The sequence below is a fragment of the Rheinheimera sediminis genome (assembly GCF_004005375.1).
Lineage (GTDB): Bacteria > Pseudomonadota > Gammaproteobacteria > Enterobacterales > Alteromonadaceae > Pararheinheimera.
Genome location: NZ_RZUF01000008.1, coordinates 115,344 through 170,820, shown reverse-complemented (window position 1 = coordinate 170,820; position 55,477 = coordinate 115,344). Strand labels below are relative to the sequence as shown.

General features: G+C 44.7%; 53 protein-coding genes (1 of these 53 running past the window's edge). 33 read left to right on the top strand and 20 right to left on the bottom strand.

The window, feature by feature from the left end; all coding sequences use genetic code 11:
• The first annotated feature begins 297 nt into the window (after positions 1-297).
• The 12 genes from EMM73_RS07355 (at position 298) to EMM73_RS07300 (ending at position 13,197) form a co-directional block, all read left to right on the top strand.
• Entirely contained in the window at positions 298-1,131 is an 834-nt protein-coding gene (locus EMM73_RS07355) for a flagellin N-terminal helical domain-containing protein (protein WP_127685796.1), read from the top strand.
• 82 nt (positions 1,132-1,213) lie between these two features.
• Complete coding sequence (locus tag EMM73_RS07350) at positions 1,214-1,618, top strand: flagellar protein FlaG (protein WP_186435155.1); 405 nt, start codon at positions 1,214-1,216, stop codon at positions 1,616-1,618.
• 14 nt (positions 1,619-1,632) lie between these two features.
• On the top strand, positions 1,633-3,093 hold the full coding sequence (gene fliD, locus EMM73_RS07345) for a flagellar filament capping protein FliD (protein ID WP_127685794.1): 1,461 nt from the start codon (positions 1,633-1,635) through the stop codon (positions 3,091-3,093).
• A 12-nt stretch (positions 3,094-3,105) separates the two neighbouring features.
• Positions 3,106-3,546, top strand: coding sequence for a flagellar export chaperone FliS (gene fliS, locus EMM73_RS07340; RefSeq protein WP_127685793.1), 441 nt, complete (start codon positions 3,106-3,108; stop codon positions 3,544-3,546).
• Entirely contained in the window at positions 3,546-3,845 is a 300-nt protein-coding gene (locus EMM73_RS07335) for a hypothetical protein (protein WP_127685792.1), read from the top strand. Before fliS ends, EMM73_RS07335 begins: the two co-directional genes overlap by 1 nt.
• 17 nt (positions 3,846-3,862) lie before the next feature.
• Positions 3,863-6,697 carry a 6-hydroxymethylpterin diphosphokinase MptE-like protein gene (locus tag EMM73_RS07330; RefSeq protein ID WP_127685791.1) on the top strand — a complete coding sequence of 945 codons (2,835 nt, stop codon included), beginning with the start codon at positions 3,863-3,865 and terminating at the stop codon, positions 6,695-6,697.
• A 172-nt stretch (positions 6,698-6,869) separates the two neighbouring features.
• On the top strand, positions 6,870-7,820 hold the full coding sequence (locus tag EMM73_RS07325; RefSeq protein WP_127685790.1) for a glycosyltransferase family 2 protein: 951 nt from the start codon (positions 6,870-6,872) through the stop codon (positions 7,818-7,820).
• On the top strand, positions 7,817-8,983 hold the full coding sequence (glf, locus tag EMM73_RS07320; RefSeq protein ID WP_127685789.1) for a UDP-galactopyranose mutase: 1,167 nt from the start codon (positions 7,817-7,819) through the stop codon (positions 8,981-8,983). The genes EMM73_RS07325 and glf overlap by 4 nt, the downstream gene beginning before the upstream one ends.
• Before the next feature lie 29 nt (positions 8,984-9,012).
• On the top strand, positions 9,013-10,032 hold the full coding sequence (locus EMM73_RS07315; protein ID WP_127685788.1) for a glycosyltransferase family 2 protein: 1,020 nt from the start codon (positions 9,013-9,015) through the stop codon (positions 10,030-10,032).
• Positions 10,032-11,105, top strand: coding sequence for a glycosyltransferase family 2 protein (locus EMM73_RS07310; protein ID WP_127685787.1), 1,074 nt, complete (start codon positions 10,032-10,034; stop codon positions 11,103-11,105). The genes EMM73_RS07315 and EMM73_RS07310 overlap by 1 nt, the downstream gene beginning before the upstream one ends.
• Positions 11,106-11,119: 14 nt before the next feature.
• Positions 11,120-12,238 (top strand): GDP-mannose 4,6-dehydratase, encoded by a 1,119-nt coding sequence (gmd, locus tag EMM73_RS07305; protein WP_127685786.1) that lies wholly within the window; start codon positions 11,120-11,122, stop codon positions 12,236-12,238.
• A gap of 2 nt (positions 12,239-12,240) precedes the next feature.
• A complete protein-coding gene (locus tag EMM73_RS07300; protein WP_127685785.1) occupies positions 12,241-13,197 on the top strand; it encodes a GDP-L-fucose synthase family protein in 957 nt (318 codons plus the stop codon).
• A gap of 183 nt (positions 13,198-13,380) precedes the next feature.
• On the opposite strand, the gene EMM73_RS07295 is transcribed toward EMM73_RS07300, so the two are convergent.
• The 20 genes from EMM73_RS07295 to pseB all read right to left on the bottom strand — a co-directional run bounded on the left by EMM73_RS07295 (position 13,381) and on the right by pseB (position 33,647).
• The gene (locus tag EMM73_RS07295; protein WP_127685784.1) at positions 13,381-14,331 is read right to left on the bottom strand and encodes a Gfo/Idh/MocA family protein; all 951 of its coding nucleotides are present in this window, start codon (positions 14,329-14,331) and stop codon (positions 13,381-13,383) included.
• Positions 14,328-15,017, bottom strand: a complete 690-nt coding sequence (locus tag EMM73_RS07290; protein WP_127685783.1) for an acylneuraminate cytidylyltransferase family protein — start codon at positions 15,015-15,017, stop codon at positions 14,328-14,330. Before EMM73_RS07290 ends, EMM73_RS07295 begins: the two co-directional genes overlap by 4 nt.
• Positions 15,010-16,056 carry a class I SAM-dependent methyltransferase gene (locus EMM73_RS07285; RefSeq protein ID WP_127685782.1) on the bottom strand — a complete coding sequence of 349 codons (1,047 nt, stop codon included), beginning with the start codon at positions 16,054-16,056 and terminating at the stop codon, positions 15,010-15,012. Before EMM73_RS07285 ends, EMM73_RS07290 begins: the two co-directional genes overlap by 8 nt.
• On the bottom strand, positions 16,050-17,135 hold the full coding sequence (locus EMM73_RS07280) for a Rossmann-fold NAD(P)-binding domain-containing protein (protein ID WP_127685781.1): 1,086 nt from the start codon (positions 17,133-17,135) through the stop codon (positions 16,050-16,052). Before EMM73_RS07280 ends, EMM73_RS07285 begins: the two co-directional genes overlap by 7 nt.
• 8 nt (positions 17,136-17,143) lie before the next feature.
• Positions 17,144-19,525 carry an FAD-dependent oxidoreductase gene (locus EMM73_RS07275; protein WP_127685780.1) on the bottom strand — a complete coding sequence of 794 codons (2,382 nt, stop codon included), beginning with the start codon at positions 19,523-19,525 and terminating at the stop codon, positions 17,144-17,146.
• Positions 19,519-20,235, bottom strand: a complete 717-nt coding sequence (locus EMM73_RS07270) for an SDR family oxidoreductase (protein WP_186435154.1) — start codon at positions 20,233-20,235, stop codon at positions 19,519-19,521. Before EMM73_RS07270 ends, EMM73_RS07275 begins: the two co-directional genes overlap by 7 nt.
• 51 nt (positions 20,236-20,286) lie before the next feature.
• Positions 20,287-21,588, bottom strand: a complete 1,302-nt coding sequence (locus EMM73_RS07265; protein ID WP_127685778.1) for a hypothetical protein — start codon at positions 21,586-21,588, stop codon at positions 20,287-20,289.
• Between the two features lie 10 nt (positions 21,589-21,598).
• Positions 21,599-22,537 (bottom strand): hypothetical protein, encoded by a 939-nt coding sequence (locus EMM73_RS07260; protein WP_127685777.1) that lies wholly within the window; start codon positions 22,535-22,537, stop codon positions 21,599-21,601.
• A gap of 10 nt (positions 22,538-22,547) precedes the next feature.
• The gene (locus tag EMM73_RS07255; RefSeq protein WP_127685776.1) at positions 22,548-23,696 is read right to left on the bottom strand and encodes a glycosyltransferase family 4 protein; all 1,149 of its coding nucleotides are present in this window, start codon (positions 23,694-23,696) and stop codon (positions 22,548-22,550) included.
• Complete coding sequence (locus tag EMM73_RS07250) at positions 23,693-24,601, bottom strand: NAD-dependent epimerase/dehydratase family protein (RefSeq protein WP_186435153.1); 909 nt, start codon at positions 24,599-24,601, stop codon at positions 23,693-23,695. The genes EMM73_RS07255 and EMM73_RS07250 overlap by 4 nt, the downstream gene beginning before the upstream one ends.
• Before the next feature lie 516 nt (positions 24,602-25,117).
• Positions 25,118-25,330 carry a class I SAM-dependent methyltransferase gene (locus EMM73_RS07245; protein ID WP_127685774.1) on the bottom strand — a complete coding sequence of 71 codons (213 nt, stop codon included), beginning with the start codon at positions 25,328-25,330 and terminating at the stop codon, positions 25,118-25,120.
• A 412-nt stretch (positions 25,331-25,742) separates the two neighbouring features.
• Complete coding sequence (locus EMM73_RS07240; protein ID WP_127685773.1) at positions 25,743-26,468, bottom strand: SDR family NAD(P)-dependent oxidoreductase; 726 nt, start codon at positions 26,466-26,468, stop codon at positions 25,743-25,745.
• Positions 26,461-27,735, bottom strand: a complete 1,275-nt coding sequence (locus EMM73_RS07235; protein ID WP_127685772.1) for an AMP-binding protein — start codon at positions 27,733-27,735, stop codon at positions 26,461-26,463. Before EMM73_RS07235 ends, EMM73_RS07240 begins: the two co-directional genes overlap by 8 nt.
• A 3-nt stretch (positions 27,736-27,738) precedes the next feature.
• Complete coding sequence (locus EMM73_RS07230; RefSeq protein ID WP_127685771.1) at positions 27,739-27,999, bottom strand: acyl carrier protein; 261 nt, start codon at positions 27,997-27,999, stop codon at positions 27,739-27,741.
• 16 nt (positions 28,000-28,015) lie between these two features.
• Positions 28,016-28,600, bottom strand: coding sequence for a UDP-4-amino-4,6-dideoxy-N-acetyl-beta-L-altrosamine N-acetyltransferase (gene pseH, locus EMM73_RS07225; protein WP_127685770.1), 585 nt, complete (start codon positions 28,598-28,600; stop codon positions 28,016-28,018).
• Positions 28,601-28,604: 4 nt separating this feature from the next.
• Positions 28,605-29,669 carry a pseudaminic acid synthase gene (gene pseI / locus EMM73_RS07220; RefSeq protein ID WP_127685769.1) on the bottom strand — a complete coding sequence of 355 codons (1,065 nt, stop codon included), beginning with the start codon at positions 29,667-29,669 and terminating at the stop codon, positions 28,605-28,607.
• Between the two features lie 26 nt (positions 29,670-29,695).
• Positions 29,696-30,784: a UDP-2,4-diacetamido-2,4,6-trideoxy-beta-L-altropyranose hydrolase gene (pseG, locus tag EMM73_RS07215; protein ID WP_127685768.1), complete on the bottom strand. Its 1,089-nt coding sequence runs from the start codon at positions 30,782-30,784 to the stop codon at positions 29,696-29,698.
• Positions 30,781-31,476: a pseudaminic acid cytidylyltransferase gene (gene pseF / locus EMM73_RS07210; RefSeq protein WP_127685767.1), complete on the bottom strand. Its 696-nt coding sequence runs from the start codon at positions 31,474-31,476 to the stop codon at positions 30,781-30,783. The genes pseG and pseF overlap by 4 nt, the downstream gene beginning before the upstream one ends.
• Positions 31,477-31,479: 3 nt before the next feature.
• A complete protein-coding gene (gene pseC, locus EMM73_RS07205; RefSeq protein ID WP_127685766.1) occupies positions 31,480-32,649 on the bottom strand; it encodes a UDP-4-amino-4,6-dideoxy-N-acetyl-beta-L-altrosamine transaminase in 1,170 nt (389 codons plus the stop codon).
• The gene (gene pseB / locus EMM73_RS07200; RefSeq protein ID WP_127685765.1) at positions 32,646-33,647 is read right to left on the bottom strand and encodes a UDP-N-acetylglucosamine 4,6-dehydratase (inverting); all 1,002 of its coding nucleotides are present in this window, start codon (positions 33,645-33,647) and stop codon (positions 32,646-32,648) included. Before pseB ends, pseC begins: the two co-directional genes overlap by 4 nt.
• 240 nt (positions 33,648-33,887) lie before the next feature.
• Between pseB and EMM73_RS07195 the strand changes: the two genes are divergently transcribed.
• From EMM73_RS07195 to flhF, 21 genes are all read left to right on the top strand, one after another.
• The gene (locus EMM73_RS07195; protein ID WP_127685764.1) at positions 33,888-34,685 is read left to right on the top strand and encodes a flagellin; all 798 of its coding nucleotides are present in this window, start codon (positions 33,888-33,890) and stop codon (positions 34,683-34,685) included.
• Positions 34,686-34,791: 106 nt separating this feature from the next.
• The gene (locus EMM73_RS07190; RefSeq protein WP_127685763.1) at positions 34,792-36,243 is read left to right on the top strand and encodes a sigma-54 dependent transcriptional regulator; all 1,452 of its coding nucleotides are present in this window, start codon (positions 34,792-34,794) and stop codon (positions 36,241-36,243) included.
• 122 nt (positions 36,244-36,365) lie between these two features.
• The gene (locus tag EMM73_RS07185; RefSeq protein WP_127685762.1) at positions 36,366-37,484 is read left to right on the top strand and encodes a sensor histidine kinase; all 1,119 of its coding nucleotides are present in this window, start codon (positions 36,366-36,368) and stop codon (positions 37,482-37,484) included.
• A complete protein-coding gene (locus EMM73_RS07180; protein ID WP_127685804.1) occupies positions 37,471-38,826 on the top strand; it encodes a sigma-54-dependent transcriptional regulator in 1,356 nt (451 codons plus the stop codon). Before EMM73_RS07185 ends, EMM73_RS07180 begins: the two co-directional genes overlap by 14 nt.
• Before the next feature lie 167 nt (positions 38,827-38,993).
• The gene (gene fliE, locus EMM73_RS07175; RefSeq protein ID WP_127685761.1) at positions 38,994-39,329 is read left to right on the top strand and encodes a flagellar hook-basal body complex protein FliE; all 336 of its coding nucleotides are present in this window, start codon (positions 38,994-38,996) and stop codon (positions 39,327-39,329) included.
• A gap of 16 nt (positions 39,330-39,345) precedes the next feature.
• Positions 39,346-41,064: a flagellar basal-body MS-ring/collar protein FliF gene (gene fliF, locus EMM73_RS07170; RefSeq protein WP_127685760.1), complete on the top strand. Its 1,719-nt coding sequence runs from the start codon at positions 39,346-39,348 to the stop codon at positions 41,062-41,064.
• Complete coding sequence (gene fliG / locus EMM73_RS07165) at positions 41,057-42,091, top strand: flagellar motor switch protein FliG (RefSeq protein ID WP_127685759.1); 1,035 nt, start codon at positions 41,057-41,059, stop codon at positions 42,089-42,091. Before fliF ends, fliG begins: the two co-directional genes overlap by 8 nt.
• A gap of 22 nt (positions 42,092-42,113) precedes the next feature.
• Positions 42,114-42,917, top strand: a complete 804-nt coding sequence (gene fliH, locus EMM73_RS07160) for a flagellar assembly protein FliH (protein ID WP_127685758.1) — start codon at positions 42,114-42,116, stop codon at positions 42,915-42,917.
• A gap of 48 nt (positions 42,918-42,965) precedes the next feature.
• A complete protein-coding gene (gene fliI, locus EMM73_RS07155; protein WP_127685757.1) occupies positions 42,966-44,303 on the top strand; it encodes a flagellar protein export ATPase FliI in 1,338 nt (445 codons plus the stop codon).
• 3 nt (positions 44,304-44,306) lie between these two features.
• The gene (fliJ, locus tag EMM73_RS07150) at positions 44,307-44,747 is read left to right on the top strand and encodes a flagellar export protein FliJ (RefSeq protein ID WP_127685756.1); all 441 of its coding nucleotides are present in this window, start codon (positions 44,307-44,309) and stop codon (positions 44,745-44,747) included.
• A gap of 126 nt (positions 44,748-44,873) precedes the next feature.
• Positions 44,874-46,814, top strand: a complete 1,941-nt coding sequence (locus EMM73_RS07145; protein WP_127685755.1) for a flagellar hook-length control protein FliK — start codon at positions 44,874-44,876, stop codon at positions 46,812-46,814.
• A gap of 171 nt (positions 46,815-46,985) precedes the next feature.
• Positions 46,986-47,513, top strand: coding sequence for a flagellar basal body-associated protein FliL (gene fliL, locus EMM73_RS07140; RefSeq protein WP_127685754.1), 528 nt, complete (start codon positions 46,986-46,988; stop codon positions 47,511-47,513).
• Positions 47,514-47,525: 12 nt separating this feature from the next.
• Positions 47,526-48,614, top strand: coding sequence for a flagellar motor switch protein FliM (gene fliM / locus EMM73_RS07135; RefSeq protein WP_127685753.1), 1,089 nt, complete (start codon positions 47,526-47,528; stop codon positions 48,612-48,614).
• Between the two features lie 2 nt (positions 48,615-48,616).
• The gene (fliN, locus tag EMM73_RS07130; protein ID WP_127685752.1) at positions 48,617-49,006 is read left to right on the top strand and encodes a flagellar motor switch protein FliN; all 390 of its coding nucleotides are present in this window, start codon (positions 48,617-48,619) and stop codon (positions 49,004-49,006) included.
• A gap of 38 nt (positions 49,007-49,044) precedes the next feature.
• The gene (fliO, locus tag EMM73_RS07125; RefSeq protein ID WP_261373347.1) at positions 49,045-49,452 is read left to right on the top strand and encodes a flagellar biosynthetic protein FliO; all 408 of its coding nucleotides are present in this window, start codon (positions 49,045-49,047) and stop codon (positions 49,450-49,452) included.
• A complete protein-coding gene (gene fliP / locus EMM73_RS07120) occupies positions 49,453-50,199 on the top strand; it encodes a flagellar type III secretion system pore protein FliP (RefSeq protein WP_127685750.1) in 747 nt (248 codons plus the stop codon).
• Positions 50,196-50,465 (top strand): flagellar biosynthesis protein FliQ, encoded by a 270-nt coding sequence (fliQ, locus tag EMM73_RS07115; RefSeq protein WP_127685749.1) that lies wholly within the window; start codon positions 50,196-50,198, stop codon positions 50,463-50,465. The genes fliP and fliQ overlap by 4 nt, the downstream gene beginning before the upstream one ends.
• Positions 50,465-51,238, top strand: a complete 774-nt coding sequence (fliR, locus tag EMM73_RS07110) for a flagellar biosynthetic protein FliR (RefSeq protein WP_127685748.1) — start codon at positions 50,465-50,467, stop codon at positions 51,236-51,238. Before fliQ ends, fliR begins: the two co-directional genes overlap by 1 nt.
• A 12-nt stretch (positions 51,239-51,250) precedes the next feature.
• Complete coding sequence (flhB, locus tag EMM73_RS07105; RefSeq protein WP_127685747.1) at positions 51,251-52,378, top strand: flagellar biosynthesis protein FlhB; 1,128 nt, start codon at positions 51,251-51,253, stop codon at positions 52,376-52,378.
• Between the two features lie 106 nt (positions 52,379-52,484).
• A complete protein-coding gene (flhA, locus tag EMM73_RS07100) occupies positions 52,485-54,590 on the top strand; it encodes a flagellar biosynthesis protein FlhA (protein ID WP_127685746.1) in 2,106 nt (701 codons plus the stop codon).
• Between the two features lie 10 nt (positions 54,591-54,600).
• Positions 54,601-55,477, top strand: the 5' portion of a protein-coding gene (gene flhF / locus EMM73_RS07095) for a flagellar biosynthesis protein FlhF (protein ID WP_127685745.1). The gene runs 530 nt beyond the window's last position; the window shows 877 of its 1,407 coding nt (coding positions 1-877); the start codon lies at positions 54,601-54,603; its stop codon lies beyond the right edge, outside the window.

Sequence of the window (55,477 nt, the reverse complement as noted above, 5' to 3'; positions counted from 1 at the left end):
GGCCACTTAGGCTAGATGATTATCAGATCACATTGTTATGAGTGAACAATGTGATCTGACCCCATTTTTTTTTGCTTTTTTTATAAAAAAATTAATTCGTAACTTAATGAAAAATAAAGAAAAGAGATTTTTATTGCCGCTCAGTGGAAAAAAATTGCCTTTTTTTACTAAAGTCCTGAAATCAGTTGCCGATAGCTAGTTAAGCCAAATTGCAGTTTGGCGAGAATTGCGGGGTTCCGCTTAACAAGAAAGGTTGCGCCAGGGTTTGCAGACCCCCGCAACTTTAAGGAGTGACTTATGGCTTTAGCAGTAAACACCAACGTATCCGCGTTGAACGCACAACGTCAGTTATTAACGTCAGGCAACTCATTGGATTCATCATTCAAACGTTTGTCTTCTGGTTTTCGCATTAACAGCGCAGCTGATGACTCAGCTGGTTTACAAATCAGCAACCGTTTAACAAGTCAAATCAATGGTTTAAATCAGGCCATCAGTAACGCAAATGATGGTATTTCAGTGGCTCAGGTCGCTGAAGGTGCAATGGACGAAATCACAAATTCATTGCAGCGTATTCGTGTTTTGGCTGTACAATCCCAAAATGGTATCAACAGTTCCTCTGACCGTGTTGCTTTACAGAAAGAAGTTTCAGCGTTAAAAACTGAAATCAGCCGTATTGCTCAGAACACCCAGTTTGGTGGTATTGATCTGCTTAAAGGTAACTTCTCTGCGAAGTTCCTGGTCGGTGCAAACGCTGGCCAAACTATCAGTATCAACTTGTCTTCTACAGCTCCGGATGGTGGTTTCGGTACTTCAGGTCTGAGTTTATCTGATTTGTCAGTGTCCAGTGTCGGTGGTGCTTCTGCCGCTATTGCAAGCATTGACAGCGCGATTAAAACTATTGACTCAGCCCGAGCTGATTTGGGTGCGCTTCAAAACCGTTTCCAATCTACTATCCGTAACTTAAGCAACATCGTTGAAAACGTATCAGCTGCCCGCAGCCAGATCCGGGATACTGACTTTGCGAAAGAGACGGCTGAATTGACCCGGGCACAGATATTGCAGCAGGCAAGTACAACTATATTGTCGCAGGCTAACACCAGACCTCAAACTGCACTATCTTTATTAGGCTAATAGTGGCCTTTTAAATAAAGCCTAAGGAGGCGACACTTCATTAAAGTTGTCGCCTTGCTTGCCGATACAGAGGTAGATGCACATGAGTTCGGTAATCACGGGTAATTTTGGTTATCAGCCATCAGCCCCCAAAGCTGCTGCAGGTGATGCAGTTGAGCTGAATAAAATGAAAAGTACAGCAGAGAATACAGCTCCGGAGTTAAAGGTGAAGGCCGAACCTGCGCAATCAGAACAGGCCATTACACAAGACCAACTGGGCGAAGCGGTTGAGAATATCAATCAGTTTGTTAATTCTCAGGGACGTACTTTAAATTTTTCTGTTGATGAAGAGTCAGGTAAACCTGTAGTAAAAGTGGTTGACTTTGAGACCAAAGAAGTTATTCGACAGATCCCTTCTGAAGAAGTACTGACCATGGCCAAAGCGATCAAAAAACTACAGGAAGACCTCGGTTCTGCGACAGGTTTAATGATTGATAAAACGATATAAAGAGAGGGTGAATCATGGCAATCCGGTCGTTAGGTGCTGCGTCAGGGCTTGATCTTGAAAGTTTGGTTACACAGCTGGTTACTGTGGAGCGAAACAGCAAAGTCAGTCGTCTGGACACTACGAAGAAGGATCTTGATTCATCGCTTTCTGGTTTTGGCAAATTAAAGTCTGCGTTGACCAAGTTTAAAGATACAGTAACGGCGTTGGGTGACGATAAACTTCGAGCCAGAACCACCAGTATCAAGCAACCTACTGACACTAAAACTTATTTGGAAGCAAAATCCAGCAGCACAGCTGCGCCCGGAAATTTTGATATCAAGGTCAAATCCCTAGCTACCGGCAGCCGGATTGAGAGTGCGAATAATGCCTATAGCAGCGCTTCAGCTGTTGTAAGTACCACAGCAGGTAAGCTTAATTTCGAAGCGGATGGTAAGAGTTTTGAAGTGGCAGTGACTGCGGGAATGACACTGGACCAGTTGCGTAAGGCAGTGAATAGTGCAGATGGTAATTTCGGTGTCAGCGCCAACATTATTAATGCTGGTGATGGCATTGGTACTAAATTAGTACTGACATCATCCATCACAGGTCAGGGTAATGAATTAAAAATTACCAACGATAACGCCGAGCTTGATAGCGTCTCCACTCAAGCTTTTGGCAGTACCGATGAGGAGTCTGGCGGTCTGAACGTGGCTATTCAGGCGGCTAATGCCGAAGTAGTAATAGACGGTATCAGTGTATTTAGTAAAAATAATACTTTTACTAATGCTATTCAGGATACTGAGCTGACAGTGCTGGCAGTCACACCTGATGCTAACAATGCCACTTTGTCTATAGAAACAGATAAAAAGGCTGCGGAAGATAAAATCAAAGCCTTTATGGATGCTTATAACGGCTTATTAAATGAAGTCAATAGCCTGACAAAAAACCGTACCATAGGGGATGATGGTAAAACCGTAGTGGCTGAGGGTGGGGCTTTAAGTAGTGATCCTATGGTGCGCAGTATTATGAGCCAGGTCACCAGAACCTTAGGCAGTGCGTTTTCATCCGGTGGTGACGATCTGAGCAATTTGTATGCCTTGGGTATTACATTTAATGATCAAGGCAGAATGGAAATCTCCAGTGCACGCTCTTTTGGTGCCGATTCAGGCCGTGAACGTTTTGATAATGCGCTGGAAAATAACTATGACAAAATTGCTGACTTATTTGGTGCTGAAGGCGGTATTACCGCCTCACTGGATAAAGTGATCTCTCAATTTACAGACCGTGACGGTTTATTAGTCAACAAAGAAACCTCACTGAAAGACCAATTGAAAAAAAATTCTAAAGATCGAGAGGCTTTTGAACGATATATAGTGAGCTACGAAGAAACTTTGCGTCAGCGTTACGGTGCTTTGGATTCCACTTTGGGTCAGTTACAAAGCACGTCCAGTTACCTGGTGCAACAGCTGGCAAACTTGCCACGATATGGTAGTTAACAGGAGCTTGCCATGAGTTACGGTATTAAGGCCTACAAATCTGTAGGAGTGAAAGACGATTTAGCTGTCGCAGACCCGCATCGGGTAATTCAGTTACTGATGCAAGGTGCGCTGGAGAATATGGCCAAAGCGAAGGGGGCTATGGAACGGAAAGATTTTGCGGAAAAATCCCGTACTGTGTCTAAGGCTATGAGCATCATCTCAGCCCTGCAGCACTCTCTGGATATGGATGTTGGCGGCGAAGTGTCACAGAATTTATGGTCCTTGTATGATTTTATGGTGAATCATTTAATGCAGGCCAGCCGTGAAAGTAGCCCGGTTAAAGTAGATGACGTGATTGAAATTATGATTAAAATTAAATCTGGCTGGGATGCAATTCCAATGGAAGATCGGCAAAAAGGTTTTCAATTGCTGGCGGAGCGGCAGAATCAGGCGGCATTGGCTTCCGCTTAATGACAGATTTAACCAATCAGCTAACAGCAAAACGCCAGCAAATACTAGATTTGCTGGCGCAGGAAGAATACCCGACAGATCAATTTTCTATCCATTGGCAGGACTTCCATGTCTTGCTGGTGCAACTCTGTGAAAATCCCCAACAAACACCTGATTTACAAAGTATATTGGCAGATAACTTGCAGTGGGTTAGTCTTATCACTGAACAAGTCACTTCTGAGAGAAGTACTGTAGCTGCCAGAATGTTGCAATTACGTAAAGGCAAAAAGGCGCATCAAAGCTACGGAGACAACAACTAAGCAGGTGCCAGGCTTATATGCTGAAATACATCAATTACCAAATCCTCGATAATGCCGGGCAGCAAGAAGCTCTGGAAAAACAAGTTTCTGTGAGCATAGCCCGTAATATTCGTCAGAATATTGACGCCTTTCGGCAACATATTCCCAGCCTCGTTGGTGTTATTCATGAGCATGAAGTTCAGCAATATTCCTTGTTTTGTACTAAAGATGCTGAGCTTAATATCGTTGACTTTGCTACTGGCCGGGTTTTTTATCAGAGTGCTGCTCAGCAAGAAGTGATGGACGAGGTACAACACTACTATAGTCATGCTGCATACTTCAATTTAAGCCAGCCAAAAGATGACCGCAGCTGGCGGCATCAGGCGTTACCGCCGCAGGTGGATGCGCTATTGGTCTTTGGGTTGGGGCTTGGGTACCACCTGAATGAACTGCTGATGAACTGCAGGATACGATACCTGGTGGTCTATGAGCCTAATGTAGATATTCTGCTGTGTTCCGTCCAGGCCAATAACTGGCTGCAATTGCTGGAAACAGCTCAAAGTATGGGAACCCGCATTTTTCTGCAAATGGGGTCTGATGCGACAGCTGTACCGGCTGAGTTAGCTGAGCTACTGGAGTTTGATCCAAACATTAATCAAGTTTTTATTTACCGCCACCAGTTTCATCCGATGATGGACGAGGTGATTCAGTATTTAGTACAGCACTCAGGTAATAAAAGTGCATTAACTCAGGCCACTCGGCAGTTTACCGGATTCAAAGATTATAGCGATTACGTGTCTGAGCGCGCCGGCAATTTGCTCGGTGATTATCAGCCTGTTGATTACAACACTGAACAAGCCCAGATGTTGTACCAGGCCAATATGGCAGCTTTAGAAAAGTTTTACCCCAAAGTGCATAAAGCGATGCTGGAGCATAAAACCAGAGCCTGGCAGTTGGTGCAAGACAACAATGGCTTGCCTAATCTTTATCATCAAAAACGTCATGCTTTGTTTCATCATGATTTACCAGATGAATCTGAGCAATTAGTAAACTACTTTATTGAGCATCCTTTTAAAGACGACGTGGTGCTCAGCCAGGGAACCAGCCATAAATTCAGGAATTATCTGCATTTCTCCAAAATAGCTGAATTGCAGCCGCTGATTGCGAAAATACTAAAGCAACAGGGTAAATTTCCTGAGCAGGTCGAAACTCTGATTGTTTTTGGCGTGGGCTTAGGCAAACACATTGAACTCTTGACTCAGCAGCGTCAAATTAAAAATTTATTTGTCTGTGAACCTAATCTGGACTTTTTTGCTGCCAGTCTTTGGGTTTCTGATTGGGCTGCTATTATTCAGAAAGCAGATGATAACGGCGGCCGCATCTATCTGAATCTGGGTGGAGATGGCAGCCATTATTTTTATGATTTAATGTCACAGTTTTATCAGGTCGGAGCTTATGCAATAGCTGATACTTACATGTTGAGCAGCTACTACAATGTGGGCATGCAAAAGGCGATAGCAGACTTACGTGCCGAGCTGAAAGTAGTGTTGGCCATGGGCGAGTATTATGATCATGCCCGCTACGGTATAGCTCATACCTATCACAGTTTATTGTCAGGCCATCGCTTTTTAAAACAGGCAAACAACGAATACAGTAACCACAAAGCGCTGAATTTACCTGTGTTTATCGTAGGTAATGGCCCTAGCCTGGATGATTGTTTTGATTACCTGAAAGAGTATCGGGATCAGGTTGTTATTATCAGCTGTGGTACCACTTTGAAGTCTCTGTACAACCAGGGTATCCGACCGGATTTTCATGCTGAAATTGAGCAAAACAGAGCCACCTACGACTGGATCACTCAGGTCAAGGATCGAGACTACCTGAGTCAGATTAACTTACTCAGCGTTAACGGTATTCATCCTGATACCAGTGCTTTATTTAAAGCAACCTATTTGTGTTTTAAAGATGGTGAAGCCTCCAGCTATATTTTTAGTAATGGCTTGAAAAAGCATGGCTACCAGATTGCGTCTCTGGCCTACGCCTATCCTACAGTCACTAATTTAGTTATGAATTTTGGCATTAAGTTGGGCTGGAAGTGTTTTTATCTGTTTGGGGTTGATCTTGGTTTTGTCGATATTAATCGCCACCATTCACAACATTCAGCCTACTTTAAAGCTGACGGTTCGGCGGTCTACAACTACAAGGCTCAGCATGGCGGCGGCATTCCTGTTGCAGGCAATTTCAGGCCTCAGCTTTATACCAAGCCTGAGTTTGACGTATCGCGTAAACTAATAGAACAAGCCATTGCTAAGGCTGGCAGGGTTATAGAGATTTACAACTGTAGTGATGGTGTAAAAATAAAAGGCGCCACCGCGCTCAGGCCTGACAATATATTGCTCGAGCAAATTTCTGCCGATGATAAAGAGCAGCAGCTAAAGAAGTTGCTTGAAGAAGCATTCTATCCGCCTCTACCTAGTTTGGCTGACAAAATTTATACCGAACTTTCTCCTGAATTGTACAAAGCATCTATGGAGCAATGGCTGGATTTATTTGCTGAAGATGCGACAGATATGAGCTCTGCACGCGCAATGATCAGTGAGCAATGGAATTTTATGCGTTCAAGAGCTGTGACAGACAAGGACATTACCTTTTGTCTGTTTCATGGCAGCGCCAACTTTATTGCTGCAGTTCTGACCAAAACCGCTGCTAGTATCAGTGCTGAAAACGAAGGCGCATTGGAAACCTTTAATCAGATTTTGGCACTATGGCGGCATTATTTACAGCAAGGGATGGAGTTGTATTTAGCTGAGCCTTTAGCTTTGGATAGGGTGGATGTCAGTGGTTTGTTTACGCCACCTAAGACAGCAAATTAGACACTCAGACCTAGAGAGTTTAAATCGTGCCGTGACTTTTGCAGAATGAGTTTGGAAGCCCGCAATAGTAGTGTTTATGCAGGCCCATGGGTAAATAGTAAGACAAAGCCAGCCTTTTAATGAGCTGATGCAAAAAGCAGCCGCTGGCCGTTTTCTGACTTAGGAATACGTTATGAAATTATCAGTGATAGTTCCGGCATTTAAACTGGCGCCCTTCATCTATGAGTGTTTATTAAGCCTTGTTACGCAGCACACAAACTTTGATTTTGAAGTCGTGGTTTGCGACGACGCGTCACCGGATAATACCTTTGAAGTTATCAATTACTTGCAATCTGCGTTTCCCCACCTGGTCGTGCTGCGCAATGAGGTCAATCTAGGGTTAATCGGCACTATGCGCCGACTGCTTGAAACGGCCAGAGGGCAGTATATTGCTTATGTAGATGGTGATGACATCGCTTTGCCCGGAAAGTTACAGCAACAGGTCGATTATTTGGAACAGCACCCAGGTTGCAGCATGGTTTATCATGAGTCAGATATGTTCGACAGTGCAACAGGTCAGCATTTGAAATGGTATTCCAAAGATTATTACAACTATCAGTATATTCCGCAGCAAGCGGATATTACTCATTTGATCCGCTATACAGTCTTCTTGCAGGCCAGCAGTGTGATGTTTCGTCGCCATGCGTCTTTGATACAAGCCTTGCAGCATGACTGCAAGATTATTTGTGATTTCCCATGGCATATGATGAATATAGGCTTGCTGGGGGGGACCATCGACAGACTGGATGCAGTATTAGGACGTTACCGTATTCATAACAACAGTTTTGGTGCCCAGACACAACAGAATCATCAGCGTCGGTTAAATGTGACCGAAGAATTGGTTTCAGCCTGTCGTTTAGGTCAACAATTTGGTGTAGCTGAAGATGTTATTGAATATGGTGTGAACCATATTTATTTTTCAGCAGCTTTATATTTTCTGCGATTAAACGAAACCGAATTATTCAGGCAAATGATAGAGTTGTCAGCCAGCAGACAACTTTATTTTGACCAGCGTCATCAGTCAGTCTTTGAACACCGGGATCAGCCTGATGTAGTCAAACAACAATTAGGTTGGGTGGTATGAGTTATCAGGCTATTGTAATTGGTGCTGGTATCTCAGGAGCAGTAATGGCCGAACAAATGGCCAGTAAGCTCGGTTGGAAAGTACTGGTGTTAGAGCAACGTGAGTACCTTGGCGGAAATTGTTTTGATCATTTGGATGAAGAGGGGGTGTTGATCCACAAATATGGGCCTCATTTGTTTCATACCGATAAACAGCGGGTTTGGGATTACTTGTCGCAGTTTACCGAATGGCGGCCTTATGAACACCGAGTGCTTAGTCAGATTGATGGTCAATTACTTCCTATTCCTTTTAATTTGACCAGTATACGCAAAAGTTTTGCTGCACCTGTGGCTGAAGCCATGATTCAAGTGCTGCAGGAGCGTTTTGGTGAAGGTGCCAGAGTACCTATTTTGCAGCTCAGGCAAGAGCAAGACCCCTTATTGCAACAGCTGGCAGAATTTATTTATCAGCGTGCTTTTGTCAATTACACCAGTAAACAATGGGGCGTCGGGCCAGAGGCTATTTCCCCAGCTGTGACGGCCAGAGTGCCTGTTGTGGTTAGTGAAGACGATCGTTATTTTACTGATCCCTGGCAAGCTGTGCCTTTACATGGTTATACCGCCATGATTAGCAATATGCTCTCGCACCCGGGTATAGATTTACAACTGTCATCTCCTATGCATACAAGAGTTCAACTGGATTGGAACGCCCGACAAATATTACTTGATGAGCAGCCATTTGAAGGCCCACTTATTTATTGTGGGATGATCGATCAGCTGTTGCCTGATAGCGCTGTTGTATTACCTTACCGCTCCCTTCGTTTTGAGCATAAACATCTGAAACAAAAATGGTTTCAGCCTGCAACCACAGTTAATTATCCGAACGAACATGCTTATACCCGTATTACCGAATTTAAGCACATTACGGGACAAGATCACACAGGGACTAGTATTACCTATGAGTATCCTTGTGACTATAAACCAGAGCAGGGGCTGGAACCTTATTATCCGATTTTCACCGAGCTTGCTCAGCAGCAGTATCAACAATGTGTGGCTCAGTTGCATCAGTTTCCACAGATTGTTGCACTCGGCAGATTAGCTGAATATCGCTACTTTGATATGGATGATGCTGTGGATAATGCGCTTGAGAAATTTTCTGTCTTGCGACTCAGGTTTAGTGTTTGAGTACAATAGTTACTTACTAGGAGGATGTTTTGGCAATACCTGTTCTTGCTGCGTTAATGAGCACATACAACAGTGCTGCATATCTGCGTGCCACAATAGACTCAGTTTTGTCTCAAAGTTTTACAGATTTTGAGTTCGTTATAGTGGATGACGGTTCTACGGATGATACCGTCAGTATTATTAACAGCTATCAGGATTCTCGTATTCGACTGTTTTGTCGTTCGGAAAATAAAGGTGTTGGTTTTTCTCTGCAAGAAGCAATCCTGCACGTAACGGCTCCATATGTGATAAAAGTTGATTCGGATGACCTGAGCCATTTTGATCGTTTTGCCATTCAGCTGAATTATCTGCAGGAAAACCCCGATGTTGCTGTTGTTAAATGCTATATCGATGCTTTTGCTGAATCTGATGATCCGGAAACGGTTGAACGTTTAAATACTCGGCAGCGTGATTACTCCGCGGCAAACCAAATTAATACTGTAAGTCTGATCCGACAGCATTTGCCCCGTTGGTTGTGTGTTGAGCATACCAGTTACTGTGCGCGCACTGATGCTATTAAAGCTGTTGGTTATCCTGAACAGCGTTTGTGTGAGGATTATTCTTTATTTTACCGGTTGAATGAACTTGGTTTTCGTATAGGTTGCGTCCCGGAATATTTGGTTAAAGTCCGTGTAAATAAACAATCTGTGACTGCGGATGTCAACACTGAGCGGCTGTTGTCTTGGTTCACGTATGTATTTGAATTGAAGGAGCGAAGAATAATGCAGCTAGTAGGCGATGCTCCCGGGATATCAATTTATGGCAGCGGCGGTTTGGCACGATTAATGTATCGAATTCTAAATAAGCATGGTGTTCAGGTCTTGAACTTTATTGAACAAAACAGCAAAGCTGCTGTAGTAATTGACGGTGTCGAAATTCCTGTAAAAGGATTGTCTGATTGCCTGCAGCAAAAAATATTGATAGCAGCGCAGCCAGTAAGATTAGAAATGGTAAGGCAACTGACAGAGCTTGGCCTAAACGAGTGGCGTGATTTTATGGTGATAGCTTAATGAAAGTCTCAATAATTACTGCGACATATAACAGCGAAACAACGATTAAGGCTTGTCTGGATAGTGTAGCGAATCAAAGCAGTTTATCTGATGTTGAGCATATTATTGTCGATGGCAGGTCAAGCGATGCTACCTTGTCGTTAGTTAATCAGTATCCACATGTCAGCAAAATAGTCTCAGATAAAGACAGGGGTATTTACCACGCCTTCAATCGCGGAGTTGCGTTAGCTAGCGGTGATCTGATTTATTTTTTGAATTCCGATGACTCTCTATACGACAGCAATGTCATTAATGATGTACTCGCTGAATTCACGCCAGAGACAGATTATTATTGCGGAACTATTTTTTGTGTCAACGAAGAGACAGGCGAATCTTACTTCACTACGACCCAAAAAGATGATCCAATAAATTTCAAACCTCGTCATCAGGCGTTTTTTTGCCGCCGTGAACTCTTCGATAAGTATGGCTCTTTTAACGAATGTCTGACGATTGCTGCAGATACTTATTTTATGAAGAAAGTCATTCTGAAAACCAAAGGTCTCTTTGCCCAGCGAACTGTAGCGCGCTTCAGTCTGCAAGGGATGAGTTCTAATGATACGAGTATAAATCATGTATTAGCACAGGATACGATGGTAGATAATTTACTCGGATTGAATACAGCTCATTCTCAGTTGCCGGAAATGCTAGCTTCGCAAATACTGAACCTATCGTTGTTAAAACAATTAATGCTGAATATGTTACAAGGACATATAGACCTTTCTGCTTTGAAGGGAAAACGTCTTACTATTTTTGGTGCCAGAGAGCTGTCTCAGGTTTTTTATCATTTTTTCAGCCAACAAAATATTCAGGTGATAGGTTTTGTGGTGTCATCTGCTGATAATCTGCCTGAGTACGCTGATGTTCCTGTGATGAGTTTGCAAGACCTTGAGCAGGCTGCTCCGGATGCAGTACTCAATTGTATTGAAGGAGGCCATGAGAACGATGTTGCCCAGCGTATTATGTTAGCTTGCCCGGGCGTCCATGTATTAAGCTGGCGTGATTTCTGTGTGCGTCAATCTTCTATTTCACAGTGAGAGCGTCAACAACTATGAAAAAAGCGCTTATTACCGGGATTACAGGACAAGATGGTTCTTATTTGGCAGAGCTGCTGTTAGAAAAGGGTTATGAAGTTCATGGCATCAAAAGACGTTCGTCGTTGTTTAATACGCAAAGGGTAGATCATATTTATCAGTCCCCTCATGTTGAACACCGTAATTTTATATTACACTACGGCGACCTTTCAGACTCCTCGAATCTGACCCGGATTATTCAGCAGGTTCAACCTGACGAAGTATATAATTTAGGTGCTCAAAGTCATGTCGCTGTAAGTTTCGAATCTCCGGAATACACTGCAGATGTAGATGCTATGGGTACTTTGAGGCTGTTAGAGGCTATACGTTTGCTTGGTCTTGAGAAGAAAACCCGTTTTTATCAGGCCTCTACCTCCGAATTGTATGGTTTGGTGCAGGAAACTCCTCAGCGGGAAACCACGCCTTTTTATCCTCGCTCACCTTATGCTGTTGCTAAATTATATGCCTACTGGATCACCATAAACTACCGGGAAGCCTATGGTATGTATACCTGTAACGGTATTCTGTTTAACCATGAATCCCCACGCCGTGGTGAGACTTTTGTGACCCGTAAAATCACCAGAGGGCTCGCTAACATTGCGCAGGGACTGGATAGATGCCTGTATATGGGGAATATAGATGCGTTGCGTGATTGGGGTCACGCTAAAGATTATGTGTACATGCAATGGTTGATGTTGCAGCAGGAAAAACCTGAAGACTTCGTTATAGCGACCGGCTTGCAGTATTCGGTGCGTCAATTTATTCAGTGGACTGCTGAAGAGCTTGGCATAGGGCTGCGCTTTGAAGGTGAAGGTGTTGATGAAGTAGCTATTGTCGACTCAGTTTCAGGAGAGGACGCGCCTGCGGTGAAGCCTGGTGATGTTTTGGTTCGTATTGACCCTAAATACTTTCGTCCTGCTGAAGTGGAAACCTTGTTGGGTGATGCCAGTAAAGCCCATGCTAAATTAGGTTGGAAACCGCAAATAGATACCAGAACCTTATGTAAAGAAATGGCTCATCATGACCTGAAAGAAGCGAAGCGTCAGGCTTTTTTAAAACAAAATGGCTTTGACTGCGCTATGAGTAGCGAGGGGTGAGCATGGGCAGACGTCGTATTTTTGTTGCTGGACATATGGGCATGGTTGGCCGCGCTTTGTGTCGACTGTTACAGGCTTTGCCTACAGTTGATTTGGTCACAGCAACCAGAGACGAGCTGGATTTAACGGACCAATCTGCAGTGCAACAGTTTTTCCGACGTCAACAAATTGACGAAGTTTATCTGGCCGCAGCTAAAGTCGGCGGTATTTGGGCAAATAACCAGTATCCGGCCGATTTTATTTATCAGAACTTAATGATTGAATGCAATCTTATTCAAGCTGCACACCTTGCTGATGTCCAGAAATTATTATTTTTAGGCTCTAGCTGTATTTATCCTAAATTATCTCCTCAGCCTATTCCTGAATCTGCTTTGTTAACAGGACCTCTGGAGCCTACAAATGAGCCTTATGCCATTGCAAAAATTGCCGGTATTAAGTTGTGCGAAAGCTACAACAGACAATACGGCAGAGATTACCGCTCAGTGATGCCTACCAATTTGTATGGCCCGGACGACAACTTTCATCCTCTGCACAGTCATGTGATACCGGCTTTGATTGGTAAGTTTTCGAAAGCTATCAAAGAGCAAGCTCCCTCAATCAGTATCTGGGGAACAGGTAATGTCAGAAGAGAATTTATGCACGTGGATGATTTAGCCCAAGCTTGCCTTCATCTGATGGAGACTGAACAAGCTCAGTATTGGCAGGGGCTAGACCCGATGAACTCTCATATCAATATAGGAACTGGTAGAGATTGTTCTATTAGGGAGCTGGCGGAGTTATTGCAGGAACTAAGTGGTTATGCAGGTCAATTGTATTATGACGCCTCACAGCCCGAGGGGACTCCTGTCAAAAGACTGGATGTGACCCGATTAAAGAATAAAGGCTTTGTTTCGAGTATCGAACTGAAAGCCGGATTAAGTCAGACATGGGATTGGTATAAGTGCAACCACCATGTTTGATGTGACTCGATCTATCAGTCAGAGATTGATGGATATTTTAATTTTTGTAAGGTCTCTGCGAATTCAAAATCAAATTGATCATTAATATCAATAAAAGTATTTTTGGCATTACATAGGCCAAGGACCCTTTACGTGAAGCGCCACAACAACCACACCTTGCGGTATGGTTGTTGTGGACTTCCCTTAAAACCCTAGCAAGGATAATTCACGAGTTGCTTCACGTATGCTGCAAACTGTTTGTTTACCACTTTTTATGCACAAGATGTAATTTTCTAGCATTTCAACAAACATGTCGTTTCGTTCGAACTTTTCATTTGGAAACGATACCTGCTGACCTTCTCTATTCAGAAAAACCAATGTGTTCTGGTGACAGTCCCATTCAAACCGTCCTGAGGTCGTTATGATAGTCATTTTATGAACCCTTGGCTTCTGAAGATAATCAATGTGTATAACGCCCGTCATTGCATTTTCAAATTCTATTTGGATATCTGCAATGTCTTCCACGTCTATTCCTAAACTGCCTGTTGACTGAGTTAATACCGTCAGTTTCTTAAACCCACCAAAAATAAAGCTGAGATAGTTCAGAGGATGAATTTGCGTGAGCAAAACGCCGCCTCCTAGATCTTTTCGCGCGCTGTATCCTTTTTTATAGTCTTCCCATGGATGCCAATCAGGCAAGTATTCGGACCATTGCGCTGATACCCACAAAGGCCGTCCAAATTTATCTTTATCTACCAGTAAGTCCCTCAGTAAGCGAATGTGCGGATGATGACGAAACTGATAGGTCACCAGGGTGATGAGATTCTTTTCATCCACAATAGCATTTAGTTCTTCCAAGCCTTCTAAACTGTGGGATAGAGGCTTTTCAATGTACAAGTGACATCCGTGCTTGGCAGCTAATAAGGCGGTTTCGACATGTAGAGATGTTGGATTAGCAATGATACATACATCTGGGGAGTGCGAAAGAGCCTCGTTGATATCAGAAAATTTAGGTGTTTCTGCAATGATATTCTGCACATCGGGATACACACTTTGACCTGTGGTATATAAAATTATATCGTCATATCCTAGCTTTTTAAGGTTCTGAAAATGACGAACGCCTATTGACCCCATACCGCAAATTAAAAACTTCATGTGAGTTTTCTCTCAGCTTGATTAAAATCTGAGATGCTGTCGATATCCACCATCTCATCGTGGCTTATAACCAAAGGGAATACCTTTCCTCCGCTTACCGAACCGGATAGAAGAGTCGACGCCCGCACCATCTCAAGATCCCCAGTTTGAAAGTACAAATTGGGTAACTTTTGTCGGGGCAGGTTAAAGGCTTCTTTCTCTGACTCAACAAACCCTTTCATACTTCCATCTTCCGCGACTGACCAAACTCGATAAGGGTGCTCTTTAACTGGAGCTACCGTTCGTACTGAAGTGGCTGCGGGATTATTCGTCAGAATTTCGATGCTTTTTTCTATTAAGTTTGCTGGTCTAAGCGGAGATGTTGGGCGAATAAGTGCCAGAAAATCATAATAATCTTTATGTTCAATAAAAAAGTCTAAAGCATGCCTCATAAAACCATAGTCTTGACTGTCATCTTCTGCGATATTTTTGGGGCGCAAAAATGGCACGCTGGCACCCCAATGCCGGGCAGTTTTAGCATACAGTTCGCTGTCTGTTGATACGATAGTTTTGGTTATTAAAGGACAGCGAGTAGCGTATTCAATGGAATACGCTAATAGTGGTTTGCCTTTGAGTAAACGAATATTTTTATCCGGTAGTGATTTACTGCCAGACCTTGCAGGTATTACAGCCAGTACTCTAGGCATTTTTTTTTCTCAATAATATGTGAACTTCAGAAGACTCACCAACCTTATCTAATTCCAATTGAGATTGATCTAAGAATTTTGACAGCCTGTCCTTAAAATCATTTTTTATGGCTTCAGAGACATGCTTTTGTTCTAACTTAACATATATTTGTCTGTACAAGTCCACCATGTCAGTTCCAAACCACCATCTACCAACAATCTCAAGTTCGAATTCTGAGCACATATAATCAATGGACTTTTCGGTGTATAGGTGTGTGTGACCACCGTGTAATTGTCGGTGAAAAATATTGTCATCTAGCATTTCAATGTAGACGGACAAGCTAAACGTAGGGACCGACAAAAAGACGTACTTGATGTTTGGATTAGCATTTATTTTTGCAAGTGCCTCTCTTGGCGTTTGCAGATGTTCCAACACACCAATCATTGAGACAACTTCTGCCTTGGTCTCTTCCAGTCCTTTGTGACCATCATCAATGGAGTGGCTGGTTAATCTTGCAGACGTGAACATTCGGTTTGCCAGATTTACTTGTGCGACAGAAACGTCTGAACCTGTCACATTGGCCAGACCGAGTTTTACGAGTGCGGCAACGAAGTACCCTGAACCAGCACCATAGTCAAAATAGGATAATTTATGTGGATTTACATTTTCTCTTTTTAAGCAGGTAAACAAAAACTCCGCTTTAGGAAAATAAATACTTGCAGTCCTATATTCGTAGTCCTCAATAGTGCCGGAGGAATAATTTTGCGCGTAGCTCGTATCATCTTCTTGGTAGATTTTCTCACAAAATTCTTGAGTGTCTTCATGTGCGCCGTTCAGGTGAGTACAGGTTTGGCATATTTTGTAGGGTATCGAATCTTTGATGAAGTCAGCTTCTACATGTAGTTCCTGTGCGCAGTTCTTGCAGTGCTTTCGGAGTGACTGCGCTGTGTACAACTTTGCTATTTCCCTTTGTTTTTCAACATGTAAAGCATTTTCTTCAAAGAATGAGTGCTTCTGGATAAGCAATGCGGAAGAAGGCTTACCAAATTGCTTTAACATACTTGTAACTCCTCACTAAAGCGCTTGATTTTTTCATTATCATCACAGGACAGTACTTTCTTTATTGCTCCGGCACCATTAGATACACCCACAATAATTTTGGGGGAATTAATATTGTCGACTATAATATCTCCATCGTCGCCGAAGTAACCGCCTGAGACAATATTGCAATAGGACAACGATTTCCTCCCATATCCTGTAGATAGAATGCTATCCATTTTAAGCATTTCATAGATAAAACCCTCTAAAGCGGCTGTTACATCCACTCGATACAACTCTAATTTGTTCTCAATTGCTGATCTGATCGCCTCGGGAGTTATATTGTTCTTCCCTAAATCCAAGACTAACGCATTACATGAGATGGTTTGTATTACCTCAGGTGTAATTATCGGTACGCCATTTGTACATCCAATCACCACATCAGCATTAAATGTAGTGGACAATAAACTGCTATGGAACGTAATTTGAGAAACGGTATTCTCGTGTTTGATTAGATTTAATCCATTAGCGATTTGATGGCCTATATGAAATTGTTGGCGATAGGTATGAACATCTGCCCCGCACTCAACGAGCTTCAAAGCCAATTTGTTGCCTATGTTTCCCGCACCGAGGATTGCAATCTTTTTACCGCTTAGCACTCGTAACCTTTGACTTAAGAAAGACCAAGCACTGTTAACCGTCAAATCGTTTGGTTTAAATTCGAATGTGCGGCTATGTTTAATTTTTTGAAAGCAAATTTTAGATAAATTACCAGTTTCAATGGGGCCTATGGTTTTGCGGTGGAGGTAAATTGAGTCTTCGCTTGTAATCGGCTGTTTGTGTATAGATAGAGGTAGTTTTTTTTCTGTATCCACCAATACAATATCAACCTGACCATCGATGATTTCTATTAGCTCCAACAAACATTCCTGCTTGAATATTACACAACCTGCGACTGCAAAATCTCTCGTTACTCTTAGTGGAGTTACATAAGGATTTTCTTCTTCTTTAGACGTTGTCGCTATGGTGAAAATCCGTTTGACGGGTAATTTTGTCAATTCAGATACAAGTGACCTCACGACTTCAATAAAAGGTGTCATGTTTCCTCCTATGGCCGGATTACATCCCAAGTGATGGGAGTATCTGCCGGAACAAATTTTTGTGCTTTGCAGCCAATCACCAAATCTTCATATTTTGCATAAAGCCCGTATGCAGGTCCTTTATATACAATATGTTCTTTATTTATTAGTTGACCTGGGTGGATGTCGACGCTTGAATACATCGTTTTTCTGAATCGAATCATTGTGCTGATTTCATCACCTGCAGGTTGCTTTATTCCGTCACCCAATGCTTCTTCGATCAAACGAATATTGGAGATCATGTTTTTCATCTCCGATGGTTCTAAGGATAAGACGTGGTCAGGACCCTCCATATGCTTATCCAAGGTGAAGTGTTTTTCAATTATGTTCGCGCCACGGCTAACCGCCGCTAAACTGACCACATCTCCAACAACATGGTCAGATAACCCCACAGGCAGGTGGTTAAAGGCTTGTTTTAAAGTGTCTATTGCACGAATATTCATTGATGCTGGTGGACAGGGATACGAAGACGTGCAGTGCAACAACAATACCTGACGATTGCCTGTGTATGCCACTGTCGTAAGTGCATCCTCAACATCAGCAAGCGTTGCCATACCAGTCGACAATATGATTGGTTTACCGGTTAATGCAACCTTTTCAATCAGTCTGAGATTGACCAGATCGAAAGATGCAATTTTGTAGCAGTCAACACCTAATGTCTCTAATTCGTCTACACTTTCTAAATCAAATGGAGCAGAGAACAATGTCATCCCTTTTTCTCTTGCATACTCAAATAACTCTTGAGTTTGAGTAATCGACAACTCATTCTTCTTGAACATTTCGTAATCGGTTTCTTGAGTATTTAGTACTTTTTCAACGTAGCGAGATGTTTTTCCCTCAATTGCCACTCTAAGATGGCTCTTGTAGCTCTGCAATTTGACAGCGCTTGCTCCTGCGTCAACAGATTTATCAATAAGTTTCTTGGCAAGATTTAAATTTCCATTGTGGTTCAAACCAATTTCCGAAATTACATAGACCGGATAGCCATCACCGACCCATTGATCACCTAATTTGACTCGTTTATTAAAATCTAAGCGAGGCTTAGCTTTGTCTATTTTGTTTATCTTAAATGTGGGATCGGTGAGTATTTCTGCCAAATCGATTGACTTGCTGAACAAAACTTGTAGATCTGCATAGGCGTATTCAGCCAAACTGCCAAGTGTATATAGATTTTCGATTGAATCTATCTTTGCCCGAGTCTTCGCAAGTTCATTTTCATACCCCAAGAAAAACATGGGATACACTTCGGGCAATTTGATAACTTTGGTATCAAGAATTGATTTTTCATCGTTGACCAAATTTAAAGACAGGAACTGCGCTTTGACTCTCTCGATCAGGACAGCAGAGTCCATTTTATCAATGGCATCCCCATGGTTGTAGGTTATTTCGAAACATAAGATTGTGCTATTACTCTCGGGGTCTTTAACAAATGAGTTTTGATCTGATACTCGATTGAAAAGAATTTTGGGGTCATCTATGTAGATGAAATCTACGCCTTTGGGTAACACATCAGCCGTTCCCATCGCCAGGTATACAAGTGTTACACCGCGATAGCGTAATTGAGTTGACTCTCCCAAAAAGTTACACATAGTGCAGTAGGAAGTTGTATTGATGACAATATCGCGATTACTGACTGTAATGTTTCGTTTTGATGTTGCAATATTTGCAACTCTGCTATCTCGCAATGCGATCCGCTCAATACATTCGTTTAAACTGAGTTTTCCGCCTAAACCCAAGACTTTGTCCCTCAAGTTATTCAGAATGGTGCCGCTTCCTTGATTGCCTACAGCACTCCATTGCCCCTCAAAAAATGGCCCTGATTTATCTCTGATTTTTATTCGTTTGGGTGCCCAGTTTGCGTCTAGTTCTTTTACTGACATTCCCCACAGTTTTTCAGGGTACCGAATAAAAAACATCTCTTGGAGCGTTTCTCCCGCGAGAGCTCTAATGTACTCATAGTAGTTTCTTGCTTGAGCAACTTTGTCCGGATCAACGTTTTCGAGTTCACGTTTGATTTTGTTCTTTATTTCGCTCGGCAGGTTGTCGATAAATTCTCGATTTACAGGATAATCATAGAATTTATTATCCTTAAGATTTTTTGACCAATGATGTCGCTCATAGAACAATTCGGGGAATTCGGCTTTCCAATACTCTTCTATGTCTTTGTCTGGAGTGTGGTAGATGTGTGGGCCGAGATCGAGTTGACGCCCTTGCCAGGTTATGCTTTTGGCTAGTCCTCCGACGGTCTCTGATTTCTCAATGATCGTGACTCGTTGGCCTTTTTTTAACAACTCATAGGCAAGACTTAATCCTGTAACACCAGCACCCAAGATATAGTAATCGTTTACCACGATGTGAAGCCTCCATCTACAACGATATTTTGACCATTGACGTAGTTTGATGAGGCGCTCAATAAAAACAGCAAGGTAGAATGCAAATCTTCGGGATTCGCCATTCTGTTCATAGGTGTTTTTGATTCGTAGTTCCTTACAAAATCGTCACTTTGTCGGTTATAAACTCCGCCCGGAGATATACTATTTGTTTGTATGTTGACGTGACCAAAATGTGTGGCCAAGTATTTTGTGAGTTGAATGATTCCCGCCTTACTTATGGAATAAACCTCTGAGTTATTTCGTCGGCTATTTCCATAAATCCTAGGGTCACTGCTCACCACACCATAGATTGAACCAATGTTAACTATTTTGCCTTCAGAGCGAAGTTTCATCCGTTTTATCGCACCCTGACACATTAAAAAGGTGCCAAGCAAGTTCACCTTTACAACGTCCATGAACTCTTCAGCAGTGCGGTCTTCAAAAGGCGTAAACACGCCTATACCGGCGTTGTTTATGAGTCCGTATACATCAGAATGTTCGTTAAATAATTGGTTCACAGCGATAGGATCAGTAATGTCTAACTTAGTAACCTCAAGATCTGTACCAAACTCTGCTAATTGATCTGTATTTATATCGACAGCAACAACCTTATAATCGTTTTCAAGTAACAACTTAATGTAGCTTTTACCGAGTTGGCCGTTTGCGCCTGTAAGAATAATTTTTTTCAATATCTTTCCTCAATTGACTGACTGTGCCATTTCTCACAATACAAATCGCTGTTAGTTTACCGTCCAAATTAAAATCTTAGAGTCGATAGACACTATATATTTTTCGATTTCTTCTTTATGTGCAAATGAAGCCACAAGTATCAAATCAAGTGCTAGATTAGATATGTTGTCTGGGTTTAAAACGGGTACTCCATCAAGCTCAGATAATTGTTGATACTGTTTGTCAAAGATATAAAGTGGTCTTAAGTTACTTGTCGTTAAGACTTTTAGCAACATAACTCCTATAGTACCAGCGCCGTAGATAGCAAAATTATTACTATACTCTTTAGCCAGATCTAACATCGTACAAACACTGTCAAGAGTCAGTTCTTTCTGTTGGTTTTTAAGTCGTGTTAACTTAGCTGCAGCCATTTGGTGTTGATAATTGTCGTCATTCCATCCTAAAATTTGTGCTATTTCTTCCACTGGTTTTTTATTTCTAAGTCCTAATTCTTCTTGCGCCCAACTTATGGATTGTTGTGCGTGCTTTGGATGTTTACAAAATAAAAAAGGTATAAGCTGTCTGACATACTGCTCAGTAGTATGTTGAATCATGAATACAAATAGGTCTTGATTTGCTTTGGCATAAGGATCGTTGTCAAATTTATAATTTGAAAAGTCTGAGAATTTACCGTAGATCGAGACCTTAGCCCCACAGTAGGCAGCATATGGCAGGTGGGAACCTATAGTATTAGTTGTTACGAATTCGAAACTGGAAAATATATGTTGTAATCTAATAATCGCATTAGTTTGGTTTGCACTAGCACCTATTATCATTGGGTAATTGTACTTTTTTAGAAGCTCGGGCCAAATACCGTGTTCGTAACATGAATGATGAATGCAGAAGACTACTTCATCGAAATCATGCCTTATTTTTTCGATGTCTTTGATATATTGCTCTTCGTTACCAACATTTGGTACGTGTGGTGTTGTATGTTGTGGCATTACCAGTAAGGTGTTTGGCACTCGAAGTTTTGCATCAATGGCTTCGGCATATATAAAAGGCATACCTACAGCAGTTGCTTTTATCTTGTGATGTGCCAAGAAATTAACATGCTCCTCTTGCGCCACCAGAAAATGCTCATCATCTTTACCCCAAACTGTGAGTTGTTGTTTGTATTTAAGTGGGATATGTATCCAGCCGTGCCTCCAACCGGCCCAACTAAATGGGACGTTTTTGATCCTCAGTTGCTCCGCTATTAAACGTGAAGCTCCATAGTAATCTGCCTCGGATAAGAAATTTGCATCGTCATTATGGTAGATTGGTTCTGGAATACGGTGTAAAAGCTCATCCAACATATTGTCTTTTCTCATAGTAAACATCTTATTCTGATAGTAATTCAGACAAGAGAATTATTTCATTGTTAGTAACCGTTATAACATACATGTCTTTTATTGCTTTAAACCTAGCGTCGCCAGACAGATAGCTTAGTTTACCTTCAGGATCTCGTGCTTCACGAATACGGGATTCCACGAAAGCCTCTTGTGCTTTGAGGGGTTTTAGGCCGCCTAAACGATCATTGCGCACGAAGAATAGGTTGTTACCCGCGCTGTTGGAGCCTATTAGTGAGTAACCCTTTTGCTTTCCAAGATACTCAAAGGCCGAAATGGACGCGCCGTAATAAAGGTTACTGTAATGAGCGTCGGTGCGAAAAAATTTGGGATCGTAAGGAACAGAAATCGTAGCTTCCGGACCAAAGACACTGTTCCATTCTACAGCCACTATCACTGGATTGACTGCATCAATAGCTTGCCACACCCAATAATCATTACCGTCAATATCGACGCTCAACAAGCCAATATCACCAGAAAACCCCGCATTATTAATTAAATGATTGATGTTATCGCGGTCAATCCAGGCATGCACTGCGGTCAAGTCATTTCGCCAATAGAAATCTTGCTTTTTAATAGTCTCTACATTTCGCTCAGAACCGTCAAAAACCAGCCCTCGCCAGTTATTGTTTACTAATAAAAAGCGGGTATTTGATTCAAGATAACTTTCGACTCCAAATTCTATAAAAGTAGATTCTTCTTCAGAGATGTTAGTTTCTTTGATCAGATATTGAATGATGCCATCTTCTCCAAATTGAGAGAAAACCTTAAACTCGGCATCGTGCAGGCTTTTTATATCAGTACGTTGTTGGTTGGCAACGGCCAGTGCACGGCCCTGCAAAACCATCATATCTGATAGCCTTTTATGCACAGAGCTCATGGCGTTTCGGACTATTGCATTGATATCTGGTTGCTCGGGAGTCGCGGACATCTGTTGTTCCTTAAAGTTGTTGAAGTATAGCTGAAACGATCGCTTGATATTTTTCGGCAAACAATGCGCGATTATCAGCTAAATTAATTCTGGCTTTAGTAAATCGGCTAACAGCTCGCTGTCTTTCATCATTTCTTTCTTGCCAAACATGCAACATAGCTGCGGCCAGTGCTGAAGGGTCTTGAGGCGAAAAGTAAACAGCATCTTCAGGAGCCTGTTCACGATGTACCGCAAGATCGGAGAGGATAATCTTTTTACCTGTATATTTAGACTCTTCCACTGTGGTACTCCAGCCTTCAAATAATGAGGGATTGATTACAGCCAAAGCTTGGGCCATCAGAGACATCATCCGGCTGCGCTCAACCAAACCGAGCACAATGAATCGCTCTTCAAGCCCCAGCTCCTTAATTCGTTCCAATAGCTTTTCGATATTTGCTACATTGCGGTAGTCACTTAAACTACCTGTGCAGACCACCTTAATCTCAGGCTGCAGTAGCAACAGGGCTTCGACCACTACTGCATGATTTTTATGTGCCCAGAATTGATTTGGAAGATAGAAAAAATCTTCATTTAGCTGTGACTGATCCAGTACTTGTTGTTGATAAATAAGATCTTCGTCTTGAATATAGGGCACAAAAGGCAGTACGTGGGTTTTTACAGATTGGTATTGAGGATATAACTCTCTGAAATCGTTTTCTGCTGCTTCACTACTCAACAACAAATGACCTAAGCGCTCAGCTACCATGTCCATACTTTGGTCTCTGCCTCTAAGCTCGGCCTCACTAAACAGATGAGGTAAATGACAGTGCTGAAAATCGGGCATCCAGTAGAGCGTTGGTGGGAGAAACCTCTTACCTGGAAGGGCATGAGTAATCAAATCGAGCTGGTAGCGTCGCGCATAATATGCCAAAGGAATATTAGTCTTAAAATGACGAGAAAGTCTCCTGATACGATCAGAGTTATTAATCAGGTGCTCACATTGGATAATATTGATGTGGGGGCGGTAACTCTGATTAAAAATGTCGCTGCGATTCGTCAGAACATAGTATTCGTGATCCGGGCACGGATATTGGTCTAGTGCAGACAGTAAGCTTAGGAAATAGTTGATTCCGCCAAACCAGCCTTCATCTGCGATTACGCAAATTCCGATTTTTTTCATGATTGCTCCTGTTTCTTAAACCATGCAACATAACGTTCTAGCCCTTGTTGCAAGCTTGTGTGATTAAGTTGTGGATAGGCGTGTTGTTCTAGGCTATCGGATACAAGGTTGTCAGGGTCGCCGGGCTTACCAATCGAAGAAAACATAGGTGCTTGCCGATAGCCTGCTATTTTCAATAACATGGATAGGATTTTATTAATGGTGACGCCTCGTCCGGTGCCTGCATTAAGCAGTTGATTCTGTTCGTTGATATGCTGAGTCATCAGATTTAACAGAAAATCGATCAGATCATTGATGTAAACCCAATCTCGTTGTTGCTCTCCACTTCCGAAATAGCAAAAGTCTCCTCGCTTGGCCTTGTTCAAGGCATCCCATAGCAGTTGCTTACGTAGCCCTTCGCCATAGACTGAAAAGGGGCGCACTATTTGTGCAGCGATTTGATAGCGCTTGGAATAGAACTGGATCATTTCTTCCGCGACTTGCTTATGCAATCCATATGGAGACATTGGCTTGAGTGGGCATGTGATTGAGGTGCTATCGGTTGCATTCTCACCGTAAACCGCTGCACTAGACAGATAAATCAGCCTTGAGTGTTGCCAATCTGTTTGCATCTTGTGTAGCAATGCGCTTAAGTGGGGTACTGTCTTGGCAAAATCATGGTAAGGGTCTTGCCACGAAGATGCGACTGATGCACCACCTGCTAGACTGAAAATCAGATCCGGTGTTGTACATCGCTGATAGAGTTGGCTGTTCAACTCTCCATGAAAGTAGTCAACTTCGCCCTGTGCTGCTTGGGCAAGATTGTTGCCTATGACTTGAACCTGATGCTGTGCCTTGCTTAATGCTGCAACTAAGTGCGTGCCAATAAAACCGCCACCACCCAAGACTAGGATTTTTTTACTCAATTTGTGATTCTCCAAGGCCATTTTGCTGCTAGCCTAGACTGATTTCAGGTGAAAATGTCTTACTGATTCTTCGTAGTTTTTATTCCTACAACAAGCGTAACATTGACTCAAATCTGCAACATAATTAAGTAGCCATAATATTTACTCTATCTTTGTTCTGTTGCTGGCTGTGAATACGTAAGCTCTATTGCGAAGTTCTGAATTTTAAATTTGGGGGGAATTAGCCGACCACAAATTTGCATGTCTGTTGAGACAACATCGATATACATTCGCTCACGTGCATTTTTAACCACATTCCAAGCATTGTTAGCCTGGTAGCAAAATCTCTCGAAACCCTTATTAAAGATTGATCAATCCCTTACAGCTTTGGTTTGCTCTGAAAAATTGGCTTCTACTATGTCTTTATTTCGCTTTTACAAATCCATATCAAAATTACCATGCTGGTAATAGTATGAGAAACCTTCTAAGAATAATACAAAACTGTGTCAAACCAATCAGTTGTCATATACCCTAAACTCACTCTATAGTCTGGTCGCAATCAGTGAATACATTCTGAAATGCGCTAAAAATTATCCAGAAAATACTAAAGGCAATAGCTAAGATTGGTTTATATTCTTTAATGGTATCGGCAGCACCTTCTAAAGCTTCAATTTTTGAACCTTCGACATCCATATTTTCAAATTTGGAACCAATTTGTATTTGCCAGAATAGATTTATCCACCAAGGCAAATGAAGCTGACTGAAATCGTTACGGTAACTAAGCCAGCTACACATGATGGACTAGGAACGCTTTAATCTGTTGAGTAAAAAAGGCTGCCAAGTCCACAAATAGTTCATGGTTATCCAGAGCAGCGGTTTTTTGCAGCATACCCAAGATAGAAGCAAAATGCGTTACTCGCGGACGTTCAGATCTGTGCAGAGCGTGGCCAGCCATGGTTATTCCTACCGCGACCGATTAAGTTTGACCGAGAAAGAGCCAAACAATTTATGCTTCAATTCACTTATATCGGGGCTGTTTGTTACAGATTAAGAGTGTTTTGACATTCTGCGTAAGCGACAAGAGCGCGTTCTTTTTTAACATCAAATGTAAAGAACTTCGAAAAAATAACAAAAAACATCTCAGCAACTATCCTGCTTTGTGTTATGCCGTACTACCCGCATCCACAGTAATCACAGTACCTGTGATAGAGGCAGCCTGCTCGCTAAGCAAATACAATACCGCAGCGGCTGCATCATCCGGTGTCGCCAGCCTGCCCAGCGGGCTGCGGCGTTTGACGCTTTCCAGTTTATCGCCTTGTAAGCTATTGGTCATATCGGTTTGCATATAGCCTGGAGCAACGCAATTGACAGTAATACCTGCTTTGCCAACTTCTCGTGCCAGCGATTTGCTGAAACCTTCCAGTGCCGCTTTACTGGCGGCGTACACGCTTAATCCATTAAAACCAGTTCGGGCGATAATAGATGAAATATTAATAATGCGACCGCTCTGATTCAGCAGCATTGGCCTTAACAGGTATTTGCTGAGCAGAATTGGGGCCTGCACATTAATATTTAGCAAACTGCTAATTTCACTATTGTGCATGGTTGCCAGCACGCCGTCATAACCGACTGCTGCATTGTTAATCAGCGCATAGGGACGGCCGTATTGTTTTACCAGCGTACCGCAAAGGCTGGACAGCTGTTCCAAATCAGAAAGATCGACAGCAGTAAAATGCAGTCTTTTATCGTTATGCTGCTGCAGTTGCTGCAGTTCATTCGACAAGGTGCGGGCAAGAGCAAGTACTTCATAACCCGCAACAAGTAGTTGGCGGCAAATGGCTAACCCCAGGCCTCTGCTGGCGCCGGTCACAATCACTAACTTAGCCATGAGGCTCCTTTCTGTTTAGTTTGCCAGTAGCATTCGTACTTAAGTGGTCAACAAAGTTAAATCGGGTAGGGATCTGGTAGCGCGCAAGATGCTGCTGACAGTGCCCAACTAGCTGAGGTTGTAGCTTTGCACGGTCAGTATGGCTTGTGACAACAATATCTGCCACCACCAACTGTCCAAGCACACTGCTGGCTTTGGCATAGACTTTGGCCTGTAATACATCCGCTATTTGCAATATGACCTGCTCAACCTGTTCAGGGTGTACTTTATTGCCACCAACGTTGATGATGCCACTGTCGCGGCCTAGAAATTGTACGCGATTACCCTGAATATGAACCAGATCCCCGGTGTCCATATAGCCTTCACTATCAAGACGTCTGGCGAGGTTGCTATCTGGTGTATGAAGAGGTTTTAACCAAAGATGATGTTGTTCGTCGATTTTAAATGCCAGGCCACTATGGTGGGTGTCTAACCAGCTGAGTGGAAAGCCAGCCTGTTGGTCAGAGACAGCAAAGCCCACACCTACTTCTGTTGACGCATAAATATGTAATAGACGGGCGGAAGGAAACAAAGCAGATAGCTTGTTCAGCAAAGCCTGATCGGCAATTTCGCCACCTAGTGTCAATTGAAGAAGTGGGAGTTGATGCAAGCAGCCTGTCATCAGCAATTGACGCCATAACGAAGGTGTTGCTGATAATGCTGTAACACCAGAGTTTAGCATCATCTCTATACGCTGTTCGGCATCACCACTGCTGCAATCGCTGATACAGGCTCCAGACAGCAGGCTTTGCAGCAATACCTGCAAACCTGCAAAGCGGGTGGGTTGATAGCATAGTCCCCAGTGCAGTGAGCTTTGAGCAGCAGCTACCTTGACTGCTCGGCTTAAGCTGGCAAAAGTATGTGCAATCCATTTAGGTGTTCCTGTAGTTCCCGAAGTTGCCAAATACCAGAGTGTGTCTTGGCTACAGCTAGTTGTGTGCTGTATCACTGAGGGTTCACAGGGCCAGTGTTGAACCTGCTCCGGTATATCCAGCTCAGTTTCAGGTAACAGATATAAGGCACTACACCAGCCATCAAATGCCAACAGTGCCGTAAGAAACTGTGGCAGAGCGCTGTAGCGTATAGCTACGCCTTGTTGCTGTAACTGCGGATACTGCTGACGTAGTGCTAAGGCACCTGAAATGAGTTGCTGGTAGCCGACCTGTTCACTATCGATCAGTGCTATACCACTGTAATTTGCTTGCTGTAATTGTCGCAGCAGGTCCATTATTTATTTGTTCCCGTCCTGCTGTGCCTGACGATAAATAGTCACAAATTCGGCAAAGGTGCGCGGATAAACAGCAATCTGCATTTGGCTGAACGGGTCAATGCCAAGATCTTCTTCCAATTGGGCTACCAGCATGGCAAAGCCAAGAGAATCAAGACCACTTTGAAGCAGTACTGTATCATCGGTGATATCAGCGATCAGCTTGCAATTGGCAATAGTGGCTACATGAGCCAGAGTAGTACGGATAGTTTGTTCCAGTTTCACGGTATCAATCAGCCCATTAAATAAATTGAATAAGATCGGCGGCAGCACAGATTTGTTTGGGCAATCTCGCCAATACCCGGGTGCGATTTTTCCGCCATTCATCAAGTTCATATCTGAATACGTTAACCACATAAGGTTCATCGTTACGCATTTGCCCCGGTCGATCTGGCAGCGGCTGATAGCCAAAAAATTCATGCATCCTTACGACACTTTGGTTAAAGGATAACACTTCTGCATACAGGCTCAGTTGCCCGCATTGTGCAGCGGCATAATCCAAAGCAGCAATTTCCAGCAATAAACCTGAGCCTGGCCAAACATCGGTTTCACCGAGGTAACAGCCCCATTCGAGCTCCCCCTTGCTGCGCTGGCTAAAGTTTAATACACCTATAGGTCGGTCGTTCTGTTTAAAAACAAAAACTTGTCTGCTTTCATCAGAGTGCAGCTTTTCAAACCAGCTTAGATGTTCTTGCCAACTGATAGGGGCATCATTGTGCATATTGCGCCGAATTTCACTTTGGTTGCGCCAGTGCCATACTCGTTCTAAATCTGCGGCGGTTAAAGAGCTAAAATGGCTTATCGGATAAGTTTTGATGGCAGTCATAAACTTACAAATACTCCCAGCTCATTGCAGTGCCTTTTTTCGCTGATTTTTTGATAGGTTTGCCCAGTAGCATCGGCAGATATTTTGGCTCCAGTCCAAGTCCGGGCCGGATTGAACGCAGGTTTTGCGGAGTGAACATATCACCAGCCTGCATATCTTCGGCTATGTACAGCGAGCGACGGAACTTGCGCGAAGCTTGTTCTTTTTCTGTACCACCATAAGTCACTTTTCCCAGAGCAACAGCAGCGCGTTTGCATTCTTTAACCAAAGCACTAAATTCTTCCGGCTCAAGTGAGAATTCTGCATCGACTCCACCTTCAGCTCGATCCAGAACAAAGTGTTTTTCAATCACTGTAGCGCCCAAAACAACACTTGCCACCGCAACACCAATGCCGGCCGTATGGTCTGACAAACCAACCTGGCAATCAAATAAAGTGGCCAGATGGGGGATGGTCGCCAGATTAGCATCAACCGGATCTGCCGGATAATGGCTGGTGCATTTTAATAAAATTAACTGTTGGCAGCCATTGGCACGCAGAACTGCGACTGATTCTGACAATTCGGTTTGTGTAGCCATGCCTGTTGACATAATGATTGGTTTGCCAGTTTTGGCAACAGCGGCCAGTAGCGCATGGTCACTGTTTTCAAAAGAGGCAATCTTATAACAAGGCACATCCAGCGACTCTAAAAACTCTACCGAAGTTGAATCAAAAGGCGTACTGAAGGCTAACATGCCATGGCTTTTGGCCCGCTCAAATAGAGCTTCATGCCAGTCCCAGGGGGTGTGGGCAATCTGGTACAACTTGTACAAGCTGGTTCCTTGCCAGAGGCTATTTTTATCTTCGATATAAAACTCGCCTGTGTCTATATCCAGCGTCATGGTGTCGGCTGTGTAAGTTTGTAACTTAATAGCCTGAGCACCAGCTGCAGCTGCTGCATCGATCATCGCCAGCGCTTTATCCAGCGACTGGTCATGATTGCCGGACAGCTCAGCAATAATCAAAGGGGGATGAGAAGGACCTACTTTATGCTGGCCTAACTGAATATCCTGAAAAGGTGCTTTGCTCATCTTTATCTTCCTGTACTACTGAGGCCTTACTTCTGGCCCTGAAATTCGCTGTTAAGTCGTTCTACAATAGCAGCACAACCGCCGCCTTGCGGCACCAGTTGTCTGGCATTGTCGGACATCTGCATCAATAGCTCTGGTTGTTCCAACAGCTGTTGCACAGCACTGCTTAGTTGAGCTGCCGTTAAATCCTGCCCTTGCCCGAGATAACCACAGACACCGGCTTCAACCAGGGATAAAGTGCTGGCGATCTGATTTTCCGCCAAAGTCACTACCAATCCGGGCAACGCCAAAGCGCAGCGCTCCCAATGGGTCGACCCTCCGGCACCAATCATTAGAGTGGCTTCACTCATTAATTTTGCCATATGAGGGGTCTGAATAAATAAGTCAAAACGACTATCTTCAGCGCAGAGCTTTTCCAGCTCAACCTTATGTGGATTAGCAAGGCCTATCACTATATCGGCATGAAAGTCTGTTTTCTGAAGCTGCTGTAAGGCTTTAATGGTCAGACTGGTTAAATTTAGCTCGTCAGTGCCTCCATAAAACACTAAAAAGCGCTGGTGATAAGCATTTACAGCACGCTTAATTTGAGCAAATTCAGGTCGCAGCAACACATAAGAGGGGCCTAACCACAGTTGAGCCTCTTTGTTTACTAGCCGATCGTAGCGACTATGCATATCGGGGTAAAGATTTTGATCCAGCAGGTAGTCGCACTGATGTGCTCTGTTGGCCAAATCATCAATCACCAAAAGTTTTAGGTAAAAGCCGGTCATGGCCTGTTCAAAGGTTTTGGACAATCCGTAATGATCAATCACCAGCAGATCAACAGGCTCTTGCAGTTGCTCGCTCAGCTCTGCTGCATCCTGCAGTTCTGTTACACCCAACCAGGCGGCATAACCTGTTGCTTTGCTTTTTGGCGGCTGTTGTAGTGTGATAACGCCAAAACACTGATCCTCCAGCCACTGAATTAAATGACCCGGATGTGCACGACAAGCAAACTGTACTTGCCAGTTCGATTGCTGCAAGGCTTTCGCTAAAGTCAGGCAACGCATCAAATGGCCTGAGCCAATGACTGCCGAAGCGTCAACACGGAACAACGCTTTTCTGTTGACTGTCATGGTTGTCTTAAAAGCAGTTGATGTAATAGCTCAGCGCGACGCCAATCCTCTGCTGTGTCTATATCCTGCACTAAATGCTGTGGCAGCTCATACAAATAAGCGCTTTCTGAAAACACTGGTTTTGCGTCCAGCCAGCTTTGAGTGCGGCCACAATAAAACTGACCGGCATCATGAAAAGTTTCAGGCAAATCCTGAGAGCGTTTTGGGATAGAAGAGGGATCTACCGCCTGGACCCCACCTTGTTCAGTGCGATACAAAGCGCGCTGAATAGGAAAACTAAAACGACAACCAGAGAATACATAGTCTAAAGCAGGATCCTGCTGCAATTGCCGCATGGCATCGTTCAGCATCTGCGATTGCAGCAAAGGAGCAGTTGCATAGATGCAGGCAACTAACTCAGGTTTTAGTTGTTGCTGTAATGCCCAGCTTATGGCGTGGCGAACTACAGCTGAGGTGCCCGTATGATCATCAGATAATTCTGCAGGGCGGATAAATGGCACTGTAGCGCCAAAGCTTTGCGCCACAGCTGCAATTTCAGTATCGTCAGTTGATACCCACACTTCATCAAAAACACCGGACAAAAACGCCGCTTCAATAGACCAGCCAATCATCGGTTTGCCATTAAAGTCTTTAATATTTTTACGGGGTATACGTTTACTACCGCCGCGCGCCGGAATAATGGCTAATCGCATCCGTTACTCCTTACAAGCACTCTGCAAGGCTGTAGCGACCTGCTGTTGCTGCTCGGGCGTTAAATCAGCATAAAGGGGTAAGCTAATGATCCTGCTGTAAAAAGCTTCGGCTTGAGGGAAATCACCCCACTGAAATCCCAGCTGTTGGTAATAAGGCTGGGTATGAATAGGAATATAATGCACATTGACGCCAATACCAGAGCTGCGCAATGCTTCAAACACAGCTAAGCGGCGGTTTTCGTCATGCAACCGAATGATGTACAAATGCCAGGCCGATTGACCTGCCGGGCATTCATCCGGCAGATCCAGGGGTAAGTCTTGCAATAACACCTGATAACGGGCTACAGCGTCCAGACGCTTAGCGATAAAGGTATCCAGTCGGCTCAATTGACTTAAACCTAAAGCTGCCTGCAGCTCAGTCATCCGATAATTCAGTCCAAGCTCTACTTGCTGATAATACCAGGGGCCATGACTGATCTCTGTCATATCGTTTGGGTTACGGGTAATACCGTGGCTGCGAAACAATTGCATACGGGTGACTAAAGTTAGATCTTTGGTCAGAGCCATGCCGCCTTCAGCTGTGGTGATGATTTTTACCGGATGAAAGCTAAAGACCGTGATATCACTAAACTGGCAACTGCCTATTTTTTGTGGTTGTCCGTCTTTTTGCTGCAAGTAAGAGCCACCTATAGAGTGGGAGGCGTCTTCAATAATTCGGATGTCATAAGGTTGGCACAATGTAGCTATCTGCTGCATGGCGCAACTGTGACCGGCCAGATGCACTGCAATAAGTACTTTAGGTAAAGTGTTGTTAGCGGCAGCTTGTTGTAATTTAGCAGCCAGGGCTTTGACTGACATAAGACCTGTATCAGGCTCTACGTCGACAAAATCAACAGTAGCGCCACAATACAAGGCACAGTTCGCTGAGGCGACAAAGCTGATAGGGCTGGTCCAGACTCTGTCGCCTGGTTTCACTTCTAACGCCAGACAAGCGATATGCAAAGCACTGGTTGCGCTATTCACTGCAACTGCGTAAGGCACATTACAATAACTGGCGAGAGCCTGTTCAAAAGCAGGCACAGCAGGGCCTTGGGTCAGAAAATCCGATGTTAATATGTCGACTACAGACTGAATATCAGCATTATCAATCGACTGCCTGCCATAGGGGATCATAGCATTGCATCCCGGTTGAAGCTTGCCAGCTCTGCCGCAGTTAAGAAATGTGGATTTTTATCTGACACATATTCAAAGCCTGGTTGAACCAGTTTACCTTTTTCTTTAAGTGCGTTAATAGTGAAGTCATTGCTTCTGTTAGAAAACTGGATAGAGGGTGCAATCACATAATGGTCATCGTATTCATAAGTATTGTAAGACATATCACCAGGACACATCATTTCATGCAGTTTTTCACCTGGGCGGATGCCGACTTCTTTTATCGGTAAATCCGGTGCTATAGATTTGGCTAAATCAACAATACGGATAGACGGAATTTTTGGCACAAAAATTTCACCACCCAGCATACGTTCGAAGTTTTTTAAGACAAAATCAACGCCTTGCTGCAGGCTGATCCAAAAGCGGGTCATCTCCAGATGAGTCACTGGCATATGGTCACTGCCTTTTTGTTTTAACTGCTCAAAAAAGGGCACGACTGAGCCGCGAGAGCCTACCACATTGCCATAACGTACAACGGAGAAACGAGGTTTACTGCCACCGGATATATTGTTAGCCGCGACAAAGAGTTTGTCAGAAGCGAGTTTAGTGGCGCCATACAGGTTGATAGGGTTTGCAGCTTTGTCTGTCGATAGCGCTATGACTTTTTCAACATTATTTTCAATTGCGGCATTAATCACATGCTCGGCACCATTGATATTGGTCTTAATACACTCCATTGGATTGTATTCAGCGGCTGGCACTTGCTTCAGAGCTGCGGCATGAATGACATAATCCACGCCACGCATAGCGCGAATTAAGCGCTCTTGATCCCGCACATCGCCTATCAAATAACGCATGCAGGGCGCATTGAATTTCTGCTGCATTTCGTACTGTTTCAGCTCATCTCTGGAATAAATGATAATTTTATTGGGTTTGTAACGCTCAAGCAGGGTTTGGGTGTACTTATGGCCAAAAGAGCCAGTACCACCTGTAATAAAAATATTTTTACCGTCAAACATAAGCGCCCCTGATGTGTCATAAAACTGACAGTCATATTGGATCTCTACCCACTGTAACAAACGATAGCATAATTTATTCCACTATTAAAAAATCCTTTTTAAATAGGTGCTTAGCTCTGAGTCTGTCGTAATGGGCGTTGGTGTACAAAAAAAGCACAGCTCAAAGCTTGGGCAATACCGCTATTTTGGGGTAAACTCAGCATATAGCCACTCCATTTTGGATTAGCCTGAGGTAGCAGTATGAAAATCGGTAGCTCATTTGCCAATGAAAACCAGCTGAAATTTAATTCGAATGAATCTGAGAATCTGCTGAAAAAATTAGCCACGGCGCGCAGGATCAATAGCGCTGCAGATGATGCTGCAGGACTTCAGATAGCCAACCGCTTAACTCAAAGCGCTAATGCGTCCGCTCAGGGCACACAAAATGTCTACGATGGTATTTCTCTCGCTACTGTGGCTGATCAAGGCTTGCAGGGAGTAACTGACAACCTGAATGAAATGGGCCGTTTGGCTGTGCAGGCTGGTAACGGTTTGTTAACCGCATCCGATCGTCAGGCGCTGCAGAAGCAAGCTGATGCATATGCCGCCAGTATTCAGGACCAGATTAAAAACACTGAGTTTGCCGGTATTAAGCTGTTTGATCAGGAAGGTGCTATTCCAGTGGGCACAGGCAACGGCAGTATAGGAATTAAAACTCAGGATTTATCCAGCCGTTTGACAGATTCAGGTGCTTTTAGTATTGACTTATCTTCGGCAGAAACTGCTGAAGCCTCATTAAAGTCTATTCAGAGTTCTTCAAAAATAGTGGATAACAACAGAACAGATTTAGGCGCCACTATTAATGCGCTGCAGTCCACAGCACGTAATCTGCAAACTCAGAATGTGAATGAGCAGGAAGCCATCAGCCGTATCCAGGACCTGGATTATGCCAAAGCCGTGACAGAGCAAGTGGCTGCCGGGGTTCGTGAGCAAGCCTCAGTTTCTGTGATAAGCCAGGGACGAATTTCAGAACAACAAGCCTTAAAGCTGTTAGCTTAATTTAAACGCTAATATTTTGACACCAGCGTCAAAATATTAGCGTTTTACCTTGCAACCTCAGACAAGCTTTGTAGAATGATAAAAAAGTATTACAAGTCTGAGTCTTATGACCACCAAGCTCTATATTCTTGACCAGCAGGAACAGCGAACTTCTCGTTTAGCCGCAGTACTGAGTTTTATTTCTGAAGCTCATCAATTGTTAGATTACTACGAGTTGGATCAGCATTTACATGCCGGTTCGAAAGCTGTGATTTTATTAGGAGCCTTGTCCAGTCAGGATCATGATCAGCTGATCCGTCGTTATCCCGCTTGCGCTTTTTTATTGCTAGGGGAAACACTGAAGCATCATTTAGGCTTGGCTAATGTGGTCGGCTTACTGACCGAACCTTTCTCTTATGCTTCATTTACTCAGTTACTGCGCGATTGCCAGGAGTACCAGCGTTTATTACCTGGCCAGAAAGGCCAGTGTGAACAGTCTCGTTTTATTGGTATGGTTGGCCAGACTCAGGCGATGCAGCAAGTTCGCTTTCTTATTCAGCAAGTTGCCAAAACGGATGCCAATGTATTAATTCTGGGCGATTCAGGCACGGGTAAAGAAGTAGTTGCCCGCAATATTCACGTATTATCCAATCGCAGTCAGGGTCCTTTTGTGCCGCTGAATTGTGGTGCTATACCCGCTGAATTGTTAGAAAGCGAATTGTTTGGTCATGAAAAAGGTGCTTTTACCGGAGCTATTTCAACCCGAAAAGGCCGTTTTGAATTGGCGCAGGGCGGTACCCTGTTCCTTGATGAAATTGGTGATATGCCTCTGCCCATGCAGGTGAAGTTATTAAGAGTGCTGCAAGAGCGGATTTACGAACGGGTTGGCGGCAGCCAGCCAATCCGCGCTGATGTTCGCATCATTGCGGCGACGCACAGAGCCTTGGAGCAAATGATTGAAGAGGGGCGTTTTCGAGAGGATTTATTTTATCGTCTGAATGTATTCCCTATTGAAACCCCGGCTCTGCGCGATCGAGCTGATGATTTGCCGTTGCTGGTGCAAGAGCTGATTATCCGCACTGAGCAACAAGGCCATGCCAAAGTGAAATTTACTGAAAGAGCGCTGGAGAGTTTGAAGTTGCACCCTTGGCCAGGTAACGTGCGGGAGCTGGCCAACCTGGTTGAACGTATGGCGATTATGTTTCCGAATCAAGTAGTGGATGTGGCCGAGTTACCACAAAAATACCGTCATCTTGACGTCGAAACCTATGTCCCTGTATATCCGGATGCCTTGCTGGAACGGGACGCCATTAATGAACTCTTTCAAAGCAGTGACGACGAGGAAGACAGTACGGAAGACCAGCGGTTTTCTGTCGAACAGACCATGGATGTTTTACCAGAGCAGGGCCTGGATCTGAAAGACTTTCTGTCTGAATTGGAAATCTCTCTGATCACTCAGGCGTTAGAACGACACGACTATGTGGTTGCCAGAGCGGCAGAAATCCTTTGCCTGCGCCGTACTACTTTGGTAGAAAAGATGCGTAAATACAATTTAATGCGGGATGAAAGCCAAAGCTAATAGTATAACTGTCAAAAAAATGGCCTGCTAAGGCATTGATTTTATTTTGTTTAATTATGTTTTTTGCTTTGGCATGCTTTGTGCATTTGAATGGTTAGTGTCAATTCATTTGCAGAAACGTTATGAGTACAGCCAAAGCCTATGCGTATCCTGCTTCAGAAATGCAGGCGCGAGCTCAGCCCGACCTGGCTGCAGCGACCGCCATTTCTGCAGCCCGTCAGGCCCGTCGTCTGCAGCATTTAGTCAACAACCTGCCTACAGCCATTATAGTGCTGGATGAACGGGGCTATGTCGCTGAGGCGAATCCCATCGCTATTTCTATACTTGGTGAGCCTTTGGTTGGGCAGCGCTGGCTGGACGTGATAGCTCGTTCGTTCCGACCTCGAAGTGATGACGGCATGGAAGTTTCTTTATTAGATGGCAGAAGAGTGAAGTTGGCGATCAGTTCATTGGAACCTGAAGCTGGCCAGTTAATTGTGTTAACTGATCTGACCGAAACCCGCCAGTTGCAAAGCCGATTGGCTCATCTGCAACGCTTATCTACGCTTGGTAAAATGATGGCTTCGCTGGCGCACCAGATCCGTACTCCTTTATCCTCCGCCTTACTTTATGCGCAAAACCTCGCCAGCGCTAAGCTCAATCCTCAGTCTCGGCAGCTGTTTCAGCACAAGCTGGTGGCTCGTCTGGTGGATCTGGAGCAACAGGTAAATGACATGCTGTTATTTGCCCGGGCAGGACGAGAGCAACAAGTAGCAGCTTTGTCTTTACAGCAACTGCTGACCGAGGTTTTCGCTGGTGTTGAAGCATTAGTGGAACAACAGCAAAGCCACATCAGTGTTCAATTGCCTGAACCTGATGTCCAAATTCTGGGCAACACCCGCAGCTTAGCCGGCGCTATTCAGAACTTGATACAGAACAGTATGCAAATCATAGGTCAAGGCGCGGTCTTAAGGCTAGAGGCCCGGCTGCATGATACAAATCCACAGCAAGTGGTTATTGCAGTGGAAGATAACGGTCCAGGTGTACCAGAGCATTTACAGCAGCAAATTTTCGAACCCTTTTTCACCACCCGCAGCCAGGGCACTGGGCTTGGACTTGCCGTGGTACAAGCTGTTGCTCACTCCCACAACGGTTCTATCCGTTATTGCCCCTCAGCTCTGGGAGGAGCCCGTTTTGAATTGTTATTGCCAGTCTATGTGCCTGTGAGTGCAGGTCAGGAGTTAAATGATGCAAACAACTAGTATTTTGGTCGTAGAGGATGATGCAGGCTTACGCGAAGCATTATGTGACACGCTGAGTCTGGCCAATTATCAGGTGGTTCCAGCTCAAAGTGCTGAACAGGCTTTGCAGCTGTTGAAAGAGCATAAAATTTCTTTACTGATCAGTGACGTTCAAATGGGCACTATGTCTGGTTTGGATTTGCTTAAAACGGTAAAACTGAATTATCCGTCTTTGCCCGTACTGATGATGACGGCTTACGCCAATGTTAACGATGCGGTCATTGCCATTCGTCATGGTGCTGCAGACTATCTGGCGAAACCATTTTCTCCCGAAGTGCTGGTCAATATGGTTAGTCGTTACGCCTTAGGTGCAGAAGTCGCGACCGTCGAACCTATAGTGCATTCTGAACAAGGTAAACAGCTGGTAAAACTTGCCGCAAAAGTTGCCCGCTCTGACGCCAATGTGCTGGTGCTGGGCCCCAGTGGTTCAGGTAAAGAAGTATTGGCTCGCTACATTCATCAACAAAGCGGCCGTCCTGACGGTCCTTTTGTAGCTATTAACTGTGCTGCAATTCCGGAAAACATGCTCGAAGCAACCTTGTTTGGTTATGAAAAAGGCGCTTTTACCGGAGCTATACAGGCTTGCCCAGGTAAGTTTGAGCAGGCTCAGCAAGGTACTATTTTGTTAGATGAAATCAGTGAAATGGATTTAAACCTGCAGGCAAAATTACTCAGGGTATTGCAAGAACGCGAAGTAGAACGTTTAGGTGCGCGTAAAGTGATCAAGCTGGACGTACGAGTCATAGCGACCAGCAACAGAGATCTGAAACAGGCTGTAGCTGATGGCAAATTTCGGGAAGATTTATACTACCGGCTGAACGTATTTCCACTGACCTGGACGGCTTTGGCAGAGCGCCCTGCTGATATAGTGCCACTGGCGATGCATTTACTAGAGCGGCATTGCCGCAGTACAGGCATGCCTCTGCCCAGATTAAGTCAGGCTGCGCAGCACAAGCTGATGCAGCATTACTGGCCTGGCAATGTGCGGGAGCTCGACAATATAGTGCAACGGGCTTTGATTATTTGTGATGGCGCTCAGATCAATGCAGCTGATATTCTGCTGGAGTCAGCTCCAACTATGATGGATAGCATAGCGGATAGCTCTTTTGGTTTGACGAGTGAGCAGGATGTTAGTGTTTTTAAATCTGAAATCTATGAGCAAGAGCATCGTATTATTCTGGAAACTATGCGAGCCTGTGCGAACAGCAGAAAAGAAGTGGCTGAGCGTTTGGGTATCAGCGCCAGAACGTTAAGATACAAACTGGCCAGAATGCGCGAGTCCGGTATTCAGTTACCTGCCTAAAAAATTCCAACAAAAATGGGGTCCTATCACATTGTGAACTGTTAACAATGTGATAGGACCCTATCTTCGCTTGTAACATGCTGATTTTATTCTATTTAATTGTGGCACGATCCCTGCTTTATTTTTACTTATCTTAGTAGTAGCAATATTTTGACAGGTCTCAGCAGATGAATATTCAAGGTCATAGTCTCTATCAGGAACTTCAATCCCTGGCTTCACAAGCCCGAAGCGTGTCTACTGAATTGGCCATTCCGGCTATGCCTGAGCAAAATAGTAGCCAATCTGATTTTTCCGCCATGCTCAAAGGCGCGCTTGATAAAGTGAATGGCTTGCAGGGCGAGAGTCGTCAGCTTTCGACAGCTGTTGAAATGGGCGACCCCAAAGTCTCGCTGGCTCAGGCCATGATTGCAGGGCAAAAAGCCTCATTGGCGTTTGAAGCTACAGTGCAGGTGCGCACCAAGTTAGTCGAAGCTTACAAAGAAATCATGTCGATGCCGGTCTAAGGCGGGGGGTTAAAACGTGGCAGAGAGTACCTCAACTGAACTGGCAATTTCATCAGACGATTTTGGCAGCAGCACTCCGGTGCAACAAGAACAGAAATCCGGCTTCCTTGGCTCTATGGGCGGCGGTACCGATATGGTGCGGCAAATCAGTCTGATCGTCGCTTTGACTATTTGTATAGCATTAGCTGTGCTGATTATTTTGTGGGCCCGAGAGCCTGATATGCGTCCTTTAGGGACCTTTGAGACTAAAGAGTTGATCGAAACGCTGGACTATTTAGACAGCCAAAAAGTGGAGTACAAGCTGGAAGGTCAGGTTGTCATGGTCTCTGGTAAAGAATACCAGGACATTAAACTGAGACTGGCCCGCGCCGGCTTACAGCAACAGCAAACCACTGGTGATGAAATTCTGATGCAGGACAGCGGTTTTGGTGTCAGTCAGCGTTTAGAAATGGAGCGGTTAAAGCATAGTCGTGAACAGCAACTAGCCCGCACTATAGAGCAATTTCAAAGCATAGCTTCAGCCCGGGTATTACTTGCTATTCCGAAAGAGAACATTTTTGCCCGCCGTGAAAAACAACCCTCAGCAACCGTCATGGTCACGGTTCGGGGTGGTAAAAGCTTAAAAGAGGGAGAAGTTGATTCTATTGTTGATTTAGTCGCCTCTGCGGTACAGGGGCTTGAGCCAAGCCGCGTTACTGTTACTGATCAAAATGGTCGTTTACTCAATAGCGGCTCACAAGATGCCTCTTCGGCGCGCAGCCGCAAAGAATATGAGATGGAGCGTGCTCGCGAAGAAGAGTATCGTCAGAAAATTGACTCAATTTTGATGCCGGTGCTGGGCGTCGACAACTACACAGCTCAGGTCGACTTGCTGATGGATTTCACTGCCGTTGAGCAAACGCAGAAACGTTTTAACCCCGATTTACCAGCAGTGCGCAGCGAAATGAGCATTGAAGAAAACAGTGTAGGCGGTGGACTAGGAGGTATACCTGGAGCCTTGACCAATCAGCCGCCATTAAACAGCGCTATTCCAGAGCAAGCTGTCGGAGCTGACGCTGGCAAAGCCGTAGTACCAGGTCGTAATACCAAAGAAATGACCCGTAACTATGAGTTAGATACAACCATAAGCCATTCGACGCAGCAATCTGGTGTGATTCGCAGGATCAGTGTCTCTGTGGCTGTAGATTATTTACCTGGCTCTACTGCTGCTGATGGTACTGTGACTGAACCTCAGGTCCGCTCTCAGGCTGAACTTGCTAATATCCGGCGGTTATTGCAAGGTGGTATTGGTTTTGATGTACAAAGGGGCGATACTATAGAAGTAGTGTCTGTGCCTTTCGCCCGCAGTATATTAGCTGAAGCAGTCGAGCCGCCTATTTACGAGCAGGAATGGTTTGCCCGTATGCTGAAGCTGGTGATGGGTACCTTGATAATCATAGTGCTGATATTGGCTGTGGTTCGCCCTATGCTGAAGAAACTGATTTACCCAGAAGATACGCAGGAAGCCTATGATGAGTCGTCATTAAGCAGTGGCCTGGATTTGGGTGATGATACTCTGGATATGTTAACCCGTGAGTTTGATTCAAAATCTGTTGGTTTTGCTGCAGATGGTACCCTGATGCTACCAGACTTACATGGTGATGAAGACCTGTTAAAAGCGGTTCGTGCCCTGGTGGCCAACGAGCCAGAATTGTCCTCACTGGTCGTTAAAAATTGGTTAGCCGAAGATGAGTAATGTTGAAACCACCAAGCCGAGCTTTGACGTAACCAAATTAGATGGCGTGGAGAAAGCCGCCATCCTGTTGTTGAGTTTGTCAGAGGAGGATGCAGCACAGATCTTAAAACACCTTGAGCCCAAGCAAGTGCAAAAGGTGGGGATGGCGATGGCGCAGATTGATGATCTGAACCAGGCAAAAATCTCAGCTGTGCATCGGCTTTTTATTGAACAAATTCAGAATTTCAGCACCATAGGTTTCCAGAGCGAGGACTTTATCCGCCGGGCTCTGACCGCTGCTTTGGGTGAAGAAAAAGCCTCTAACTTAATTGATCAGATTATTTTGGGTGGTGGCGCCAAAGGTTTGGATTCACTGAAATGGATGGACTCGAAACAGGTGGCGAACATTATCCGTAATGAACACCCGCAGATCCAAACTATTGTATTGTCGTACTTAGAGCCAGAGCAATCGGCCGAAATTTTGTCGCAGTTCCCGGAAAAAGTGCGCCTGGATTTAACTATGCGTATTGCCAATCTGGAAGAGGTACAACCTGCCGCTTTGCAAGAATTAAACGAAATCATGGAGAAACAGTTTGCGGGTCAAGCTGGTGCTCAGGCTGCCAAAATGGGTGGCTTAAAAGCAGCTGCCGATATCATGAACTACCTCGACACTAATGTTGAAGGGCAGTTGATGGATTCTATTCGTGAACATGACGAAGAAATGGCGCAACAAATTCAGGATCTGATGTTTGTCTTTGAAAACCTGATAGACGTTGACGACAGAGCTATCCAAGCCATTCTGCGTGAAGTGCAGCAGGACGCGCTGATGAAAGCACTCAAAGGTGCAGACGCCGACTTAAAAGAAAAAATCCTGAAAAATATGTCCAAACGTGCGGCTGAATTATTGAATGATGATTTGGAAGCCATGGGACCTGTTCGTGTCAGCGAAGTGGAAGCTGCGCAAAAAGATATACTGTCAGTTGCCCGCCGTTTGGCTGATGCGGGTGAAATTATGCTCGGTGGTGGTGGTGGTGAAGACTTCCTGTAACAGGATTGTGGAGTAACGTTGTATGACCATGGATCCTTTTCTAACCAAACGACCTTTTGCGCCAACAGATGAGTTGCTTGAAATACTCAAACGTTGGCCCAGTCCTGAGCTGAGCTCAGATAAAAAAGTGCAAGCTGGTAAAACCAATGCGCTGAACAAAACACTGCCTGCAAAATCGACGGTTTCTGTAGCTACACCAGAGGATACTGAACTTGAGATCAAACCTTTAACCGCAGAGGACATTGAACAAATACGCCAGGCCGCGTTCGATGAGGGGTTTGCTCATGGAAAAGAAGAAGGTTTCTCTAAAGGCTACGAAGAAGGCCGCGAACAAGGCAGTACTGATGGTTTAACTCAAGGTCAGGCGGAAGGTAAAAAACTGGGTTTAGAACAAGCCTCTGAAGAAATAGAACAGAAAAAACAGGAGCTCGCCGCTTTACTTGATCAATTGCAGCAGCCTTTGGCGCAAATTAACCAACAGGTAGAGCAACAACTATTGCAACTTTGTCTGGCAATGGCAGAAGCTGTGATTGCGGTAGAGGTGAAAACCAATCCTCAAGTGATTTTAAAAACACTCTCTGATGCGACTTCGGTGTTACCTATGCAAGCCGAGCAGGTTCTCATTAAGCTGCATCCGGAGGACATAGCCGTTATAGAGCAACATTACAGTGCTGAACAATTGACGCAGCAGCAGTGGCAATTGCGGCCGGACCCCAGTATTGAACGAGGTGGCTGTTTGTTGGAAACCCCCTTGTCGTCGATGGATAGAAGCATAAAACATAGATTACAAAGCAGTCTGGAGCACTTCTTGCATACTGCCGAATAAGAGTAAGCCTTGCTTGGTAGCGGGCTTTGGTTTCGGAGTTTTAGCCTTATGTCATCGTCACAGTTAGCCGCCAATTTGAAACAGCAGCTGCAACATATCCAAAAAAGCAGACCTAATCTGGCTGGGCGCCTGGTGCGTGTGGTGGGTTTAACGCTGGAAGCGACAGGCTGTACTGCGGCCATAGGTCAGACATGTCATGTAGAAACTGCATCTGGCAAGTTGTTTGCTGAAGTGGTCGGCTTTGCCAACGACCGTATTTTTCTGATGCCCAAAGACGATGTATCAGGCGTGGTGCCAGGTGCCAAAGTAACGCCTTTGTCTGATTTTAAAGGTGTTCCTTTAACCATGGCATTACTCGGCCGGGTGATTGACGGAGCTGGTAAACCTCTGGATGGCAAAGGTCCTATTTTAAGTCAGGAATTTGGCGGTGCGAAAAAGCCTCCTATTAATCCTCTGCAACGCCAGCCTATTCATGCGCCACTTGATGTCGGTGTGCGTGCGATCAATAGTATTATTACAGTCGGCAAAGGCCAGCGTATGGGCTTGTTTGCGGGTTCCGGCGTGGGTAAATCTGTCCTCTTAGGCATGATGACGAGGGGCACGGCAGCGGATGTTATTGTCGTCGGGCTGGTTGGTGAGCGTGGCCGTGAGGTGAAAGAGTTTATTGATGAAATTCTGGGAGAAGAAGGCCGTAAACGTTCAGTTGTAGTGGCAGCTCCGGCTGATGTATCGCCTTTGATGCGGTTAAAAGGCTGCGAAACTGCGGTGCAAGTTGCGGAATATTTCCGTGAGCAAGGTTTGGATGTATTACTGCTGCTTGATTCAATTACCCGATATGCACAAGCACAGCGGGAAATTGCTTTGGCAGTGGGTGAACCTCCTGCCACCAAAGGCTATCCACCTTCAGTTTTTGCCAAACTACCTGCGTTAGTTGAACGAGCTGGCAACGGCGCTGTTGGGCAGGGCTCGATCACTGCGTTTTATACTGTACTGTCTGAAGGTGATGACTTACAGGACCCGATAGCAGACGCTTCGCGCGCTATTTTAGATGGCCATATAGTGTTATCACGTCAATTAGCCGACAGTGGTCATTTTCCTGCCATAGATATTGAAAAGTCCATTAGTCGGGTTATGCCTGCAGTAACCAGCATGGCGCATCAAAAGCTGGCGAGGGCGGTGAAACAACTCTACGCCGCTTATCAGCAAAGCAAAGATCTAATCTCTATAGGCGCTTATGTGAAAGGTGCCGATCCGCAGTTAGATGCTGCTGTCACTCTGATGCCAAAAATCCGTGGTTTTTTGCAACAAGAGATGAAGGATGTTGTGCCTTACGACGAAAGTCTGACGCAATTAGATAAACTCTTACCAGCGACTATGGGGCGTTAAGTTATGGCTTTAGCACAGCTTCAGTTGTTGGTGAAAGTCCAGCAGGAAAAAGAGGATAAGTTACAGGCACAATACAGAGCTGCCGTGCAAAACTACCAATCCATGCAACAAAAATATCAGGGATTGGCAGATTACCGTGTGGAGTATGTGCAACAAACCCAAAGTCGTGGGCAGGAAGGCATGGCCAGCCGTAACTTTAATCAGTATTTGAATTTTATCGGTAAGCTCGATGCGGCCTTAACAGCGCAGCAGCAATATGTGCAACAAGCCAAAGCTACTGCTGAACAACGCCTGTCGCAGCTGCTGGCTATGCAGAAAAAACGCAAGGCACTCGAAATCCTGATTGAACGGGACCTCACTGAAATACAACACAAAGCGGACAGGCAAGAGCAAAAAATGCTGGATGAAATTGCTACTCAACAATTTTTCCGCAGAGTTAGTTAAGTGTGGCTCGTATTTTGTATGTCTTATCCATTATCTGCTTGGCGACAGCATCAGCTTCGTTGTTGATGGCAGGCATAAACAAATAATCGCAGCATCAGGCTGCCAGGTTGCGGATCGGAGTAACAGATGGCTGAATTATTATCAATGACAAGGCTCAGCTCTGAGCCAGCCCCGGCAGCAAAATCACAAGCTACCTTGTCTAACGGGGGATCAACCGAACAGGAGCAAAGTTTTGCTGCTACTTTAGCTGCCGAAGTGAATGGTAAAGCGCCAGATCGATCTGCAAAGAACCCGGCTAACCCCCGGCAGAATACTGCCTCTGATGCCGCGGAACTCAAAAAGTCTGCCGAAAACAAGCATCAGGTGGGGACTGAGCCACCAAGTGATGCAACCTCAATAACAGTAACGCTTCCAACAGAGTCTGATGAAGAGAAGGTGCGGTTACTTGTTGATACGGAAGAAGAGCCTCAGTCGGAAGAGGCAGCCGAAGCCGGCCAATCTCATTGGTTTCAGTTGTTGGAAAAAGCAAAAGGTTTACACGATCGTTTAGTTAAGGCTGAAAAAGCAAAGGCTGATACCAGGCTGGATCCCGAAGCCCGGGTGGATAAACCAGGCCCTGGTCAGGGTTCTGAGCAGGACAAACTTTTGACAGCCACAGCAGTAACAGAGGCTGATATTGTAGCGACGTCGGTACAGAGGAAAGACGAACAGGGCGCTCAGGGGGCTCTAAAGTTAACTGGAGTAACGCTGGATGAACAAAACGCTGAACAGCTCAGTTCCACTATGAAGCAGACGATAGTGCCTAAAAGCCTGACCACAGGCGCTCAGGGAGAAGCTTCTGCTGCCCCAGCAAAATCTCTGCTGGGGGTAAATAAAGAGACTGCAGCGGATCAACAGAAAGTGACGGAACTTCTTGAAAAGCTATCTGGAAAAACACAACAAGAATCAGCAATAAATCAGTCAGCAACCTCTGCAGAAGCGAAAGAGACTGCAGATATCAGCCTGAGTAAAACTTTTAAAGAGTCTGCTCACGATCAGAGCCAAACATCAGCATCGAATGACAAAACATTAAAAGGAGTGAGGGTTGCTGAGAACGTAGATAGGGATACAGCACCGATAGAAACATCGCCGCTGGTCGCTGCGAATAAAACTCAGCTTCAGGTCGAGCAGTCAACTTTAGCTAAAGTGCTTACTGGCACTTTGAATCAAACCGAGCAGCCATTGGATGCAGAACCTGATACAGAGCGAGCAGATACAGAGCGGGAAAGTATAGCTGCTGTTTTTGCTACTGAACCTAAGACCATAACTCAGACGCAAAGCGCTGCAGCTGTTGCGGTTCAGCCCTCTAAAACTTCAGACTCCAAACTGACCACTGAGGAGGCCTTAAAGCAAATTCAGGCGGCGTCGACGCCGGAAGACTCTGAACAGGGATCTGCGGCTTCATCTGATGGTTCAGAGCAACAGAATAAAGCGGAAAGCTTACGCAGTGGCATTGAACAGCAAAAAGGTAACAGTCTTGCCGTGACAGAGGCCTCTTCATTCAGCAACCAGTTGAAATCCAGTCTCGAAAAAACTCAGTCTGCTCTTCCTGTGACGGGGCGTGAACCTATTGCGGAGCAGAACCAAAAGCAAATAGATGTGCTTGGACAAAAATTGAGTTTACTGCAGCCTGAAGCGTCAAATCAGCTGAAAGAAAAAATGCTGATGATGGTAAAAGACAAAGTGCATACTGCTGAAATCCGTCTCGATCCCTCTGAATTAGGCTCGATGCAAATTAAAATAAATCTGCAGCAGGATCAAATGTCAGTGCAATTTATGGTGCAACAAGGCAATGCCAAAGAGTTGATGGAACAACAAATGCCAAAACTAAAGGAATTGTTACAGCAGCAAGGTATTGAACTTAGCCAGGGATCGGTACAACAGCAAAACCAGTCTTCTTCGGGTCAGGGCGGTGGTCGAAGCGCTGCGGGTGGCGGTGGAGCTGCTAATGGCGTTGCAGATGAACTGATTGCCCCAGCACCTGTTGCGACAACAAATTCGGATCGGGTGGTGGATTATTACGCTTGATTGGTCCGAATACAAAGGCTATTGCCAAAGTCTCAGAGACTAAGTTTTGGTGGATAAATATACAGATTTATTAGCGAAGGGCAGAAAAGCGGCAGATGTTCAGTTAGAGATTGCCTTTGATGTATCGCGAGGTCAATAATACGGCTTCATCTCTAGGGGTAAGGAATAAAAATGGCAGCGGATAAAGACTTAGAAATTGGCGATGGCCAGGCAAAAAAGAAAAAGTTGTTGATCATCATAGGGGCAGTGGTCGTGCTGGCCGTTGGTGCTGTGGTTGCTGTGCTAATGATGTCAGGTGGTACACCAGAGCCTGAAGTGGCCGAAGAAGGTGCGGAAGCAGCTGCTGTTGTTGTAGACGCAAATGCCCCGGCCACCATGGGCTCTGCTTTGTATGTCAGTATGCCGCGGCCTTTTATCTTTAATGTTCCTGGTGCGTCTAAGGATCGTCTGGTACAAATTAAAGTGCAGCTGTTAGTCAGGGGCGCTAACAATGAAGAAGCAGCTAAAGTGCACATTCCTCTGATTGAAAGTACCCTGTTACGTAACTTCAGTACCAGTAACGCGGAAGAATTGATCACTGTTGAAGGCAAAGAGAACTTAAAGAAAAAAGCACTGAAAGATGTGCAGGAAGCCCTAACGGGTGTGGCTGGCAGTAACGTAGTGGAAGAAGTACTGTTCACTGGTTTTGTGATGCAATAAGAGAGCAATAGCTTGACTGATTTATTGTCCCAGGACGAAATTGACGCGCTACTTCATGGTGTCGATGACGTCGAAGAAGAAGAGGTCGAGGAAAGTGGCGGCGGTCGCGGGCGCTCTGCGACCGAATATGACTTCTCCTCCCAGGATCGTATTGTGCGTGGTCGTATGCCCACGTTGGAGATGGTCAACGAACGTTTTGCCCGTCACATGCGGATTAGCTTGTTCAATATGATGCGTCGTACTGCTGAGGTGTCGATTAACGGCGTGCAAATGATTAAGTTTGGCGAATATGTTCACACTCTCTTTGTTCCAACCAGTTTAAACATGGTGAGGTTCCGTCCTTTAAAAGGTACTGGCCTTATTACAATGGAAGCAAGACTGGTATTCATTCTGGTGGATAACTTTTTCGGTGGCGATGGCAGATACCATGCCAAGATTGAAGGCCGTGAATTTACTCCAACAGAGCGGCGCATCATCCAGATGTTGCTAAAACTAATCTTTGAAGATTACAAAGAGGCTTGGGCTCCTGTCATGGACGTATCCTTTGAATATCTGGATTCCGAAGTCAACCCTGCCATGGCCAATATTGTCAGTCCTACTGAGGTGGTTGTTATCAGCTCCTTCCATATCGAACTGGACGGCGGTGGTGGAGATTTCCATGTGGCCTTGCCTTATTCGATGCTGGAGCCTATTCGGGAATTGCTGGATGCCGGTGTACAAAGCGATAAAGAAGACACTGATTTACGCTGGAGTAAAGCATTACGTGATGAAATCATGGATGTCAAAGTTGATCTGACCACCAAAATGCTGGATGTAGAGGTCACGTTGGAACAATTGATGAATTTACAGGCAGGCGACATTATTCCGGTAGAAATGCCCGATCATATTACAGTCTTGATTGAAGACCTGCCAACCTATAGAGCAAAAATGGGGCGTTCCAGAGACAATATTGCCTTGAAGATTATTGAAAAAATTAAACGACCTGAATCCGTGAAATCAGAAATGCATGTGTTCACCAAAGGCGGCCGACGTCTGGACAGCGATGCAGATATCAGTGAACTGGAAGCGGATTTAAACTTATCTGAACGTGGGGGGAGATAATCATGGCCAATGAACAAGATACGATGGACGAGTGGGCTGCTGCTCTAGCCGAAGCCGAGGGTGGCACTGGTGCCACAGCAGTCGAACTGGATGAATTAAAAGAAGAACCAGCTCAACTGACGGTCGATGAAAAACGCAAACTTGACACTATTTTAGATATACCTGTCACTATCTCTATGGAAGTAGGTCGTGCCAAAATCAGTATCCGTAATTTACTGCAACTGAACCAAGGCTCTGTTGTTGAGCTGGAACGTCTGGCCGGTGAACCACTGGATGTATTGGTGAATGGCACTTTAATAGCGCACGGTGAAGTGGTTGTAGTCAACGACAAATTTGGTATCCGTCTGACCGACGTCATCAGTCAGATTGAACGCATTAAGAAGTTGCGTTGATGCGCTGCGGTCTTTGTCTTTCGGTCTTGAGTCTGGCAGTGTTCAACACTGTTCAGGCTATGGCTGCAGACATAGCGGCTGAAACAACGGTCACAGCTAGCCCTTCTATGGCTGGTAATGGCATGAATGCCATGAATATTATCAATGTGTTTGGTTCTTTGATGGTGGTGCTGGCATTGATGCTGGGTTTAGCCTGGCTCTATAAAAAGCTGGCAATAAAACTACCAGGCTCGAGCCACGTAAAAATTATCAGTTCAGTCATGCTGGGACCGCGTGAACGCTTACTTGTTATTGAAGTGCAAGGTAAACAAAGGGTGCTTGGCGTAACAGCCAATCAAATTAATATGCTGTTTGAGTTAGAGCAACCACTGCCAGATGATCATCTAACGCCTGATTGGCGTGCTCAACTTCAGGCGTTAATAAAAAAACAAAAGTCGAATTCTTAAATGTGGCCACTAATTGCGATAGTACTTTTATTGTTATCTCCTGATTTGCTGGCCCAGCAGGGCGGCGGCTTGTCCGCATTGTCTGTTACCACCAATCCGGATGGTTCTCAGGATTATAGTGTGACGCTGCAAGTTCTCGCAGTCATGACTGCACTGAGTTTCCTGCCAGCCATGGTCATTATGATGACCTGTTTTACCCGTATTATTGTGGTGCTGGCTATTTTGCGTCAGGCCATAGGGTTACAGTCTTCACCTTCAAACCAGATACTGATAGGTATTACGTTGTTTATGACGTTTTTTATCATGGCGCCGGTTTTTGATGAAGTGAATCAAAAAGCACTACAACCTTATCTGGCGGAAGAAATGACCTCCATTCAGGCTTTTGATGAGGCGATAAAGCCAATGAAAGCTTTTATGTTGCATCAAACCCGGATGAAAGATTTAGAAACTTTTGCTGAGATTGCCGGAACACCCAAAGTCGATAATGTTGCCGACTTGCCTATTACTATAGTGATCCCCGCTTTTGTCACCAGCGAGCTAAAAACAGCATTTCAAATTGGTTTTATGATTTTTATCCCATTTCTGATAATAGATTTAGTGGTAGCCAGTATTTTGATGGCCATGGGGATGATGATGTTGTCCCCTATGATTATTGCCTTGCCCTTTAAACTGATGATGTTTGTTTTAGTGGATGGCTGGTTATTAGTGATGGGGACTTTAGCCACTAGCTACGGAGTGGGAACATGAGTCCAGAGGTTTTTGTTGATATTTTGAATGATGCGCTGTGGCTGGTGATTCTGATCGTTTCTATGGCCATTATTCCGTCGCTCATTGTTGGCTTGATTGTGTCAATTTTTCAGGCTGCAACCTCGATCAACGAACAAACCTTAAGCTTTTTGCCGCGTTTAATAGTCACTTTGCTGGCCCTGATGTACGGTGGTCACTGGCTGACCCAAACACTGATGGATTACACCGAGAAACTCTACATGAGCATTCCTACGGTAGTAAGCTGATGGAGTATCCATTACAGCAACTACTTCAGGTGATTGCTGACTTTATGCTGCCTTTTGCCCGCGTGTCAGCCATGATGTTTATTATGGTGGCTTTTGGTGCAAAAAATATTCCCACCCGCGTGAAAGCTGCATTTTGTGCAGCTTTTATTGTGATGATCATGCCAGTAGTACCGCCAGTGAGAGATGTGAACCTGATGTCGCTGAATCTGGTGGTGCAAATGATTCAGCAAATTCTGATCGGTCTGGCAATTGGCTTTATTTCACAAATTTTTGTTCAGGCTTTTGTCACTGCAGGTCAAATTTTGGCGACTCAAACCGGTTTGGGTTTTGCAGCTATGGCTGATCCTGCCAATGGTGTTTCTGTGCCGGCTATAGGTCAGTTCTATTTGATTTTAGCGACCTTATTGTTTTTGGTGTATGACGGTCATTTGATTATGTTTCAGATGGTCGTATTTAGTTTTGAAACTTTACCTATTAACGGCCAGTGGCTGGATGTTAATAAATACTGGCAAGTAGCAGAGTTTGGTAGCTGGATCATAGTGACGGCTCTCGCCATTACCTTGGCGCCAGTCACTGCAATGCTAGTGGTGAATATCGCTTTTGGCGTGTTAACCCGAACAGCACCTCAATTAAATATTTTTTCCATAGGTATGCCCATCAGCATGTTGGCAGGTTTACTGATTATGTGGCTGACTATGGATACCTTTTTGTTTCATTTTAATCTGAATTGGCAGCACGGTATCGAATACACCTGCAAGTTAATTGGCTGTTAAGAGGAGGCTGTTATGGCAGATTCAGGTCAAGAAAAAACCGAAGAACCCACCAGTAAAAAGCTGAGCGACACCCGAGATAAAGGCCAAATTGCCCGGTCCAGGGACTTTGCTACTTTTGCTGTGCTGGTAGGAAGCAGTGCCGGTGTTTTAATTTTTGGTAAAGAGATTGCGGCTGCCGTGCTGGAGGTTTGTCGTCGTTTGTTGTCCTTGGATGAAAAAGACATTTTTAATCCTTATTCGATGTTTTCTGTATGGGGAGACGCTCTGACAGAATTATTTCCCGGATTATTGAAATTTTTTTTACTGATTTTGCTGGCGGCTTATGTCGGAAGTGTGTTGGTCGGTGGTTATAACTTTACCTGGCAAGCTGTTGGCTTTAAATGGAGCAAGCTCAACCCTGTCGCTGGGATCAAACGGATGTTTGGTCTGCAGGCTATAGTGGAGTTGATTAAAAGTATTGCCAAAGTACTAGTGATAGGCGGATTAACTTTTGCCTTGCTCTCTACCTTTTTCGACGACATCATGGCCTTGTCGCTAATGACAAACCCAGAAGATATTTTTGCTTCTGCAGAGATTTTAGCCTGGGTGTTTTTTGGCATTTGTTTTAGTGTCATAGTGATAGCGGCCATAGATGCGCCTTATCAGAGCTGGAAACATCATAAAGAATTAAAAATGACCTTGCAGGAAGTCAAGGACGAGTACAAAAATTCCGAAGGTGACCCTCGCGTCAAAGGTCGGATCCGTAGTCTGCAATATCAGGCTGCGCGCCGCCGAATGATAGCTGCTGTTCCAACAGCTGATGTTGTGGTCACTAACCCGACTCACTTTGCTGTTGCGCTTAAATACGACCAGGCTAAATTCAGAGCGCCATTGGTTGTTGCTAAGGGGGCGGATGAGATGGCGCTTTATATCCGTCGTTTGGCAGAAGAAAACAAAGTGCCAGTGCTCGAATCACCTGCCTTAGCCCGTTCAATTTTTTACACCACAGAGTTGGATCATCCTATCCCAGAGCAGTTGTTTGCGGCCGTCGCTCAGGTTCTTGCTTACGTCTATCAACTGAATATGTATAAAAAAGGGAAAGGAAAACGCCCGAAAAATCTGACGAAAGACTTACCTATACCCGAAGATTACCGGCACTAAAAATGGAGGCCGATCACATTATTAAACGCTAATTTGTGCCGCCTTGATTTTTATGGAACGGTTTTTGTATATCAGCCTGTAGCGTCAGTTATTTGTCAGGCCTTATATGTCGGTGACCCAAGTATTTTCCCGTATTGACCCCGAAGTGCTGTCTTATATCAAAGGTATAGGCACTCCTCTTATGATCCTGGCTGCTTTAGCCATGGTTGTGCTGCCACTACCACCTTTGATGTTGGATATTTTATTTACCTTTAATATCACATTAGGCTTAGTGGTACTGTTAATTACCATCTACACCAGAAAACCCTTAGATTTTGCCATATTTCCCAGTGTGATTCTGGTGGCTACTATCATGAGGTTAACCCTCAATATTGCCAGTACTCGGGTGATCCTACTTGAAGGCCATAACGGCCCGGATGCCGCAGGTAAAGTTGTTGAAGCCTTCGGTGAAGTCGTCATAGGTGGCAATTATGCTGTGGGTCTGGTGGTTTTTATTATTCTTGTCATCATCAATATGATGGTAGTCACCTCTGGTGCCGCCCGAATTTCAGAAGTAACTGCTCGTTTTACCTTAGATGCTATGCCGGGCAAACAAATGGCGATAGATGCTGATTTGAATGCAGGTTTCATCGATGCTGACCAAGCCCGTAAACGCCGTGAAGAGATAGGCGAAGAGGCCGATTTTTATGGCTCTATGGATGGTGCGAATAAATTCGTTAAAGGCGACGCCATGGCTGGTATTGTGATCATGGTGATCAATATCATAGGCGGTTTAGTCATTGGTGTTTTGCAGCACGATTTACCTTTTATGGAAGCTGTTGAAATCTATACTTTACTGACCATAGGTGATGGTCTGGTTGCACAAATACCTGGCTTGTTGTTATCAGTTGGTACCGCCATTATCGTCACCCGTCAGAATAAAGACGGTGATTTTGGTACTCAAATGGCGGGCCAGTTTAGCAATTTCAAAGTTCTGGTGCTCGCCTCCGCTATCCTGACTATTATGGGCATAGTACCTGGTATGCCCCATGTCGCTTTTTTAACTCTGGCGGCAATAGTGGGTGGTGCAGCTTATTATCTGTACAGAATAGAGCATCCAACCCCAGAAAAAGCTGCAGCTATCAAAAAAGCCGAAATGACGACCCCTGTTGAAGTTGCTCCTGTTAAAGAAATTGGCTGGGATGATGTACAACCTGTCGATACTATAGGTTTAGAAGTAGGTTACCGGCTCATTCCTTTGGTCGACAAAGCTCAGGGCGGAGAGCTGCTGACCCGGATCAAAGGTGTGCGTAAAAAACTATCTCAGGAGCTGGGATTCCTGGTCCCAGCCGTGCATATCCGCGACAATCTTGATCTTGAACCTAATACCTACAGGGTCACTATGATGGGGGTGACCACTGGAGAGTCTGAGCTTCGTCATGATAACGAACTGGCTATCAATCCGGGTCAGGTCTTCGGTACTGTAAAAGGTATAGCCACTAAAGATCCTGCTTTTGGTCTAGAAGCGGTCTGGATAGCTAAAAACCAGCGTGAACATGCGCAAACCTTAGGTTATACAGTGGTAGACGCAGCCACAGTAGTGGCCACTCACTTAAGCCAAATCCTAACTAACAATGCAGCTCAGTTGCTGGGGCATGAGGAAGTACAGAACTTACTGGATATGTTGGCCAAGTCTTCACCTAAGCTGGTGGAGGCTCTGGTGCCTGATACCTTGCCACTGACCATAGTCGTGAAAGTGCTGCAAAACCTGCTGCATGAAGGCGTGCCTATCCGGGATATGCGCACTATAGTACAAACATTAGTAGACTACGGGGCTAAGAGTCAGGATGTCGATGTGTTAACCGCCTCCTGTCGCGTCGCCTTAAAACGTCTGATCATTCAGGAAGTGGTAGGGAGTGCCCCAGAAGTTCCAGTGATCACTTTCGCACCTGATTTAGAACAAATGTTACATCAGTCAATGCAATCCGCTGGCAATGATGGCGCAGGCATTGAGCCAGGTCTGGCTGAGCGTATTCAACAGTCCCTGGCCAGCGCTTGTCAGAACCAGGAACTGGCTGGCGAACCAGCAGTTTTACTGACGTCCGGTATTCTTCGATCAGTTATGGCACGATTCGTGAAATACAGTATTCCAGGATTACGGGTTTTGTCTTACCAAGAGATCCCTGACAACAAACAAATCCGCATTGTCAGTGTGGTAGGCCAGTCGAATTAGGAGTTAAGCTATGAAAATCAAACGCTTTGTTGCCAAAGACATGCGTACTGCTTTGACAGAAGTTAAAGAGTTTTTAGGCCCTGATGCTATTATTCTGTCGAATAAAAAGGTAGCTGGCGGTGTTGAAATTGTGGCTGCTATTGACCCCGAAGCCTTGCCAGCTAAGGCTGCGTCAGAAATTCAAGCCTCAGCTCAGCCTGCTGTTGGCGCTCGTGTCAATATCAAAGTGGATGATGAGGCTGAACCTGCACCCGCCGATTCTCTGCAGGCCCTGTTGGCCCGGCAAATTAGTAAACAACCTGCGGCTGCACAGGCTATCTCTGCCAATAAAATGGCGGCTGCAAAAACAGCTGCGGCAACCAATGCGTTATTTTCGGTCGCAAATTCAGCAACTGTCGATAGTGAACGTCAATCTTCCGGCGCTTCAGCTTTAAACCTGAGCGAGTTAACCCGTTATCAGGAGCAACAAGCCAAACTGATGCAAAAGCAGTTTGATGCCATGCGTAACGAAATGTCGTCGATGAAGCAACTATTGCAACATCAGGTATCTGGACTGATGTGGCAGGATTTAGCCCGGCGTGAACCTGTCCGTGCTTTGGTGATTGAAAAGCTGTTAGCTCTGGGGTTATCCGAGCCTGTATCCGATCAGATTGCTTGTTTTATGCCTGAAGACATTAGCGATGCTGAAGCTTGGGATAGCGCGTTGGAGTTACTGACCGGGCAGTTGAGTACCACCAATGACGATATTATGCGCCGTGGCGGAGTTGTGGCTTTGGTTGGTCCTACTGGTGTAGGAAAAACCACTACTGTGGCTAAGCTGGCTGCTCAATTTGCAAAGCGCCATGGTGCAGATCAGGTGGCGTTAATCACTACGGATTCATTCCGCA

Excerpts from the sequence above, each read along its gene's own strand:
- EMM73_RS07325 (WP_127685790.1), top strand. The coding sequence starts at position 6,870 with ATGAAATTATCAGTGATAGTTCCGGCATTTAAACTGGCGCCCTTCATC.
- fliS (WP_127685793.1), top strand. The coding sequence starts at position 3,106 with ATGAGTTACGGTATTAAGGCCTACAAATCTGTAGGAGTGAAAGACGAT.
- EMM73_RS07300 (WP_127685785.1), top strand. The coding sequence starts at position 12,241 with ATGGGCAGACGTCGTATTTTTGTTGCTGGACATATGGGCATGGTTGGC.
- EMM73_RS07335 (WP_127685792.1), top strand. The coding sequence starts at position 3,546 with ATGACAGATTTAACCAATCAGCTAACAGCAAAACGCCAGCAAATACTA.
- fliN (WP_127685752.1), top strand. The coding sequence starts at position 48,617 with ATGGCCAATGAACAAGATACGATGGACGAGTGGGCTGCTGCTCTAGCC.
- fliL (WP_127685754.1), top strand. The coding sequence starts at position 46,986 with ATGGCAGCGGATAAAGACTTAGAAATTGGCGATGGCCAGGCAAAAAAG.
- EMM73_RS07265 (WP_127685778.1), bottom strand. The coding sequence starts at position 21,588 with ATGAGAAAAGACAATATGTTGGATGAGCTTTTACACCGTATTCCAGAA.
- EMM73_RS07350 (WP_186435155.1), top strand. The coding sequence starts at position 1,214 with ATGAGTTCGGTAATCACGGGTAATTTTGGTTATCAGCCATCAGCCCCC.
- pseI (WP_127685769.1), bottom strand. The coding sequence starts at position 29,669 with ATGAGCAAAGCACCTTTTCAGGATATTCAGTTAGGCCAGCATAAAGTA.
- EMM73_RS07145 (WP_127685755.1), top strand. The coding sequence starts at position 44,874 with ATGGCTGAATTATTATCAATGACAAGGCTCAGCTCTGAGCCAGCCCCG.
- EMM73_RS07310 (WP_127685787.1), top strand. The coding sequence starts at position 10,032 with ATGAAAGTCTCAATAATTACTGCGACATATAACAGCGAAACAACGATT.
- flhB (WP_127685747.1), top strand. The coding sequence starts at position 51,251 with ATGGCAGATTCAGGTCAAGAAAAAACCGAAGAACCCACCAGTAAAAAG.
- fliI (WP_127685757.1), top strand. The coding sequence starts at position 42,966 with ATGTCATCGTCACAGTTAGCCGCCAATTTGAAACAGCAGCTGCAACAT.
- EMM73_RS07285 (WP_127685782.1), bottom strand. The coding sequence starts at position 16,056 with ATGTTAAAGCAATTTGGTAAGCCTTCTTCCGCATTGCTTATCCAGAAG.
- EMM73_RS07295 (WP_127685784.1), bottom strand. The coding sequence starts at position 14,331 with ATGAAGTTTTTAATTTGCGGTATGGGGTCAATAGGCGTTCGTCATTTT.
- EMM73_RS07290 (WP_127685783.1), bottom strand. The coding sequence starts at position 15,017 with ATGCCTAGAGTACTGGCTGTAATACCTGCAAGGTCTGGCAGTAAATCA.
- pseH (WP_127685770.1), bottom strand. The coding sequence starts at position 28,600 with ATGACTGCCATCAAAACTTATCCGATAAGCCATTTTAGCTCTTTAACC.
- fliR (WP_127685748.1), top strand. The coding sequence starts at position 50,465 with ATGGAGTATCCATTACAGCAACTACTTCAGGTGATTGCTGACTTTATG.
- pseF (WP_127685767.1), bottom strand. The coding sequence starts at position 31,476 with ATGCGATTAGCCATTATTCCGGCGCGCGGCGGTAGTAAACGTATACCC.
- EMM73_RS07330 (WP_127685791.1), top strand. The coding sequence starts at position 3,863 with ATGCTGAAATACATCAATTACCAAATCCTCGATAATGCCGGGCAGCAA.
- fliH (WP_127685758.1), top strand. The coding sequence starts at position 42,114 with ATGACCATGGATCCTTTTCTAACCAAACGACCTTTTGCGCCAACAGAT.
- EMM73_RS07180 (WP_127685804.1), top strand. The coding sequence starts at position 37,471 with ATGCAAACAACTAGTATTTTGGTCGTAGAGGATGATGCAGGCTTACGC.
- EMM73_RS07255 (WP_127685776.1), bottom strand. The coding sequence starts at position 23,696 with ATGAAAAAAATCGGAATTTGCGTAATCGCAGATGAAGGCTGGTTTGGC.
- glf (WP_127685789.1), top strand. The coding sequence starts at position 7,817 with ATGAGTTATCAGGCTATTGTAATTGGTGCTGGTATCTCAGGAGCAGTA.
- EMM73_RS07195 (WP_127685764.1), top strand. The coding sequence starts at position 33,888 with ATGAAAATCGGTAGCTCATTTGCCAATGAAAACCAGCTGAAATTTAAT.
- fliD (WP_127685794.1), top strand. The coding sequence starts at position 1,633 with ATGGCAATCCGGTCGTTAGGTGCTGCGTCAGGGCTTGATCTTGAAAGT.
- EMM73_RS07260 (WP_127685777.1), bottom strand. The coding sequence starts at position 22,537 with ATGTCCGCGACTCCCGAGCAACCAGATATCAATGCAATAGTCCGAAAC.
- pseC (WP_127685766.1), bottom strand. The coding sequence starts at position 32,649 with ATGATCCCCTATGGCAGGCAGTCGATTGATAATGCTGATATTCAGTCT.
- EMM73_RS07355 (WP_127685796.1), top strand. The coding sequence starts at position 298 with ATGGCTTTAGCAGTAAACACCAACGTATCCGCGTTGAACGCACAACGT.
- pseG (WP_127685768.1), bottom strand. The coding sequence starts at position 30,784 with ATGACAGTCAACAGAAAAGCGTTGTTCCGTGTTGACGCTTCGGCAGTC.
- EMM73_RS07240 (WP_127685773.1), bottom strand. The coding sequence starts at position 26,468 with ATGGCTAAGTTAGTGATTGTGACCGGCGCCAGCAGAGGCCTGGGGTTA.
- fliP (WP_127685750.1), top strand. The coding sequence starts at position 49,453 with ATGTGGCCACTAATTGCGATAGTACTTTTATTGTTATCTCCTGATTTG.
- EMM73_RS07280 (WP_127685781.1), bottom strand. The coding sequence starts at position 17,135 with ATGACACCTTTTATTGAAGTCGTGAGGTCACTTGTATCTGAATTGACA.
- fliG (WP_127685759.1), top strand. The coding sequence starts at position 41,057 with ATGAGTAATGTTGAAACCACCAAGCCGAGCTTTGACGTAACCAAATTA.
- fliQ (WP_127685749.1), top strand. The coding sequence starts at position 50,196 with ATGAGTCCAGAGGTTTTTGTTGATATTTTGAATGATGCGCTGTGGCTG.
- fliJ (WP_127685756.1), top strand. The coding sequence starts at position 44,307 with ATGGCTTTAGCACAGCTTCAGTTGTTGGTGAAAGTCCAGCAGGAAAAA.
- EMM73_RS07185 (WP_127685762.1), top strand. The coding sequence starts at position 36,366 with ATGAGTACAGCCAAAGCCTATGCGTATCCTGCTTCAGAAATGCAGGCG.
- fliE (WP_127685761.1), top strand. The coding sequence starts at position 38,994 with ATGAATATTCAAGGTCATAGTCTCTATCAGGAACTTCAATCCCTGGCT.
- pseB (WP_127685765.1), bottom strand. The coding sequence starts at position 33,647 with ATGTTTGACGGTAAAAATATTTTTATTACAGGTGGTACTGGCTCTTTT.
- EMM73_RS07235 (WP_127685772.1), bottom strand. The coding sequence starts at position 27,735 with ATGGACCTGCTGCGACAATTACAGCAAGCAAATTACAGTGGTATAGCA.
- gmd (WP_127685786.1), top strand. The coding sequence starts at position 11,120 with ATGAAAAAAGCGCTTATTACCGGGATTACAGGACAAGATGGTTCTTAT.
- flhA (WP_127685746.1), top strand. The coding sequence starts at position 52,485 with ATGTCGGTGACCCAAGTATTTTCCCGTATTGACCCCGAAGTGCTGTCT.
- EMM73_RS07190 (WP_127685763.1), top strand. The coding sequence starts at position 34,792 with ATGACCACCAAGCTCTATATTCTTGACCAGCAGGAACAGCGAACTTCT.